General features: G+C 74.3%; 37 protein-coding genes, 2 pseudogenes and 2 riboswitches. Of the genes and pseudogenes, 22 read left to right on the top strand and 17 right to left on the bottom strand.

All coding sequences use genetic code 11. The features are described 5' to 3' along the window. Nucleotides 1-760 (bottom strand): annotated as a pseudogene (locus JWP64_RS24810) (glycogen debranching enzyme); the annotation flags it as partial. A 140-nt stretch (nucleotides 761-900) separates the two neighbouring features. Next, the gene (locus tag JWP64_RS24805; RefSeq protein ID WP_297501766.1) at nucleotides 901-1,389 is read right to left on the bottom strand and encodes a carbonic anhydrase; all 489 of its coding nucleotides are present in this window, start codon (nucleotides 1,387-1,389) and stop codon (nucleotides 901-903) included. Nucleotides 1,390-1,892: 503 nt separating this feature from the next. Between JWP64_RS24805 and JWP64_RS24800 the strand changes: the two genes are divergently transcribed. After that, nucleotides 1,893-2,300, top strand: a complete 408-nt coding sequence (locus tag JWP64_RS24800; protein ID WP_297501764.1) for an ABC transporter ATP-binding protein — start codon at nucleotides 1,893-1,895, stop codon at nucleotides 2,298-2,300. Here the strand turns inward: JWP64_RS24800 and JWP64_RS24795 are convergent. Together JWP64_RS24795 and JWP64_RS24790 are read right to left on the bottom strand one after the other, a co-directional pair. Then, nucleotides 2,195-2,788 (bottom strand): TetR/AcrR family transcriptional regulator, encoded by a 594-nt coding sequence (locus tag JWP64_RS24795; RefSeq protein ID WP_297501762.1) that lies wholly within the window; start codon nucleotides 2,786-2,788, stop codon nucleotides 2,195-2,197. The genes JWP64_RS24800 and JWP64_RS24795 overlap by 106 nt on opposite strands. 34 nt (nucleotides 2,789-2,822) lie before the next feature. After that, entirely contained in the window at nucleotides 2,823-3,557 is a 735-nt protein-coding gene (locus tag JWP64_RS24790) for an SDR family oxidoreductase (RefSeq protein WP_297501759.1), read from the bottom strand. 139 nt (nucleotides 3,558-3,696) lie between these two features. On the opposite strand from JWP64_RS24790, the gene JWP64_RS24785 reads away from it, so the two are divergent. Then, nucleotides 3,697-4,491 carry an SDR family oxidoreductase gene (locus JWP64_RS24785; RefSeq protein ID WP_297501756.1) on the top strand — a complete coding sequence of 265 codons (795 nt, stop codon included), beginning with the start codon at nucleotides 3,697-3,699 and terminating at the stop codon, nucleotides 4,489-4,491. Here JWP64_RS24785 and JWP64_RS24780 read toward each other — a convergent pair whose 3' ends face one another. Next, nucleotides 4,492-5,241 carry an IclR family transcriptional regulator gene (locus tag JWP64_RS24780; protein WP_297501753.1) on the bottom strand — a complete coding sequence of 250 codons (750 nt, stop codon included), beginning with the start codon at nucleotides 5,239-5,241 and terminating at the stop codon, nucleotides 4,492-4,494. It lies immediately after the preceding gene. 89 nt (nucleotides 5,242-5,330) lie between these two features. On the opposite strand from JWP64_RS24780, the gene hutH reads away from it, so the two are divergent. The 5 genes from hutH (at nucleotide 5,331) to hutI (ending at nucleotide 12,375) form a co-directional block, all read left to right on the top strand. Then, nucleotides 5,331-6,884 (top strand): histidine ammonia-lyase, encoded by a 1,554-nt coding sequence (hutH, locus tag JWP64_RS24775; protein WP_297501750.1) that lies wholly within the window; start codon nucleotides 5,331-5,333, stop codon nucleotides 6,882-6,884. 70 nt (nucleotides 6,885-6,954) lie between these two features. Beyond that, nucleotides 6,955-8,610 (top strand): urocanate hydratase, encoded by a 1,656-nt coding sequence (gene hutU / locus JWP64_RS24770; protein ID WP_297501747.1) that lies wholly within the window; start codon nucleotides 6,955-6,957, stop codon nucleotides 8,608-8,610. 56 nt (nucleotides 8,611-8,666) lie between these two features. Continuing rightward, entirely contained in the window at nucleotides 8,667-9,857 is a 1,191-nt protein-coding gene (locus JWP64_RS24765) for an allantoate amidohydrolase (RefSeq protein WP_297501744.1), read from the top strand. Next, complete coding sequence (locus tag JWP64_RS24760) at nucleotides 9,854-11,215, top strand: formimidoylglutamate deiminase (protein ID WP_297501741.1); 1,362 nt, start codon at nucleotides 9,854-9,856, stop codon at nucleotides 11,213-11,215. Before JWP64_RS24765 ends, JWP64_RS24760 begins: the two co-directional genes overlap by 4 nt. Further along, complete coding sequence (hutI, locus tag JWP64_RS24755) at nucleotides 11,212-12,375, top strand: imidazolonepropionase (RefSeq protein ID WP_297501739.1); 1,164 nt, start codon at nucleotides 11,212-11,214, stop codon at nucleotides 12,373-12,375. Before JWP64_RS24760 ends, hutI begins: the two co-directional genes overlap by 4 nt. Here hutI and JWP64_RS24750 read toward each other — a convergent pair. Then, the gene (locus tag JWP64_RS24750) at nucleotides 12,343-13,758 is read right to left on the bottom strand and encodes an aminotransferase class V-fold PLP-dependent enzyme (RefSeq protein WP_297501735.1); all 1,416 of its coding nucleotides are present in this window, start codon (nucleotides 13,756-13,758) and stop codon (nucleotides 12,343-12,345) included. The two genes, hutI and JWP64_RS24750, sit on opposite strands and share 33 nt — an antisense overlap. A gap of 46 nt (nucleotides 13,759-13,804) precedes the next feature. Further along, nucleotides 13,805-13,920, bottom strand: a riboswitch (SAM riboswitch). A gap of 89 nt (nucleotides 13,921-14,009) precedes the next feature. Here JWP64_RS24750 and JWP64_RS24745 point away from each other — a divergent pair. From JWP64_RS24745 to JWP64_RS24735, 3 genes are all read left to right on the top strand, one after another. Continuing rightward, nucleotides 14,010-14,390 carry a VOC family protein gene (locus JWP64_RS24745; protein WP_297501732.1) on the top strand — a complete coding sequence of 127 codons (381 nt, stop codon included), beginning with the start codon at nucleotides 14,010-14,012 and terminating at the stop codon, nucleotides 14,388-14,390. Between the two features lie 140 nt (nucleotides 14,391-14,530). Next, nucleotides 14,531-15,928: an alkaline phosphatase PhoX gene (locus JWP64_RS24740; protein WP_297501729.1), complete on the top strand. Its 1,398-nt coding sequence runs from the start codon at nucleotides 14,531-14,533 to the stop codon at nucleotides 15,926-15,928. A 215-nt stretch (nucleotides 15,929-16,143) separates the two neighbouring features. Next, nucleotides 16,144-18,213: a hypothetical protein gene (locus tag JWP64_RS24735; protein WP_297501726.1), complete on the top strand. Its 2,070-nt coding sequence runs from the start codon at nucleotides 16,144-16,146 to the stop codon at nucleotides 18,211-18,213. Nucleotides 18,214-18,350: 137 nt separating this feature from the next. Here the strand turns inward: JWP64_RS24735 and JWP64_RS24730 are convergent, their stop codons facing one another. After that, a complete protein-coding gene (locus tag JWP64_RS24730) occupies nucleotides 18,351-19,388 on the bottom strand; it encodes a CDP-alcohol phosphatidyltransferase family protein (RefSeq protein WP_297501723.1) in 1,038 nt (345 codons plus the stop codon). A 159-nt stretch (nucleotides 19,389-19,547) separates the two neighbouring features. On the opposite strand from JWP64_RS24730, the gene JWP64_RS24725 reads away from it, so the two are divergent. Beyond that, the gene (locus JWP64_RS24725; protein WP_297501720.1) at nucleotides 19,548-20,426 is read left to right on the top strand and encodes a class I SAM-dependent methyltransferase; all 879 of its coding nucleotides are present in this window, start codon (nucleotides 19,548-19,550) and stop codon (nucleotides 20,424-20,426) included. Nucleotides 20,427-20,443: 17 nt separating this feature from the next. Here JWP64_RS24725 and JWP64_RS24720 read toward each other — a convergent pair whose 3' ends face one another. After that, the gene (locus JWP64_RS24720; protein WP_297501718.1) at nucleotides 20,444-21,136 is read right to left on the bottom strand and encodes a creatininase family protein; all 693 of its coding nucleotides are present in this window, start codon (nucleotides 21,134-21,136) and stop codon (nucleotides 20,444-20,446) included. 50 nt (nucleotides 21,137-21,186) lie between these two features. Here JWP64_RS24720 and JWP64_RS24715 point away from each other — a divergent pair, with 50 nt between their 5' ends. The 3 genes from JWP64_RS24715 to JWP64_RS24705 all read left to right on the top strand — a co-directional run bounded on the left by JWP64_RS24715 (nucleotide 21,187) and on the right by JWP64_RS24705 (nucleotide 24,276). Continuing rightward, nucleotides 21,187-21,813, top strand: coding sequence for a GTP cyclohydrolase II (locus tag JWP64_RS24715; RefSeq protein ID WP_297501715.1), 627 nt, complete (start codon nucleotides 21,187-21,189; stop codon nucleotides 21,811-21,813). A gap of 26 nt (nucleotides 21,814-21,839) precedes the next feature. Then, entirely contained in the window at nucleotides 21,840-23,567 is a 1,728-nt protein-coding gene (locus JWP64_RS24710) for a sulfatase (RefSeq protein WP_297501713.1), read from the top strand. A 73-nt stretch (nucleotides 23,568-23,640) separates the two neighbouring features. Next, a complete protein-coding gene (locus tag JWP64_RS24705; protein ID WP_297501710.1) occupies nucleotides 23,641-24,276 on the top strand; it encodes a hypothetical protein in 636 nt (211 codons plus the stop codon). A 9-nt stretch (nucleotides 24,277-24,285) separates the two neighbouring features. Here JWP64_RS24705 and JWP64_RS24700 read toward each other — a convergent pair whose 3' ends face one another. Then, entirely contained in the window at nucleotides 24,286-24,561 is a 276-nt protein-coding gene (locus tag JWP64_RS24700) for a hypothetical protein (RefSeq protein ID WP_297501707.1), read from the bottom strand. A 337-nt stretch (nucleotides 24,562-24,898) separates the two neighbouring features. On the opposite strand from JWP64_RS24700, the pseudogene JWP64_RS24695 reads away from it, so the two are divergent. Continuing rightward, nucleotides 24,899-25,794 (top strand): annotated as a pseudogene (locus JWP64_RS24695) (acyl-CoA desaturase). A 480-nt stretch (nucleotides 25,795-26,274) separates the two neighbouring features. On the opposite strand, the gene JWP64_RS24690 reads toward JWP64_RS24695, so the two are convergent. From JWP64_RS24690 to thiC, 5 genes are all read right to left on the bottom strand, one after another. After that, nucleotides 26,275-26,706, bottom strand: coding sequence for a PPOX class F420-dependent oxidoreductase (locus JWP64_RS24690; protein WP_297501704.1), 432 nt, complete (start codon nucleotides 26,704-26,706; stop codon nucleotides 26,275-26,277). Between the two features lie 90 nt (nucleotides 26,707-26,796). Beyond that, nucleotides 26,797-27,987 carry a polysaccharide pyruvyl transferase family protein gene (locus JWP64_RS24685; RefSeq protein WP_297501701.1) on the bottom strand — a complete coding sequence of 397 codons (1,191 nt, stop codon included), beginning with the start codon at nucleotides 27,985-27,987 and terminating at the stop codon, nucleotides 26,797-26,799. A gap of 77 nt (nucleotides 27,988-28,064) precedes the next feature. After that, nucleotides 28,065-28,862: an SDR family oxidoreductase gene (locus JWP64_RS24680; protein ID WP_297501698.1), complete on the bottom strand. Its 798-nt coding sequence runs from the start codon at nucleotides 28,860-28,862 to the stop codon at nucleotides 28,065-28,067. A gap of 56 nt (nucleotides 28,863-28,918) precedes the next feature. Beyond that, nucleotides 28,919-29,422, bottom strand: a complete 504-nt coding sequence (locus JWP64_RS24675) for a DUF664 domain-containing protein (protein WP_297501695.1) — start codon at nucleotides 29,420-29,422, stop codon at nucleotides 28,919-28,921. A 58-nt stretch (nucleotides 29,423-29,480) separates the two neighbouring features. Then, nucleotides 29,481-31,172, bottom strand: a complete 1,692-nt coding sequence (gene thiC, locus JWP64_RS24670) for a phosphomethylpyrimidine synthase ThiC (protein WP_297501692.1) — start codon at nucleotides 31,170-31,172, stop codon at nucleotides 29,481-29,483. Continuing rightward, a riboswitch (TPP riboswitch) is annotated at nucleotides 31,164-31,296 on the bottom strand. Its footprint overlaps the gene before it by 9 nt. A gap of 125 nt (nucleotides 31,297-31,421) precedes the next feature. Between thiC and JWP64_RS24665 the strand changes: the two genes are divergently transcribed. From JWP64_RS24665 to JWP64_RS24635, 7 genes are all read left to right on the top strand, one after another. Beyond that, entirely contained in the window at nucleotides 31,422-32,042 is a 621-nt protein-coding gene (locus JWP64_RS24665; protein ID WP_297501689.1) for an L-threonylcarbamoyladenylate synthase, read from the top strand. A gap of 442 nt (nucleotides 32,043-32,484) precedes the next feature. Next, a complete protein-coding gene (locus tag JWP64_RS24660; protein ID WP_297501686.1) occupies nucleotides 32,485-34,125 on the top strand; it encodes a hypothetical protein in 1,641 nt (546 codons plus the stop codon). A gap of 176 nt (nucleotides 34,126-34,301) precedes the next feature. Then, nucleotides 34,302-35,060 (top strand): 5-oxoprolinase subunit PxpA, encoded by a 759-nt coding sequence (locus tag JWP64_RS24655; RefSeq protein WP_297501683.1) that lies wholly within the window; start codon nucleotides 34,302-34,304, stop codon nucleotides 35,058-35,060. Further along, nucleotides 35,057-35,683, top strand: a complete 627-nt coding sequence (locus JWP64_RS24650; protein WP_297501680.1) for an allophanate hydrolase subunit 1 — start codon at nucleotides 35,057-35,059, stop codon at nucleotides 35,681-35,683. The genes JWP64_RS24655 and JWP64_RS24650 overlap by 4 nt, the downstream gene beginning before the upstream one ends. Then, complete coding sequence (locus JWP64_RS24645; RefSeq protein ID WP_297501677.1) at nucleotides 35,680-36,534, top strand: biotin-dependent carboxyltransferase family protein; 855 nt, start codon at nucleotides 35,680-35,682, stop codon at nucleotides 36,532-36,534. Before JWP64_RS24650 ends, JWP64_RS24645 begins: the two co-directional genes overlap by 4 nt. Nucleotides 36,535-36,542: 8 nt before the next feature. After that, nucleotides 36,543-37,340, top strand: coding sequence for a putative hydro-lyase (locus JWP64_RS24640; RefSeq protein ID WP_297501675.1), 798 nt, complete (start codon nucleotides 36,543-36,545; stop codon nucleotides 37,338-37,340). An 80-nt stretch (nucleotides 37,341-37,420) separates the two neighbouring features. Next, nucleotides 37,421-38,662, top strand: coding sequence for a cytochrome P450 (locus JWP64_RS24635; protein WP_297501672.1), 1,242 nt, complete (start codon nucleotides 37,421-37,423; stop codon nucleotides 38,660-38,662). Here the strand turns inward: JWP64_RS24635 and JWP64_RS24630 are convergent. The 3 genes from JWP64_RS24630 to JWP64_RS24620 all read right to left on the bottom strand — a co-directional run bounded on the left by JWP64_RS24630 (nucleotide 38,619) and on the right by JWP64_RS24620 (nucleotide 41,540). Next, on the bottom strand, nucleotides 38,619-39,095 hold the full coding sequence (locus JWP64_RS24630) for a CoA transferase (protein ID WP_297501669.1): 477 nt from the start codon (nucleotides 39,093-39,095) through the stop codon (nucleotides 38,619-38,621). The genes JWP64_RS24635 and JWP64_RS24630 overlap by 44 nt on opposite strands. Further along, nucleotides 39,092-40,843, bottom strand: coding sequence for an acyclic terpene utilization AtuA family protein (locus JWP64_RS24625; RefSeq protein WP_297501666.1), 1,752 nt, complete (start codon nucleotides 40,841-40,843; stop codon nucleotides 39,092-39,094). Before JWP64_RS24625 ends, JWP64_RS24630 begins: the two co-directional genes overlap by 4 nt. 97 nt (nucleotides 40,844-40,940) lie before the next feature. Then, entirely contained in the window at nucleotides 40,941-41,540 is a 600-nt protein-coding gene (locus JWP64_RS24620; RefSeq protein WP_297501664.1) for a hypothetical protein, read from the bottom strand. Nucleotides 41,541-41,621 lie beyond the last annotated feature (81 nt).

Below are 41,621 nucleotides of genomic sequence, written 5' to 3'. Positions count from 1 at the left end.
GGACCATCGTCTTGAACTCCTGAACCTGCTCACCCCGGGTGCCGAAGCAGGTGTAGCCGTTGTGCGGGGCGAAGAAGCCGATGGTGTTGTAGCCCCAGTAGTTCGACAGGCCCTTGTCCTGCAGGGTGGAGTCGTCGACGAACTGGTGCACCGGCATCAGCTCGACGGCCGTGACGCCCAGGTCCCGGAAGTGCTTGATCATCGCCGGATGGGCGAGGCCGGCGTAGGTGCCGCGCACGTCCTTGGGGATGTCCGGGTGGCGCATCGTCATGCCCTTGACGTGCGCCTCGTAGATGACGGTCTCGTTGTAGGGGATGCGCAGCGGCCGGTCGTCGGCCCAGTCGAAGTACGGATCGATCACCACGGACTTCATGGTGTGCGGCGCGGAGTCCTCGTCGTTGAAGGAGTCCGGGTCCCCGAAGTTGTAGGAGAACAGGGCCTGGCCCCACTCGATCCGGCCGTCGACGGCCTTCGCGTACGGGTCCAGCAACAGCTTGGACGGGTTGCAGCGCAGCCCGGCGGCCGGGTCGTACGGCCCGTGCACGCGGTAGCCGTAGCGCTGACCGGGACGGACCCGGGGCATGTAGCCGTGCCAGACCAGGCCGTTGCGCTCCGGCAGCGGCACCTGGGTCTCGGTGCCGTCGGAGTCGAACAGGCAGAGCTCGATGCGCTCGGCGACCTCGGAGAAGATCGCGAAGTTGGTGCCACCGCCGTCGAACCTGGATCCCAGCGGGTAGGGCGAGCCGGGCCAGATGTGCACACGACCTCCTGGTCACACGAACGGGGGGCCTGTAGTTCTATCCCGTCCGCGTGCCCGGCGCGACCGCTACGCGTGGAAAGGGTGATCGGCACGCGGGAGAGGATCCCGTGGCGCCGGCCCCGCGTGCCGATCACGGCAGGTCAGACGACCTCGTTGAGCTTCCCGGTGGCGACGTCGAAGACGAACCCGCGGATGCTGTCGGTCTTCGGGACGAACGGGTTCGCCTTGATCCGGGCGATGGACTGGCGGACGTCTGCGTCGAGGTCCGGGAAGGACTCCGCGGCCCACTCCGGCTTGATGCCGGTCTCGTCCTGAATCGACTTCTTGAACTCGTCGTCGGTGAAGGTCAGCATCCCGCAGTCCGTGTGGTGGATCAGGATGATCTCCTCGGTCCCGAGGAGGCGCTGGCTGATGGCGAGGGAGCGGATCTCGTCGTCCGTGACGACGCCACCGGCATTGCGGATGACGTGCGCCTCGCCCTCGTTGAGGCCGAGGATGCCGTAGACGTTGAGGCGCGCGTCCATGCAGGCGACGACGGCGACGTGCTTCGAGGGTGGCAGCGGGAGCGGCCCGGTGAAGGTCTTGGTGTAGCGGGCGTTGTTGGCGAGCAGTTCGTCCGTGACGGACATGGATGTCTCCTGGATCGCACGAAAGGGGGTCGCGGGCCTCGTGCCCGCGAGGGGACACGACTGCGGCCGCGCGGCGACCCGGTGGAAGGGGGTCGCGCTACGCGGCCCGGAGACAGAACTCGTCGAACTCGAACACACGGCGGCTCGGCCAGAAGAACTCGAGCCGCGTGCGGATCACGCCATGAGTCAAGCGCATGGGCCGAACGGCGGGCAAGCCGGACCGAGCAGCGGCCTCGGTCACATCCCGCGAAATCGGCATTGACGGATCCGGTCGGCGTGTCCGTAGAGTCGGCGCACGGCCTGCGAGGGCCGGGACCATCCGTCCCACCGTCGGCACGACGCTCGCGCCGCCGCCGCTCTGCTCCTCGCCGCCTGCGGCTCGGGCTCCTCCGGTTCCGCCCCCGGCGCGGACGCCGGACCGCCGGTCTCCGGCGGCACCCTGTCGTGACCGCTCTCGCGGCATCCGTTCGGGCGCCGGGTCTGCCGCCTCTCGCGCGGTACGGGTGTGCGACGAGCCGGTGTCCGCGCTGGACGTGTCCGTGCAGGCCCAGGTGCTGGACCTGCTGCAGGAGCTGCAGCGCGACAGCGGCCTGACCTACCTGTTCATCTCTCACGACCTGTCCGCCGTCCGCCGGATCGCGCACCGCGTCGCGGTCATGCGCGACGGGCGGGTGCTCGAGCTCCGCCCGACCGAGGAGCTGTTCGACGCGCCCGGGCACCAGTACACCCGGGACCTGCCGGCGGCCATCGCCGGTGGGCGGCAGAGCACGCGGGTGGCCACCGGGGAGGGTGACCGGGTCCGGCCTCAGGGTGCCGTGGCCGCCCGCACCAGCGTGGCGGCCACGGCTTTCGCCGCGTCCTCCGCGCTCGGGTCCCGGTCCATCCACGCCCCGATACCGGCGCCGTCGTAGAGCAGGACGAGTTGCTGGGCGAGCGCCTTCGGGTCCTTCGCGCCCGCCTCCACGGCGAGGTCGTGGAACAGCTCGTGCACCCAGGTCCGGTACGTGCCGGACTCCTCCTCGACGGCCCCGCCGGGCCGCGCCTCCGCGCTGGCGCTCACGAAGGCGCAGCCCCGGAAGGCAGGGTCGGTGAAGCTCAGGCCCTGGACCTCGAAGACGCCGACCAGCCGCTCCGCCGGGGTGGCGTAGCGTGCCGCGAGCTCGCGGGTCATGCGCTCACGGGTCGCGGCGTGCCGGGCCTGGAGATAGGCCCTGATCAGCTCGTCCTTGCTGCCGAAGGCGTTGTAGAGGGTCGCCTTGGCCACGCCCGCCTTCTCGATGACCCGGTCGATCCCGACGGAGGTGACGCCCTCGGCGTAGAACAGCTCGCTCGCGGCGGCGAGCAGCCGCTCGCGGGCCGAAGCCCTGCTCGGGCTCCCGGCGCTCGCCTTCTTAGGCATGTCCCGATTCTGCCAGACCGGTCTGTCCGACGGATCAGATCGCCGTCCGGCCGCCGTCGACCGCGATCGTGGCGGCGGTGACGTAGGCGGCACCCGGCGAAGCCAGGAACGCGATCACCTCGGCGATCTCCTCCGGCTCGGCGCCGCGGTCGAGCAGCGTGGTCGCGCCGAGGGCGGTGATCAGCTCCGGGTTCGCGCCGTTCGTGTGGACGGGACCCGGCGCCACCGCGTTGACCCGGACCCCGTTCGGGCTGAACTCGGCGGCCCAGGACCGGGTCAGCGACGAGAGCGCCGCCTTCGTCGCCCCGTACGCGGCGCCGCCGGCCAGCCCGATCTCGCCCGCCACGCTCGCAACGCTGATGATGCTGCCGGACCCGCGCGCGGCCATCGCGGGCGCGATCGCGGCGACCAGCAGGTAGGCCGAGCGCACGTTGCTCGCGAACAGCGAGTCGAACGTGTCGGCGCCGAGGTCGGCGGTGGGGCCGAACCAGGCGAAGCCCCCGTTGTTCACCAGGACGTCCACGTCGCCGGCCTCCTCGGCGAGGCGCCGGACGTCCGCCGCGTCCCCCAGCTCGGCGGAGACGAACCGGGCCCGCCCGCCGGCCACGATGATCTCCTTGACGACCGCCTCACCGCGACCGGCGTCACGACCGTGCACGACCACCGCGAAGCCCTTCTCGGCGAGGGCGATCGCCGTGGCCCGGCCGATTCCGGAGGTCGCGCCCGTGACGAGGGCGTTGGGAACGGTGTCGCGGTGCGGTGCGGTCATGTCTCACTCCAATTGAGTAGACCGGTCTGCCCAATTCGTGGAATATAGACAGGTCTGTCTGCTGGTGTCAACCGCTCGGCCGGGCGACCCGCGTCACCCCCGAGGAAGAACCGGCGGTCACGGCGGACTTGCACCGGGTGTGAACATCGGTCTGAGTGGACGTACGGCCCTGGTGACGGGCTCGACGCAGGGCATCGGGCGCGCGATCGCGACCCGGCTCGCGCAGGCGGGCGCCGAGGTGGTGGTCAACGGCAGGACGGCGGCGCGGGTCGACGAGGCGGTCACGCGGATCGCGGCCGACGTGCCGGACGCGCGGCTGCGGGGCATTGCCGCGGACGTCGCGGACGACGAGGGCGCGGCAGGGCTGATCGCCGAGCTCCCGGACGTCGACGTGCTGGTGAACAACCTCGGGATCTTCGGCGCGGTCCCCGTCCTGGAGATCGACGACGCCGAGTGGCGCCGCTACTTCGACGTCAACGTGCTCGCCGGGATCCGGCTGACCAGGGCGTACCTGCCCGGGATGATGGACCGCGGGTTCGGCCGGGTGCTGTCGATCTCCAGCGACTCGGCCGTGGTGACGCCGGTGGAGATGGTGCACTACGGGGTCACGAAGACCGCCCAGCTCGCGGTGACGCGCGGGTTCGCGAAGGCCGCGGCGGGCACCGGGGTGACCGTGAACTCGGTGCTGGCGGGGCCGACCCACACCGAGGGCGTCGAGGACTTCGTGGCGGAGCTCGTCGGGGACGACCTGCCCTGGGACGAGGCGCAGCGGCGGTTCATGCGCGAGCACCGGCCGCAGTCGCTGCTGCAGCGGCTGATCGAGCCGGTGGAGATCGCGAACATGGTCGTGTACCTCAGCTCGGACCTCGCCTCGGCGACGACCGGCGGGGCGGTGCGAGTCGACGGCGGGTACATCGACTCGATCCTGCCGTAGCTATCCGCCCATCCGGTTCCGGACGGCGCGGGCGGTGCGCTGCACCTCCGCGATGATCACGTCGCGGTCCTCGTCCGCGCCGCGGGGGTAGGTCACCGCGACGCTCGCCACCGGCAGATCCAGGTGGTCCGGCACCGCGACCGCGACGGACGCGAAACCGGGCGTGACCTCTCCGTTCTCGGTCGCGTACCCGTCGCGGCGAACCTCGACGAGCAGCCGGCGCAGCGCCGTCGGCGAGCGTGGCCCGGCGTCGTGCCGGACCACGAACGCGTCGGGTGTCGGGTAGAGCGCGCGGACCTGGGCCGGGGGCAGCCCGGCGAGCATGGCCCGGCCGCTCGCGGTGAGGCTGGCCGGCAACCGGACGTCGACGTCCGTCACCAGCGGCGGCCGGCCCGGCGCGCGCTCCTCGATGAGGTACACGACGTCCCGCCCGTGCAGCACCCCGAGGTGCGCGGTGTGGCCCACCCGGTCCACGAGCCGGGCCAGCGGGATCCGGGCGAGGCGCTGCAGCGGGGCCTGCCGCAGGTACCCGCTGCCGAGCTCGTAGGCCGAGAGGCCCAGCGCGTAGCGTCGCTCGTCCTCCAGATGCACGACGAACGCCTCCTCGGCCAGCGTCGTGAGCAGCTGGTACGTCGTCGAGCGGGGGATCCCGAGGTCCCGCGCGATCGCCGCGGCGGGCACCGGTCCGGCCTGGCGCGCGAGATGGCGCAGGATCGCCAGGGTCTGGGCGGCGGCCGGAACGCGGGACACTCCCTGATCTAAGCGAACTGTCCGGGATATCGGACGGCGATCGCCGGATCGCCTGGTGTGGCGGTTCCGACGGGTGTTGGGTTCTCGACGTGCTGTCGACCCTCACCGCAACCGTCACCATCGGATCCGGCCCGCTGACCCGGGAGGAGGTCGTCGCCGTCGCCCGGGGCGGGGCGGCGCTCGCCGTCGACCCGGAGTGCGAGGCCGCGGTCCGGCAGACGCGACGCGTGATCGAGGCGCTCGCGGACGACGTCGTGCCGCACTACGGCGTCTCGACCGGCTTCGGCGCGCTGGCGACCCGGCACATCCCCGTTGACCGGCGCGGCGACCTGCAACGCAACCTCGTCCGCTCCCACGCCGCCGGCTCCGGGCCGGAGGTGGAGGGCGAGGTCGTCCGGGCGCTCATGCTGCTGCGGCTGTCCACGATGCTGACCGCGCGCACCGGGGTCCGGATGGAGACCGCGCAGGCCTACGCCGCCCTGATCGACACCGGGATCACCCCGGTCGTCCGCGAGTACGGCTCGCTCGGCTGCTCCGGGGACCTCGCGCCGCTCGCCCACTGCGCGCTCGCGGTGATGGGGGAGGGCGAGGCCCGCGACGCCGACGGCCGGCTGCTCCCCGCCGCCGAGGCCCTCGCGGCCGCCGGGCTCGCGCCCGTCGCGCTGCGGGAGAAGGAGGGCCTCGCGCTGATCAACGGCACCGACGGCATGCTCGGGATGCTGGTGCTCGCCTGCCACGACCTCCGACGCCTGGTGGCCACGGCCGACGTCGCCGCGGCGATGAGCGTCGAGGCCCTGCTCGGGACGGACGCCGCGTTCGCCGAGGACCTGGTCGCACTGCGCCCGCATCCGGGGCAGCAGGCCAGCGCGGCCAACCTGCGCGCACTGCTCGTCGGGTCGTCGATCATGGCGAGCCACCGCGGGCCGGACTGCACCCGCGTGCAGGACGCGTACTCGTTGCGCTGCGCGCCCCAGGTGCACGGGGCCGCGCGGGACACCCTCGCGCACGCCGAGGCCGTCGCGGACCGCGAGCTCGCCGCGGCGATCGACAACCCGGTCGTCACGGTCGACGGACGGGTGGAGAGCAACGGGAACTTCCACGGCGCGCCCCTCGGGTACGTGCTGGACTTCCTGGCGATCGCGGTCGCGGACCTGGCGTCGGTCAGCGAGCGGCGGACGGACCGGTTCCTCGACGTCGCCCGCAACCACGGCCTGCCCGCCTTCCTCGCGCACGACGCCGGCGTCGACTCCGGGCACATGATCGCCCAGTACACGCAGGCCGGGATCGTGTCCGAGCTCAAGCGGCTCGCCGTCCCCGCCTCCGTGGACTCGATCCCGTCGAGCGCCATGCAGGAGGACCACATCTCGATGGGCTGGGCGGCCGCGCGCAAGCTGCGGACCGCCGTCGACGGGTTGCGGCGCGTCGTCGCGATCGAGGTGCTCACCGCCGCGCGGGCGCTGGACCTGCGCGCCCCACTCGCTCCCGCTCCGGCCACCGCCGCGGTGCGGGACCTGCTGCGCGAGACCGTCCCGGGCCCCGGCCCGGACCGGTACCTCGCGCCCGAGATCGAGGCCGCTGTCGCCGCCGTGGCGAACGGCTCCGTCCTGTCCGCCGCCGAGACGATCACCGGAGTTCTGCGCTGACGCGCTCGTGCGCGGATCTCGTTGCCAGGGCGACGCCATCCACGCACGAGCCTCCGAAGGAGGCAATCACATGAACGGCGCCCGTCCGGTCCGCGCCCCGCGCGGCACCACGCTGACCGCCCGCAGCTGGCAGACCGAGGCCCCGCTGCGGATGCTGATGAACAACCTCGACGCCGAGGTCGCCGAGCGGCCGGACGACCTCGTCGTCTACGGCGGGACCGGCCGCGCGGCCCGGGACTGGCAGTCCTACGACGCGCTGGTCCGGACGCTGACCACGCTGGCGGACGACGAGACGATGCTCGTCCAGTCCGGCCGTCCGGTCGGGGTGATGCGGACCCACGAGTGGGCGCCGCGGGTGCTGATCGCGAACTCGAACCTGGTGGGGGACTGGGCGAACTGGCCCGAGTTCCGTCGGCTCGAACAGCTCGGCCTGACCATGTACGGCCAGATGACGGCCGGCTCGTGGATCTACATCGGCACCCAGGGAATTCTGCAGGGCACCTACGAGACGTTCGCCGCCGTCGCCGAGAAGCGGTTCGGCGGCACTCTCTCGGGGACGCTGACCGTCACCGGCGGCTGCGGCGGCATGGGCGGCGCGCAACCCCTGGCGGTGACGCTCAACGGCGGGGTCTGCCTGGTCGTCGACGTCGACGAGGCGCGGTTGCGTCGCCGGATCGAGCACCGCTACCTGGACCGGCTCGCGGGGTCGCTCGACGAGGCGGTGCGTCTGTGTGCGCAGAGCAGAGCGGCGGGGGAGGCGCTGTCCGTCGGGCTCGTCGGGAACTGCGCGTCCGTGCTGCCCGAACTGCTGCGCCGCGGGGTGGAGGCCGACGTCGTCACGGACCAGACCTCCGCGCACGATCCGCTCTCGTACCTGCCCGCCGGCGTCACCGTGGACGACTGGGCGGACTACGCCCGGACCAAGCCCGAGGAGTTCACGGACCGGGCGCGGGAGTCGATGGCCCGGCACGTCGAGGCGATGGTCGGGTTCGCGGACGCGGGCGCCGAGGTCTTCGACTACGGCAACTCGATCCGGGACGAGGCCCGGCGCGGCGGGTTCGAGAACGCGTTCTCGTTCCCCGGCTTCGTACCCGCCTACATCCGGCCGCTGTTCTGCGAGGGCAAGGGCCCGTTCCGCTGGGCAGCCCTCTCCGGGGACCCGAAGGACATCCGGGCGACCGACGACGCCGTCCTGGCGCTGTTCCCGGACCACGACCGGCTGCACCGCTGGATCCGGGCCGCCCAGGAGCGCGTCGCGTTCCAGGGGCTGCCCGCCCGGATCTGCTGGCTCGGCCAGGGCGAGCGGGACCTCGCGGGCGTGCGGTTCAACGAGATGGTCGCCTCGGGCGAGATCAGCGCCCCGATCGTGATCGGCCGGGACCACCTGGACACCGGCTCCGTCGCCTCGCCGTACCGGGAGACCGAGTCGATGCTCGACGGCTCGGACGCGATCGCGGACTGGCCGTTGCTGAACGCGCTGGTCAACACCGCGTCCGGGGCGACCTGGGTGTCGATCCACCACGGCGGCGGGGTCGGCATCGGCCGGTCGATCCACGCCGGGCAGGTGACCGTCGCGGACGGGACGGAGCTCGCTGCGGCCAAGATCGAGCGGGTGCTCTCCAACGACCCGGCCATGGGCGTGATCCGGCACGTCGACGCCGGCTACGACACCGCCCGAGCAACAGCGAGGACCGCCGGCATCCGCATCCCCCTGGACGAGGCATGACCGCGTTGTGGAGCCGTGACGCGGATTCTGCGGGCTCTGAATCGCGTTGCGGCTCCTTGACGCGGGGGTTCGACTCGCTCTGGGAGGCGTTGGTGCCAGTGGGGCTGGCGCGGTCCGGCGGGTACCGGCGGTTCGCCTGGACGGCGGAGGACTCCCTGCTGCGGGAGTGGTTCGCGGGCGAGGCGGCGGCGCGGGGGCTCGACCTCGTCACCGACCGATGCGGCAACCAGTGGGCCTGGTGGGGGGACCCGGACGTCGACGGGCCGGGCGTCGTCCTCGGCTCGCACCTGGACTCGGTGCCGGACGGGGGCGCGTTCGACGGCCCGCTCGGCGTCGTGTCCGCGTTCGCGGCCCTCGACGAGCTGCGGGCCCGCGGGGTCGTGCCGGCCCGGCCGATCGCCGTCGCGCACTTCGCGGACGAGGAGGGTGCCCGGTTCGGCGTGGCCTGCGCGGGATCGCGGCTGCTCACCGGCCTGCTCGACCCGGAGCGCGCCCGCGCGCTGACCGGCCCCGACGGCGTCTCGATGGCCGAGGCGATGACCCGCGCCGGACACGATCCGGCCTGGATCGGCCGGGACACGGAGACCCTGCGCCGGATCGGGACCTACGTCGAGCTGCACGTGGAGCAGGGCCGCGGGCTCGTCGACCTGGACCGGCCGGTCGCCGTCGGCTCCGCGATCTGGCCGCACGGCCGCTGGCGGATCACCCTGCCCGGCCGCGCGGACCACGCGGGGACGACGCGGCTCGCCGACCGGGACGATCCGATGCTCGCCCTCGCGGACGTCGTCCAGCGGATCCGGGCGGCGGCCGAGCGGCACGACGCGGTGGCGACCTGCGGGAAGGTCACGGTGGAACCGAACGCGGTCAACGCGATTCCGTCGCAGGTCACGGCCTGGCTCGACGCCCGGGGCGCGGACGAGGCCCGGGTGACGGCGGTGGTGTCGGAGGTGATCGCCGCCGCGCGGGAGCACGGCGGGACGGTGGCGAAGGAGTCCTGGACGCGGGCGACGACGTTCGATGCGGCCCTCGGGGCCCGCCTCGCGTCCCTGGTGGGAGACGCCCCTGTCCTCCCCACCGGCGCGGGCCACGATGCCGGGATCCTCGCGTCCGTCGGGATCCCGGCGGCGATGCTCTACGTCAGGAACCCGACCGGGATCTCCCACGCCCCGGAGGAGCACGCGCAACCGGAGGACTGCCACCAGGGCGTCGAAGCCCTGACCGCGGTGGCGGAGCACCTCGCCCGATGACCGCACCCCGGAGCCACGACGCCGATCCCGGGCCCCCGGATCCGCGACATGGCTCCCTGACGCGGTTCTGGGTTCGGTACGCGCAGCTGCCCGGCGGGACGACGCCGGACGTGCTCGTGTCGGTGGCGGACGGCGTGATCGCCTCGGTGGAGACCGGGGTTCCGGCCGGCGACGCCTTCGTGCTGCCCGGGGTGCTACTGCCCGGCTTCGTGAACGCCCACAGCCACGCCTTCCACCGGGCGCTGCGCGGGCGGACGCACGACCGCGGCGGGACGTTCTGGACCTGGCGGGAGCGGATGTACGCCGTCGCGCAGCGGCTCGACCCGGACTCCTACCTGGCGCTGGCCCGCGCCGTCTACGCCGAGATGGCGCTCGCGGGTGTCACGTCGGTGGGAGAGTTCCACTACCTGCACCACGGCCGCGGCGGGGTGCCCTACGCGGACCCGAACGCGATGACCGAGGCGCTGCGGCAGGCCGCCGCCGACGCCGGGATCCGGCTCGTGCTGCTCGACGCCTGCTACCTCGCGGGCGGGTTCGGCGTCGGCCTCGACCCGGTCCAGCGCCGGTTCTGCGACGGCACGGCGGAGGCGTGGGCGGCCCGGGTCGCCGCGCTGCGGAGGAGCGACGGCATGCGGGTCGGCGCCGCCGTGCACTCCGTCCGGGCCGTCCCGCGGGACCAGCTGCCGGTCGTCGCGAGGGCCGCCGCGGGCCTGCCGCTGCACGTCCACCTCTCCGAACAGCCCTCCGAGAACGAGGCCTGCCTGGCGGCGCACGGCCTGACCCCGACGGCGCTGCTGGCGGAGTCCGGCGTCCTCGGCGAGCGGACCACCGCCGTCCACGCCACCCATCTGACCGGCGCCGACGTCGCGCTGCTCGGCCGCACCCGCACCGCCGCCTGCCTCTGCCCGACGACCGAACGCGACCTCGCAGACGGCCTCGGGCCGGCCCGGCAGCTCGCCGACGCCGGGGTCCGGCTGTCCCTCGGCAGCGACCAGCACGCCGTGATCGACCTCCTCGAGGAGGCGCGGACCCTGGAGATGCACGAGCGGCTCCGGACCGGGGAACGCGGCCGGTTCACGCCCACCGACCTGCTCGACGCGTTGACGGCGAACGACGTGCTCGGCGAGCGGAGCGCGCGGATCGAGGCCGGCGCGCCCGCCGATCTCGTCGCGGTCCGCACGGACACGGTCCGGACGGCGGGCGCGGACCCCGCCCAGATCGTCCTCGCCGCCACCGCCGCGGACGTGGACACCGTGATCGTGGGCGGCGTCCTGGTCGTCCGGGGCCGCCGGCACCGGCTCGGCGACGTCGCGGCGCTGCTCCGGACCACGATCGAGCCGCTGTGGAGGGACGAATGACCACCCTCGTCACGGGCATCGGCGAGCTCACCACGCAGGACCCGGAGCGCGGGACCCTGCAGGACGCCGCCCTGGTGATCGACGACGAGCTGATCGCCTGGGTCGGCCCCGCCGCGTCCGCCCCGGCGGCCGACGAGCGGATCGACGTGGAGGGGCGCGCGGTCGTGCCCGGCTTCGTCGACTCCCACTCCCACCTGGCCTTCGCCGGGGACCGCGCGGACGAGTTCGCGGCCCGGATGGCGGGGGAGCGCTACGACGGCGGGGGGATCGCCCGGACCGTCGAGGCCACCCGCGCCGCCCCCGACGAGGTGCTGCGCGCCCTGCTCGCCCGCCGGGTGGCGGAGCTGCGCGCGCAGGGCACGACCACCGTCGAGATCAAGAGCGGCTACGGCCTGACGGTCGACGACGAGCTCCGCACGCTCCGGCTCGCCGCCGAGGTCACCCCCGAGACGACCTTCCTCGGCGCCCACGTCGTCCCCGCGGGGACCGACGTGGACTCCTACGTCGCGCTGGTCACCGGCGAGATGCTCCACGCCTGCGCCCCGCACGCCCGCTGGATCGACGTGTTCTGCGAACCGGCCAGTCCGCACGCCTTCGACGGCGATGCGGCCCGGACCGTTCTGGAGGCCGGCCGGGCCGCGGGGCTCGGGCTGCGGGTGCACGGCAACCAGCTCGGGCCCGGGCCCGGGGTGCGGCTCGCGGTCGAGCTGGGGGCGGCCAGCGTCGACCACTGCACCTACCTGACCGGCGACGACGTCGACGCGCTGGCCGGCGGGGACACCGTCGCGACGCTGCTGCCGGGCGTCGAGTTCTCCACGCGGTCGCCCTACCCGGACGCGCGCAGGCTGCTCGACGCCGGCGTCACCGTCGCGCTCGCCACGGACTGCAACCCGGGGACGTGCTCCTCGTCGTCGATGCCGTTCATGATCGCCCTCGCCGTCCGGGAGATTGGCATGACGCCCGCCGAGGCGCTGTGGGCCGCGACGGCGGGCGGGGCGAGGGCGCTGCGGCGCACGGACATCGGGGTCGTCGCGCCGGGGAACCGCGCGGATCTCGCGGTCCTCGACGCGCCGACGCACCTGCACCTGGCCTACCGGCCCGGGGTTCCCCTCGCCCGGAGCCTGCGCTCACCCACTCGCCGCCGACTCACTCGCCGCTGAGCCACTCGCCGCAGGCCGCACCCGGCGCGGCCGGGCGTCGCCGAGGCGGAGCGGGTCGTGGTTCCGCGGGTCCGACGTGGGCTGCCACCGGCCGTCGACGATCGAGTAGCCGACGCCCGGGCCGTCGGTGACGAGCGCCCGCAGGGCCGTGAGCAGGCGCTCGACGTGCTCGGCGGTGGTGCCGAGGCCGAGGCTGGTCCGCACGGCGTCGCTCCCGCCGGCGATCCGGGCGAGCAGCGGGTGGGCGCAGAACTTGCCGTCGCGCACCCCGATCCCGTGCTCGGCGGACAGGTACGCGGCGACGAGGCCGGCCGGGACGCCGTCGACGGTGAAGCTCGCGACCGCGACCCGGTCCGGGGCGTCGGACCAGATCGTCAGCGGGGTGACGCCGGGGATCGCGGCGAGGCCGTCGGTCAGCGTGGCGAGCAGCGCGCGCTCGTGGGCGACCGCGTCGTCCAGGATCGGGTCCAGCGCCCGGCAGGCGGCGGCGAGCGCGGCGGCACCCAGGACGTTCGGGGTGCCCGCCTCGTGCCGGTGCGGGGCGGGGGACCAGGAGACCTCCGCGGTGGCGCCGTCGGTCGTGACCGCGCGAACCGCACCGCCGCCCGCGAGGTACGGGGCCGCGACGTCCAGCCAGTCCCGGCGGCCGATCAGCGCGCCGGCGCCGTAGGGGGCGTAGAGCTTGTGCCCGGACAGGACGAGGTAGTCCACGCCGGTGGTGGCGATGTCGACCCGGCGGTGCGGAGCGAGCTGCGCAGCGTCCAGGACCACGCGGGCGCCGCCCGAGTGGGCGATCTCGACGATGCGCTCGACCGGCAGGATCTCCCCGGTCACGTTGGACGCGCCGGTGATCGCGAGGAGGGCGGTGGGCCGGGCCGCCATCGCCTCGCGCAGCGTCTCGAGGGTGGCCTCCACGGTCGGCCCGGCGGTCAGCACGCGGTGTCCGCCGCTACCGCGCCAGGCCAGCAGGGTCGCGTGGTGCTCGACGTCCAGGATGAGCACCGGGCCGGGGACGGCGCCGGCCAGCAGGTTCAGCGCGTCCGTGGTGTTGCGGGTGAAGACGACGACGTCGTCCTCGCGGGCGCCGACGAACTCGCCGATCGTGGTGCGGGCCCGCTCCAGGACCGCGGTGCAGACCTGCGAGGCGTACCCGGCGCCGCGGTGCACGCTGGCGTAGTAGGGGAGCAGCTCGGCGACGTGGTCCGCGACGGCCTGCAGCGCGGGGGCGCTGGCGGCGACGTCGAGGTTGGCGTAGGCGACGCTGCGCCCGTCGACGAGAGGGATCCGCAGGTCGCACCCCACGACGGACGGGAGCGTCGCGCAGGTGCCGGCGGGGGCCTGCACGGCAGTCTGCACGGGACGCGTGGACGTGACGACGGACATGATGATCCTCCCGGGACCTTCACAGGACCCGGATCGCGAGGGATCGGGTCCGCGCTTGCCGGGCGCGGGTGTTCGCGCCGGCCTGGTCGTCACCCGGAGCACCCCACCGCGGAGGAGGGTTGCCGGCCAGCAAGCCGGGGCTTGACGCTGGCACTCGTGACCTGCCTCAGACCGTAGGACGGTCCGGGTGCGGCGGTCAAGGCCGTTGTGACCCGCTCGAAACTGTCGGCGCGCGGTCCTACGGTCCTTGCATGACCGCGATCGGAAAGCTCAGCCTGTTCGCACTCGACTGCCCGGACGCCCTGGCGCTCGCGCGGTTCTACTCGGCGATCACCGGCTGGCCGGTCGCCTCCGAGGACACCGCCGCCGACGACCACTGGGTCGAGCTCGATCCCGGTACCGGCTCCGTGACCATCGCGTTCCAGCAGGTCGCGAGCTACCGGCCGCCCGTGTGGCCCGGCTCCGACCACCCGCAGCAGGCGCACCTGGACTTCGACGTGCCGGACCTGGACAAGGCCGAGAAGCAGGTACTCACGATCGGGGCGCGGAAGGGCGAGGTGCAGCCCGGGGAGACGTTCCGGGTGTTCCTGGACCCGGTGGGTCACCCGTTCTGCCTCGTGCTGATCCGCTGACGGAGGGCTCGCGCGCTTGATCCGTTCCGTTCCGCCGCCGTTCACCGTCGTGTCTCCTCCGTCCGTCACTGTGGCGGCCGGCCACCACCCGGTCGGGTGACGAGCCCGGCCGGGACGTGCACGGAACGGAGACACACGAGATGACCCAGGAACTGTCGCGCCGGGGATTCCTGCAGCGCACCGCTGTCGCAGGGGCCGGCGTGATGCTGATCGGCGGGACCGAGATGCTGATGACCGCGCCGTCGGCGTCGGCCGCGCCGCGTGAGCCCGGCTACGGGCCGCTCGTCGCGGACCCCGCCGGCCGGCTCGCGCTCCCCGCGGGCTTCGCCTACTCGATCGTCACCCACGCGGGCGTCACGACCCTGGAGTCCGGCGAGCCGACGCCCCGCAACCACGACGGCACGGGCGCCTTCCGCCGCCGCGGCGGCGGCACGGTGCTGGTGAACAACCACGAGATCCGGGAGCCGTTCGGCACCCACCTCCCCGTCCCGCACCTCGACGGCATGGTCTACGACCCGGGCGCGGCCGGCGGCTGCACGGTCGTCGAGACGAACCCGGACGGCACCCGCCGGACCGAGTACGTCGGCATCGCCGGCACCGCCACGAACTGCGCCGGCGGGCAGACGCCGTGGGACACCTGGCTGACCTGCGAGGAGATCGACGCGCTCGCCGGGACCGGCGGCTTCCAGAAGGATCACGGCTACGTCTTCGAGGTCGACCCGCACGACCGTCGGGCCAACCGGGACCCGCAGCCGATCAAGGCGCTCGGCCGGTTCGAGCACGAGGCCGCCGCCGTCGACCCCCGGCGCGGAGACATCTACCTCACCGAGGACGCCGCCAAGCCGAACGGCCTGCTCTACCGCTGGGCCCCGCCGCGCGGCTACCGCGGCCGGCACGGCGCGCTGCGAGGCCTCGGCCCGACGGACGGCGTGCTCAGCGCGATGAAGGCGTTCGACGACGCGGGCAAGCACGTCCCGGACCTGTCGCTGGCCGCGAAGGTCGGCACGACCTACCGGATCGAGTGGGTGCCGGTCCCGGACCGGGACGGCCGCAGCACCGCCACCCGCAAGCAGTTCGGCGACGGCGACATCACCCGCGCGCGCAAGCTGGAGGGCGCGTGGTGGGACGCCGACGGCGCCTGGATCGTCTCGAGCTTCGCCCGCGCGGAGAGCCCGGCCCAGCACGACGGGCAGGTCTGGTTCTACGACCCGAAGCGCGCCACGCTGACCCTGCGGCTGCTGTTCGGTCGCAACGCGAGCCCGCAGACCGACGGTGCCTTCGACGGCCCGGACAACGTCAGCATCTCGCCCTACGGCGGTGTCATCCTGGCCGAGGACGGTGAGGGCGTGCAGCACCTGATCGGCGCGACCGAGAGCGGCGTGACGTTCCCGGTGGCGCGCAACGACTTCACCGACGGCAGCAAGAACGTCGAGTTCACCGGGCCGATCTACTCGCCGGACCGGAAGGTGCTCTTCGCCAACGTCCAGGAGCCCGGTTACATGTTCGCCATCACCGGCCCGTGGCGGCACCAGAGGTGAGAAGTCGATCCCGTTCCCCGGGCCGGCGCGCGTCGCCCCGGGGGCGGGTGCGACCGGTCTTGCAGCACATCCACCCTGGACCACCACTCACTCGGGCGTAGATCCGCGGGACGCCCGCCCCGAGGCCGGGGGCGGCCGTGGGAGGTGTGTTCCGATCCCGACGGACCGGGTATCCGCGGGGCACAAGGCCGAAGCTGCTGTTCGAGGGGCTGTCGATGGCGCTGCTCCGCCCGTCCGCGCTGGTCCGCCGAGCAGCGGACGGTGCGGTCCACGTCGCCGCGGCCGGTGCCGGGCTCGCCGCGGGATCGGCGGTGCTCACGGCCGGGCTCGTGGTGGAGTCGACGCGGGCGGGCGCCCGCGCGGCGCGTGCCGCCGCCGCCACCACGGTCGCGGCGGCCGCGAAGTCCGCGGAGCTCGCCAAGGACGTCGGTGTCGGGAGCGTCCGGATCGCCGGCACCCTGGTCCCGGGATCGGACCGGGTCGCCGACGGAAGCATGGGGCGGCTCGCCGGCGTCGCCCGCGGAATGTTCGAGCCCCCGCAGGCGCGGCACAGCCGCCGCGTGTGGGCCGCCGGCGGCCGGACGCACGTCGAGCTCGCCGCCCCGACGCTGGAAGGCGGTCCGGAGGTCGAGCAGGCCCTGCGGCGGCACCTCGAGCGGCTCGAGGGCGTCGAGTGGGCGGCGGTCAACAACGTCGTCGGGCGGGTCCCCGTGGCCTTCGACGACAAGCGGATCAGCGTCGAGGACCTGGTCGGCGTGGTGACCAGGATCGAGCGGGCACGGGGCGGGCGCCAGGTCTTCCCGCAGCGCGACGAGCACCCCGCCGACCTGGAACCGCTGCTGGCCGCGGTCGTCACGGCGGCCGTCGACACCGCGGCGACCGGGATGGCCTACGGCGGGAAGGCGCTGGCGGTGCCGGCCCTGACCCGGCACGCCACGCTCGTGCTCGCGCTGCTCGACTCCCAGCAGTGGATCAGGCAGGGGCTGACCGACCGGATCGGCCCGATCGGCACCGACCTCGTGTTCACCGGGATGAGCGCGCTGCTGCACGCGCTGACGCAGAGTCCGGTGATCCCCGCGCTCAACGCCGCCGCGGCTGTGCAGCGGGCGGCGGAGATGGACGCCCGGCGGGAGGTGTGGCGGCGGCGGGAGCCGGAGCTGTGCAGGCCTGCGCCGCAGGACGCCTCCCCCGAGCCGATGCCGGCCCCGGGCGAGCGGCCGGTCCCCCTGCGACCCGGACCGATCGAGCGCTACCGGTCCCGGCTGGGCCCGACGTCGCTCGCGGGTGCGGGGGCGCTGCTCGCGCTGACCCGACAGCCGGCCCGGTCGGCGGACCTGCTCAAGTGCCTCACCCCCAAGGCCGCCGTCCAGGGTCGCGAGGCGTTCGCGACCGTGCTGGACCTGCTGATGTGCCGGAGGGGGGTGCTGCCGATGGACGGCTCGGCCTACCGCCGGCTGGACCGCGTCGACGTCGTCGTGCTGGACAGCGACGCGCTGTGCACCGGCCCCCCGGTCGTACTCCGGGTGGCGACCGAGGCCGAGGGCCGGGACGAGGCCGCGCTCTGGCCGGCGGCGACGAGGCTGGTCGGTGAGTGCGGCGCGGAGGACGAGGGCTGCTGTGGTGGGACCGACGGCCTGCGCCTCGGGCCCGCGGAGGAGTCGCCGGACGCCCCGGGCGGGCGGACGCACGGGCTGTTCGACGGCGCCGAACGGGTCGGTTCGGTCGTGGTCGCCGCCGAGCTCGATCCGCACGCCGAGGCCCTGCTCGTCGCCGTCGGTGAGGCCGGGCACCACCTGGTCCTCACCGACCACGTGGGGACGCGGGAGATCGCCGGTGTTGCCGACGAGGTCGCCGCCGCCGGTGAGCCGCTCCTGGACACGGTGCGCCGGCTGCAGGCCGGCGGCGCGGGCGTGCTGGCGGTGTCCGCCGCGGACGGTCGCGCGCTCATGGCCGCCGACGTCGCCGTGGCCCCGGTGCGGGTCGGATCCGCTCCGGCGTGGGGCGCGGACCTCGTGACGGGCCGCGGCCTCGTCGACGCCTTCCGCATCGTCGCGGCGACGGCCCCGGCGCGCGCGGTGAGCCGGCAGTCGGTGAGCACAGCGCTGACCGGCAACGTGCTGGGGAGCCTGCTCGCCGCGGTCGGCGACCCGCGCCGCGGGCAGCGGAAGGCGACCACCCCGGGCAAGACGGCGACGGCACTGACGATGGCGGTCGGGACCTGGACCGCCCTGCGGACCGGCGCCCGACCGCCGCCCGCACCGGCTGTGCACACGCAGTGGCGGTAGGGCACGGCCCGGATCCTCCGCGGTGCAGAGGAGCGCCGAGCCGTTCTCCGCGCATCTCGCGACACTTCCTCACCGACCCGGTGCAGCGCCCTACGCCAGGAGCTTCCTGGTCGGCGCTCACCTGCGTGCCGTCCGGGTCAGTCGACGCGCTCGACCGGAACAGGATCCTCGGGGAGGCGCTCGGCGCGAGGCCGGGCGAGGAGGAGGTGATCCGCCCGGACGCCCGCATCGCTGCGGTCGTGCGGGCGGCAACTGCAGACGTACAGGTACCGGTGGGCGCGCGGCGACGGGTGGCCGGCCCGGTTGCGCCGCCCGAGCCGTCCGGGGCGGTACGGACGGGCTGAGTCGCAGGGCGGGGTCCGGTTCCCGCGGCGGCCGTCGCGGACCGGGTCGAGGCGCAGCATGACGGGCGTGCGGTCCGGGAGGGCGGCCTGCCGCGGCCGCGGCACCCGGACCTCTCGCAGCCGGTCCTTTCGCGCCCGGCCCCTGTGCAACCGCAGTACGTCGCGGCCGAACGACCAGCACAGGAGAGCCAGCGCCCCCGCGACCAGCACGACGGCGGCCGACCTCCCGAGCACCGAGGCGCCGACGACGACGAGCACGACGCCCTGCAGCGCGGCGACGGTCTTCCCGGCGTAGCTCGGGGGCAGGGGCCCGCGCAGCCACGGCAGCGCCCACCCGGCGGCGACGAAGGCGTAGCGCATCGCGCCGATGGCGAGGGCCCACGCCCCCACCGCGGCGGCGACGTGGGCGCTCAGCACGACGATGAGGAACGCGTCGACCTCCATGTCGAACCGGGCGCCCATCGCCGACGCCGTGCGGGTCCGGCGGGCGACCTGCCCGTCGACCGCGTCGAGGGCCAGCGCCACCGCGGCGAGCACGGCGAGATCCGGGGTCGCGGTCGTCCCGGTGACCAGCCCGTCGGCGACCAGCGCCGTCACCCCGCCGACGAGCAGTGCCCTGACCAGCGTGACCGCGTCCGCCGGGCCGAGCGACGGTCTGCCCGCGCGGCGCTTGGCGGCACCGAGCAGCCCGAGCAGGGCGGCGGTGTAGGCCACCCCGGCCAGCACACCGACCGGGCCGAGGCCGGACACGGCCGCGAGCCCGGCCAGGAGGAGGAGCTGCAGGCCTGTGGCGGCGCCCTGCTCGAAGGCGGCCGGGAGGGTCGTGCGCATCGTGACTGGATGTCCCACATCTCCCAGCACGCAGCGACGGGCCCGGTGGTTCACGGGAATCGCCGGTGAACCGTCGGGGCTCGCGGTACGTGTGGGTCTTTCGAGGAACGTCGTCGCAGACCAGGGGGTCCGTTGTCCCGCACCACGACGCAAGATCGCGTGCCGTCGAGCTGGAACGCCCGGCTGAGCACGGCCGGGTCGCCGGTGTGCGCGCCGGACTGGCTCGCGCTGCGCGAGCCCGCCGACGCCGCGGCGAGGGCGTCCGCGCTCGTCGAGCAGCTCGTCGCCACTTTCCTGGGCACCCGGCCGCCGGAGGAGCCGTTGGTCGTGCGCGACCTCGGCTGCGGCACGGGCTCGGTGGCGCGCTGGCTGGCCGGACGGCTGCCCGCTCCCGCGAGCTCCCAGCACTGGGTCCTGCACGACCGGGACCCGGTGCTGCTCCGCCGGGCCGCCGCGAGCCTGCCGGCCGGCGTCACCGCGGAGACCTGCCCGGGCGACCTCACCGACGTCGACGCCGGGCAGCTCGCCGGGACCGCGCTGGTGACCTGCTCGGCGCTGCTGGACCTGCTGACCGCCCAGGAGGTGGAGGACGTCGCCGAGGCCGTCACCACGGCCGGGTGCCCCGCGCTGCTGACGCTCTCCGTCGCCGGGAGCGTGGCGATCACCCCTGCCGACCCCCTCGACGGCGCGTTCGCCGCCGCCTTCGACGCCCACCAGCGGCGCACCGAGGACGGCCGCCAGCTGCTCGGGCCCGACGCCGTCGGCGTGGCCGCCGAGGCGTTCCGCCGTCGCGGCGCGACGGTGACCATCGCGCCGAGCGCGTGGCGGCTCGGCCCGGCCGAGGCCGAGCTGGCGGAGGAGTGGCTGCGCGGGTGGATCGAGGCGGCGTGCGTTCGGCGTCCCGCGCTCCGGGCGGCGGGCGATGACTATCTGCGGCGCAGGCTCGCCGCCGCGGCCGCCGGTGAGCTGCGCGTCGTCGTCGGGCACGAGGACCTGCTCGCCCTGCCGGCCGGGTGCCCGCGCGGTGGCCGGTCGTGAGCGGCCCTCCGACCCGGTCAGAGGTAGTCGGCGAACGAGGACACCAGGCTCGCGAGGAGGTCACGACCCTTCCGGGCCGACGCCAGGGACGGCCGGCCCACCACGCCCGTGTCCGTGTACGCCTGCAGGCCCCGGCTCAGCAGGTGGCGGCGGTCGTCGGCCAACACGTCGAGGTCGTCCAGGGGCGCCGTGACGAGGTGCGGGTGCGCGTGCAGCAGGATCGAGGTCTCCAGCTCGCCCGCGTGCATGTCGCTGAGACCCGAGGTGACCAGGCCGGCCGCGGCGCGTGCCGCGTCCCAGTCCGGCTCGCCCGGGAACAGCACCATGCGCAGCGGCCCGAGGCTCGCCTCCTGCACGACGTTGCCGAGCACGTAGTTGCCGCCGTGGCCGTTGACGAGGACCAGCGAGGTGATCCCCGCGCGGTGCACCGAGGCGGCGACGTCGCGCACGATGGCAGCGAGCGTCGTGGCCGAGATGCTCACCGTGCCGGGCCACGCCGCGTGCTCGTGGGAGCACGAGATCGTGACCGGTGGGAGCCGGCGGACCGGGTACGCGGCGGCGATCTCGGCCGCCAGGGTGGCCGCGACGACCGTGTCCGTCGTCAGCGGCAGATGCGGTCCGTGCTGTTCGAGGCTGCCGATCGGGAGCAGCGCGACCGACGCGGAACGCATCCGCTCGTCGAGCGTGGTGTCGGCCGGCAGCAGATCCATCACGGCGGACCTTCTCACGGCTCCCGCACGAGAACCAGAGGGGACAGCACATGCCGAACGATGCCTTGACCGACGTCGCCGAGTCGACGCTGGAGACCCGGCGCGGAACGTTCCGCGCTGTCGCGTTCCGGGAGCGGAGCGGTGGGCCCGAGCACCTCGCGCTCGTCCACGGCGATCCGCGGCCCGGCCAGGACGTGCTCGTGCGGGTGCACTCCGAGTGCCTGACGGGCGACGTCTTCGACGCGCTGCGGTGCGACTGCGGGGCGCAGCTGTCCTCGGCGCTCGAGGCCATCGTCGCGGAGGGCACCGGGGTGCTCGTGTACCTGCGCGGGCACGAGGGCCGGGGGATCGGCCTGGTGGCGAAGGTCCGCACGCACGTGCTGCAGGACGAGCAGGGGCTCGACACGGTCGACTCCGCGACGGCGCTCGGCCTCCCGGTGGACGTCCGCGACTTCGGTGCGGCCGCGCGGGTGCTCCGCCACCTCGGCGTCACCTCGGTCCGGCTGCTGTCCAACAACGGCGACAAGGTGGACGCCCTCACGGGGCACGGCGTCGCCGTCGCCGCACGCGTCCCGTTGCTGGAGCCGGTCACCGAGCAGAACGTCCGGTACCTGACCGCGAAGCGCGACCGCCTCGGCCACGACCTGCCGCACCTCGATCCGGTCCACCGGCCGTGACCGGCCCGCACGAAAGGAAACCCTCGGTGTCGATCTCCGACCGCTCCGCGGGCCCGCGCGCCCGGGAACCGGAGGAACTCCCCCGGCCCGCCGCCGGCCCGGACGAGGCCGCCGGCGAGGAGCCGGGCCCGGCCCGCCGCAGGCGGGCGCACCCGGTCCTCTGGTGGGTGATCACGGTCCTGGCCGCGCTGCTGGTGTTCGTCACCCTCGTCGCTCCGCAGCTGGTCTCGCAGCTCACTCCCGGCGCCCTGCTGCGCATCCCGGTGGAGGGGCTCGTCGGCGCCGCGCTCCTGCTCGTCCTGCCGCCCCGGCCGCGCCGGGTGGTGGCGGCGGTCGGCGGCACCGCACTGGGCCTGCTGACCATCCTGAAGATCATCAACATGGGCTTCCTCGAGGTGCTGTCCCGCCCGTTCGACCCGGTGCTGGACTGGGTCCTCCTCGACGACGCCGTGTCGTTCCTGACGGACTCGGTCGGCCGGGCCGGCGCGATCGGCGCTGTCGTCGGCGTCGTGCTGCTCGTCCTCGCCGTGGTCGTCCTGACGGCGCTGGCGGTCGTGCGCCTCGGCACGCTCCTGGGCCGGCGGAGGGCCGTCTCGGCCCGGGCCGTCGCGGTTCTGACGGTCGTGTGGCTCGGCTGCGCGCTGTCCGGCGCACAGCTCGTCCCGCCCGTGCCGGTCGCCGCCCGGAGCGCGGCCTCGCTCGCCTACCAGCAGGCCCGCGCGGTCCCCGCCGGCGTGCGGGACAAGGAGACGTTCGCCCGGGAGGCCTCCGGCGACGCCTTCCGCGACGTCCCGGACGGCGAGCGGCTGTCCGCGCTGCGCGGCAAGGACGTGATCTTCTCCTTCGTCGAGAGCTACGGGCGGAGTGCCGTGGAGGATCCGCGCTACGCACCTCAGGTCGGAGCGGTGCTCGATGCGGGGACGCGTGAGCTGGAGGCGGCCGGGTTCGCCTCCCGGAGCGCCTTCCTCACCTCGCCGATCGCCGGTGGCGGCAGCTGGCTGGCCCACGCCACGTTCTCGTCCGGCCTGTGGATCGACAACGAGCAGCGCGACCGCAGCCTCGTCTCGAGCGACCGGCTGACCCTCACGAAGGCCTTCGAGCGGGCACACTGGAACACGGTGGCCGTCATGCCCGGCACCAAGGGCGCCTGGCCGGAGGCGCGGTTCTACGGCCTCGACACGCTCTACAGCGCCGACGACATGGGGTACCGCGGCCTGAACTTCTCGTGGTCCCCGATGCCCGACCAGTTCGCCCTGTCGACCTTCCAGCGCACCGAGTACGGCAGGCCGGGCCGCGACCCGCTGATGGCGGAGGTGGTCCTCACGTCGAGCCACTCGCCGTGGACGCCCGTGCCCCAGCTCCGGAACTGGGACGACCTGGGGGACGGCACCGGTTACGACGCGGCGGTCAGGGCGACCGATGCACCGCCCGTCGTGTGGCAGGACCCGGACCGGGTCCGGGTCGGCTACCGGGACTCCATCGGGTACTCCCTGGACAGCCTCGTCTCGTGGGTCCAGAAGTACGGCAGGGACAACCTCGTGCTCGTCTTCCTCGGCGACCACCAGCCCGCCCCGATCATCACCGGGGACGGGGCGAGCCGGGACGTGCCGGTCACGATCGTGGCCAAGGACCCGGCCGTCCTGGATCGGATCGCCGGGTGGGGCTGGCAGGACGGGCTGAAACCCGGTCCGCAGGCGCCGGTCTGGCGGATGGACGCCTTCCGGGACCGGTTCCTGAGCGCCTTCGGGTCGTAGGCCTCCGGGCCCGGGCCCGGGTGCGCACCGCGGCCGCCGCGCCGAGCGGGTGGCGCTGCGGTAGACCTGCGCGATGCGGATCTACGCGGAACGACCCGCCCGCGCGGCCCGGCAGCTGCTGGCGGACGTCGTGGCGCTCGGCTGGGTGGTGGCCTGGATCGTCGCCGGGGTGACGATCCACGGTCTGCTGCTCGCCCTGCAGAGCCCGGCGCGGAGGCTCGTCACCGCCGGCGAGACCGTGGCCAGGACCTTCGACGACGCCGCGCGCACCGCGGGCGGCATCCCGTTCGTCGGGGACGACCTCGCGCGTTCCCTCGGCTCCGGCACGGAGGCGGGGGCGTCGCTGGCCGCGGCCGGACAGGAGCACATCGACACGATCGCGGCGCTCGCCGTCACGGCGGGGACCGGGATCGCGGTGCTGGGCGCACTGCCGGTGGTGCTGGTCTGGCTGCCGGCGCGGATCCGCTTCGCGCGGGCGGCGGCCGCGGCGGTGGCGGCGCGCGAGATCGGCCCGGAGCTGCTGGCGCTGCGCGCGCTCACGAACCGGCCGGTACGCGAGCTGCTGGCCGTGGTCCCGGACCCGGTCGCCGCGTGGCGTTCCGCCGACCCGCACGCCCTCGACGGGTTCGCGGAGCTGGAGCTGCGGGCGCTCGGCCTGCGGGGCCGGTCCCGTGCGCCGCTGCCCGCGGGGGCCGAGACGGCGGACTGAGCGGGGTCGTCAGCCGGTCCTGCGGCGCCGGCAGGGGAGCCGCGGGACGTCGTCGACGGCGCGCGGGTCCCAGGCGAGCCTGCGCCAGAAGGCGAGGAACGCGGCCATCGGGTCCGGGTCCGACGGCGAGACCAGTCCCGCCCGCACGTCCTCGATCAACCGCTCGTCCGCCAGGACCGCCTGCTCCTCGCCCGTCCGCCCCTGCTCCCGCGCCCGCGCGCCCTGCCGGATCGGCACCACGTTCGCCGATCCGCTCGGGTCCGGCTCCGGCCGGGGCTCCACCATGCGCACACCTGATCATCGTGGCGGCGACGCGTTCCGTTCCGAAGTGGCCAGGTGACGTGTCGCACGACCGGGTGACCCGAGTTCACGGACAGTGGTCCGGGCCGGGCTCGGAAGGACGTCGCGAGCATGCTGTGTTCACCACGTCGTTCCGGGGTATGCAGCGGCGGGACTGTGGCGCGCGGTGAGGACCGCCTACGCTCGGTACCGACCGGTTCCGGACCCCGCCGGACCGCAGACACGATCATCGAGGTGACCATTGTCCGTCGAGGCCGCCGGCCCCGCCCCCGCCAGTCCCGCCGACGACCGCCCGGTCGACCAGCCCACAGGCCCGAAACCGATCCTGGGTACGACCCGTAGCCGCTGGCAGCAGGGGCTGGTGTGGTTGTTCGTGGTCGGACCCGGGATCGCCCTGCTCGCCACCGTCCCCTTCGTGTGGGGCTGGGGGATCGGCTGGTGGGACATCGCCATTGCGGCGGTGTTCTACGTGGTCGGCATCCTCGGCGTGACCGTCGGGTACCACCGGCACTTCACCCACGGGTCGTTCAAGGCCAAGCCCTGGCTGCGGGTCGCGCTGGCGATCAGCGGATCGCTGGCGATCCAGGGTTCGGTGATGGCCTGGGTCGCGGACCACCGCCGGCACCACGCCTTCTCGGACAAGGAGGGCGACCGCACTCGCCGTGGCGCTACGGCACGTCGGCCTGGGCGGTCGGCAAGGGCTTCGTCTGGGCGCACATCGGCTGGCTGTTCGAGCGCCGGAAGACGAACTGGGAGCGTTTCATCCCGGACCTGATCGCGGACCGCGCCGTCAGCCGGGTCAGCAGGCTCTTCGGCGTGTGGGTCCTGGTCAGCCTCGCGCTCCCCGCGATCCTGGGTGGACTGCTCAGCTGGTCCTGGTGGGGTGTGCTGACCGGGTTCTTCTGGGGCGGCTTGGTCCGGATGGGGCTGTGCCACCACGTGACGTGGTCCATCAACTCCATCTGCCACATGGTCGGCCGCCGGCAGTTCCGCTCCCGGGACCGCTCCCGCAACTTCTGGCCGCTCGCGGTGCTGTCCATGGGGGAGTCCTGGCACAACCTGCACCACGCGGACCCCACCTGCGCCCGGCACGGCGTCCTACCCGGCCAGATCGACATCTCGGCCAGGGTGATCTGGTTCTTCGAGAGGTTCGGCTGGGCGAGCGAGGTGCGCTGGCCCACCACCCGCCGCCTGGCGCGCCTGCGCACGGAGTCCTGAGCGCCACCTCGCCCGAGGGTGAGGTCGCGGCGTGCGCGCCACCGCCCCGCTCGCCATGTTCGTGGGGTGACCGATCCGGACCCCGAGATCGACGGCGGCGGCCTGCTGCAGGTGAGCGCCGTCGCGTCGGGGCTGCGCACCGGCGCGAGCCGCTGCGCCTGGTGGTCGACGGCACCCGGGCGGTCACGCGGCCGACGGAGGTCAGCGGGCTGGACCAGGTGCTCGCGACGTTCGAGGACCTGGAGTCGGCGCTCGCGCGCACCGCCGAGCACCCCTGATCCACATCCCCACGTTCGGCTGTGGGCTGTGACACAATGGGGTCCACGGACGGGTTCACTCTCGCCGTGCCGGGTAGACCAGGCACCTGGGCGAGGGCAACCTGAACTTGCCGCCGGTCGCTGGGGAGCGGACGGGCGGTTGCGGGCCGGGGCCGTGGTCTCGGGGGCCATGGCCCCGGCCACCCTCTCGCCGGGAAGGGCGTCAGGAGATGCCTTTGCCCTGGTCGATGTAGGTCTGCCGCACCGGCGTGATCCAGAGCATGATCCGCTCGGACTTGATGTTCTCCGGCGGGTACGGCCGGCCCGTGTACTTCTGCGACAGCTCGTCGACGTGCGCCCGGGCCTCCGGCCCCGTGGTCGTGTCCGTCACCCGGCCCCGGACCTCGGCGTAGCGGTACGGGTCGTTCTCGTCCCGGATCAGCACGGTGATGCGCGGGTCTCGCTGCACGTTGCGGGCCTTCGCGCGGTGCGTCTCGGTGTTCAGCACGATCTTCCCGTTCGCGGCGTGCACCCAGATCATCTGCGTCTGGATCAGGCCGCTCGGGAACACGGTCGAGACGGCGGCGAAGTTCTTACCGGTCGCGAGCTCCTCGGTCTCGGGGAGCAGCTCGGGTCCGTCGGCGGTCCTGGCCATCGGCGGTCACCTTCCGGGTCGGGGCGCGGGTACCCCGGACGGCTCCCCCCACCGCCCCGGGCACAAACTCCCCGCAGGTGGGGACCGGGCTCAGCCGGGATAGACCCGGGCGGCCACCGCGGCCTTGCGCCGCGTGTGGCCGGCCAGCGCCACCGGGTCGAACCCGCCGGCGTCCGGCGGTTTCGGCACGTCCGTGAGGTCGTCGACGAGCTGCCAGTGCGACCCGAGCTCGACCAGCGACCCGTGCTTGGTCGTGTAGTAGTCCGGTTTGAGGCTCACCGCCACGCCGCTCGCCCCGGCCGCCGCCGCGACCAGGTGCACGTGGAAGCGGGTGGAGAGCCAGGTCTGGTGCGGCGCCACCGGCATGCCGGAGCGCCACACCTCGCTGAACGGGAAGAACCGGGCACCCGGCAGCTCGTGCTCGATCAGCCCGAACACCGCGCGGTCCTGCCCGGGGATGCCCTCGACGACGCCGACGTCCGCGGGATCGGCGTTCCACTCCCGCAGCGTCGCGAGGGTGAACGCGGCGAGGTCACCGCCGTCGTGCTCGGTCATGTCGGACTGCAGACAGAGCATGTACCGGGGCAGGTCCGCGGTGTGCTCGACGTGCGGAAACGCGTCCGCGCCGAGGAACGCGTCGTCGACGCCCTGCGCCTGCGGCCTCCGCAGCGCCTCGGCGGACGCCGCGTCCCGGACGTCCACGACATCGAACCGGTCGACGAGCGCGCGCAGCAGGGAGGCCTCCGCCTCCTCGACGGGGGTGAAGCCCTGGCCGGTGAGCACCGCCCGTCCGGCCGAGCGCCGCGTCGCGGCCGCGGCGGCCCCGAGCAGGCCGATGTGATGCGGCCAGATACCGTTGACGTACCCGCCGCCGATCACGTGCACGACGTCCGCCGAGGCCAGCAGCTCGATCCCGTTCACCCAGCGGTAGGCGAGGCCGGGGTTCTCCAGCGCGCTCTGCACCCACGCGGCCTTCTCCCACGGCCCTCCGGGCGGCGCCTCCGCACACAGCCGCCACGCGGTGTCCGTGAAGTGCGCCCGCGGGTGCAGCCCGTCCAGCAGCACGGCGGCCGAGCCCGGGACCGGGCAGTCCAGCCAGACGTCCGCGTCCGGGGCGACCCGCGCGAGGTGCCGCAGCCAGACCGACGCGATCAGCTCGTCGCCGTAGTTGGGGTGACCGGCCGTGCCCATGAGGTAGTACAGCGGGCGGCGTGCCGGGGGCCGTCGGGTCAGGGCGTATCCAGCCGGGGTGCTGCGTCGGGCCGGGGGAGCGGGGGACATCCCGGCCGAGTATGCCCGCCGCCGTTCGCCCGTCGACCGCGGTACCCGGACGGACGTGTCCCCGTCATGCGGCCGGGTCAGTAGTGGATGACGTCCGGCGTCCCGCCGCCGGCCCCGACCGACTCGCCGTTGATCCCGACGCTGCGCGGCGATGCCAGGAACACGACGACGTCCGCGACCTCCTGAGCGGTGATCAACCGGCCCACGGTGGTGGTCGCCGCGAACTGTGCCTCGGCCTCGGCCTCGGAGACACCCTGGGCCTCCGCTCGGCCCGCGATCATCCCGGGCGTGCGCTCGGTGACGGTGAAGCCCGGGTGCACGACGGTGACGTTGACGCCCTGCGGCCCGAGCTCCTGCGCGAGCGCGGCGCCCATCGCGGCCACCGCGACGTTGCGCATCGCCCCGACGAGCTGCGAGGACTTCCGCGCGTTGAGCCCGCTGACGTGCACGATCCGGCCCCAGCCCTGCCCCGTCATGTGCGGGGCGACGGCGCGGGCGCAGCGGAGGTAGCCGAGCACCTTGGTCTCGATCTGCTCGCGGACCGCGTCGTCCGTGGTCCCGGCGAGGTCGGCGCTCGCGGCCGCGCTCGCCGGTGAAGCGGCGGCGTTGACCAGGATGTCCACGCCGCCGAGCTCGGCCACCGCGGCGTCGACCATCGCGCGGACGGATGTGTCGTCCGTGGTGTCCGCGGTCAGTGGGAGCACCCGTCCGCCGCGGGCCCGGAGCTTCTCCGCCGCCGCCTCCAGGGAGTCCTTGTTCCGGGACACGACCACGACGTCGGCGCCCTCGGCGGCGAGGGTGTCCGCGACGGCGAAGCCGATGCCGCGGCTCCCGCCGGTGACGATCGCCCGCTTGCCGCTCAGCTGTAGATCCATGTGTGCACTCTCGCAGCTGACGCCGCCCGTGCGCACGGGCGCCGGAGGCGGACGGACTAGCCGGGGAGGAGGCCGCGGACGAGCTCGGCCTGGCCGAGGTGCCTGGTGTCGTCGTCGATCACGCTGACCAGGCGGACGCCGAGGGTGACCGGCGGGTCCCAGCGCTCGTCGACGACGCGATCCAGGTCGTCATCGACGAGGTCCCCGACCAGGGAGAGGGTCCGCTCGGCGACGGCGGCGTGGTAGCCCGCGAGGAGCCGCGCGCTCGCCCGGACCGCGGCGACCTGGTCCGGGCCGTGCCCGTAGCCGGTGTCCTCGACGGGCAGGCCGAGGTCGAAGCGCTCGGCCCAGCCCTCCGACATCCAGATCTGGTCCCCGCCGAACGCGTCCGCGACGTGGTGGTCCTGGACCCGGGTCAGGTGCCAGACGAGCCACGCGATGGAGTTGGCCTCGCCGTCGACGCGCAGGCCGAGCTGAGTCTCGTCGAGACCCTCGAGCACGGCGGGCACTCCCGCGGCGACACGTCCGAAGGACTCGGTCAGCAGGTCGGCCACGTTCACGTCGAATCCTCCGGAAGTCGCGTCCGCCGACCGTCGTCGACCGGCTCGGGACCCGACGCTACGGAAGCCTCCCGCCCTCCGCATCGCCCGCGCCGGCCCGCTCTCCCACCGGGGTGAGCGGCAGCTGGACCCGGCCGCCGGCGTCCGCGAACTCCCGGGACTTCGCGTCCATGCCGGCCTCGATGGCCTCGACGCTGGTGAGGCCGTGCTCCTCGGCGTAGTCGCGGACGTCCTGGGTGATCCGCATCGAGCAGAACTTCGGCCCGCACATGGAACAGAAGTGCGCGGTCTTCGCGGCCTCGGCGGGGAGCGTCTCGTCGTGGAACGCCAGCGCGGTGTCCGGGTCGAGGGACAGGTGGAACTGGTCGAGCCAGCGGAACTCGAAGCGCGCCTGGCTCAGCGCGTCGTCCCTGGCCTGGGCGCGGGGGTGCTCCTTGGCCAGGTCCGCGGCGTGTGCGGCGATCTTGTAGGTGATGACGCCGGTCTTGACGTCGTCCCTGTCTGGCAGGCCCAGGTGCTCCTTCGGGGTGACGTAGCAGAGCATGGCGGTGCCGGCCTGCGCGATCGTCGCCGCGCCGATGGCGCTGGTGATGTGGTCGTAGCCGGGCGCGATGTCGGTGGTCAGCGGGCCGAGGGTGTAGAACGGCGCGCCGTCGCACCACTCCTGTTCGAGCCGGACGTTCTCGGGGATCTTGTGCAGCGGGATGTGCCCGGGGCCCTCGACCATCACCTGGACGTCGTGCGAGCGGGCGATCCGGGTCAGCTCCCCCAGCGTCCGGAGCTCGGCGAGCTGGGCGTCGTCGTTGGCGTCGGCGATCGATCCCGGACGCAGCCCGTCGCCGAGGGAGAACGTCACGTCGTAGGTGCGCAGGATGTCGCAGAGGTCCTCGAAGTGGGTGTAGAGGAACGACTCCCGGTGATGGGCGAGGCACCACGCGGCCATGATCGAGCCGCCGCGCGACACGATGCCGGTGAGGCGCTTGGCGGTGAGCGGGACGTAGCGCAGCAGCACGCCCGCATGCACGGTCATGTAGTCGACGCCCTGTTCGCACTGCTCCACGACGGTGTCGCGGTAGGCCTCCCAGGACAGCTTCGCCGGATCGCCCCCGACCTTCTCCAGGGCCTGGTAGATCGGCACCGTCCCGATCGGGACGGGCGAGTTGCGCAGGAGCCACTCGCGGGTGGCGTGGATGTCCTTGCCTGTCGAGAGGTCCATGACGGTGTCCGCGCCCCACCGGGCGGCCCACACCATCTTGTCCACCTCCTCCTCGATGGAGGAGGTCACGGCCGAGTTCCCGATGTTGGCGTTGATCTTCACCAGGAACCGGCGGCCGATGATCATCGGTTCGAGCTCGGGGTGGCACCGGTTGGCCGGGATCACCGCCCGCCCGGCGGCCACCTCGGAACGCACCAGCTCCGCGTCGAGCCCTTCCCGGACGGCGACGTACCGCATCTCCCGGGTGACGCGGCCGGCGCGGGCGTGGGCGAGCTGCGTGCACGCCCCGGCGATCGGCTCGGGTCCGGCCGGCCACGTCTCGCGCAGCCGCGGCAGTCCGGAGTGGACGTCGACGGCCACCGCGTCGTCGGTGTAGGGGCCGGACGTGTCGTAGGCGTCGTGGTGCTCGCCGTTGCTCAGCTCGATCCGGCGCACCGGGACGCGCAGCCCGTCGGGGCCCTCGACGTACTCCTTGTGCGAGCCCCTGATGGGACCCGTGGTGACCTGCGGACGCGCACCGGTGAGTGCTGTCATGGCTTTCCTTCCTACGCCGGAATTACCCGGACAGGTTCCGTCGGTCGGCGACGCCCGACCCCCGTCGACCGGGGGTGAAGCCGCCCTCTCAGCCCGCTTGCCGCGAGCTCCCGAGTGATGAAGTTGTCGAGGGGACCGTAACCGGTGCCGTGCCGGATCCGCCAGGGTGAACCGGCGCCCGGGCGCGGAAGCGGGGGCTTCGTGGACGAGACTCCACGCGGGACGCCCGATTGCTCGTAGGCTCCCGGTATGGCGCGGTACTACGACGTCCACCCCGACGATCCCCAGCGACGCACGATCGGGCAGGTCGTCGACCTCGTGCGGGACGGCGGGCTGATCGCCTACCCGACGGACTCCTGCTTCGCCCTGGGCTGCGCGCTGGGCAACAAGGAGGGCCTCGACCGGATCCGCGCGATCCGCCGGCTCGACGACAAGCACCACTTCACCCTCGTCTGCCGGGACTTCGCGCAGCTCGGCCAGTTCGTCCACGTGGGCAACGCGGTGTTCCGGGCGGTCAAGGCATCGACGCCCGGCAGCTACACCTTCATCCTGCCCGCGACCAAGGAGGTTCCGCGGCGGCTGCTGCACCCGAAGAAGAAGACGGTCGGCGTGCGGATCCCGGACCACCGGGCCACCCAGGCGCTGCTCGACGAGCTGGGCGAGCCGCTGCTGTCCTCCACCCTGCTGCTCCCGGACGAGGAGGAGCCGTTGACGCAGGGCTGGGACATCAAGGAGCGCCTGGACCACGCGGTCGACGCGGTCCTGGACTCGGGGGACTGCGGGGTCGAGCCCACCACCGTCGTCGACCTGTCGGGACCGGAGCCGGAGATCGTCCGCAAGGGCGCCGGGGACCCGTCGCGCTTCGAGTAGCAGGGGCCCGCGTCACCCGATCGGGTGGGAAAGTCGGGTGTGGACCCTGGACGTCCGGGCAGGGGTCGCCTAGATTCCCTCCGGGCGGACCCGCCGCAGCGTCGCGGTCGGGTCGCCTGTCCCCTCTCCTCCCCGCCCTGTTCCGGGGGTTCCCGCACGTCCCACCGGTGCTCCGGCCGCGATGGGCGGACGAATCGCTGATCTCCCGGCGTGTCGACTTGCCAGCTCGCCGCCCGACCCCACCGGGGCGACCGGCCACCGCAGACGGGGGCGCGCCGCGCACCTTCCGCCGGTAATCTCGGGCCCCGACAGACTCCGGGCCGCACGCTCCCCACGACGGACCCCGGGCTCGCCGCCGATCGCGCCGGGTCCGATGTGGTGGGCGTCGACGTTCACGCGTCAGCCGCGGCCACGGACGAGCACAGGTCGTTGCGGAGGAAGAGTGGAGCGAGACACCCCGTCCGGCTCCTGGCTGGGCGAGCCGGCAGGCGCGTGGACCGGACGTTCCGCCGACGGCGCCGCTGCCGGGGTGTCCGCCGGGCCGGCCGGCACCACGGACGGCGTGCTGCAGGCCCTGGCCCGGCGCATGTGCGCCCAGGGCGAGCGGGCCCTGATACTCGCGGAGCGGCTCCGGGCGGGCGAGAACCGCAGCGGGGCGATCGCGGACCTGGCGGAGGTCGCCTTCGCCGCGCGCCGCACCCTGCGGGACGGCGAGAACCTGCTGGCGCTCAGCGGCGGCCGCCCGGAGCGCCCCGGCCCGGTCGCGGGCGACGTCGGAGGCGTGCTCCGCGAGGCCGCGGCGGGTGCCGCGGAGCCGTCGCAGGTCTCCGTGGCGCCCGCTCCGGCCGCCGCGTTCGTGCCGGGGATCGCCGTCACGGCCACGCAGATCGTCACCGAGCTCCTCACCTACGCGGGCAAGAACATGCCGCCCGGCACGCGCGTCGAGGTCGTCGGCCGCTGGGCCGGGGACGGCGGCATCATGGTCGAGCTGCAGGCCGAGGGCGCCGGACTGCCCTGGTACGAGGCCGAGCAGCTGGAACGCGAGCTCGGCGGCACGCCGGCGGAGGCCGTCCCGGCGGAGCGGGTCGGGCTGTTCCTCGCCGCCCGGCTCGCGCAGCACTGCGGCGGGCGGGTCGAGCTGCAGGCCCCTCCCGGCTCGTCGTTGCCGTCCGGGGTCGGGCTCGTCGCGCTGGTGCGCTTCCCCCGCGAGGCGGTCGAGGCGGCGGCAGCGGGCCCCGCCCCCGTCTTCCCGTCGGCGTGGGAGTCCGCGCCGCTGCCCGCGCACGGCCCGTCCACCCGGTCCGAGCCGGTCCCGGCCGGAGCCGGTGGCCGGCGGCAGGGCTCGTCGGCCGTCGTCCTGGGCACCGCGAGCTCGGCCGAGGAGCTCTTCGGTTCCTTCGACGTCGGCGGCGGTCACGGCGGGGACTTCGGCGGCACGCCGATCTTCGCCGAGGTCGCCTCGGCCTGGTTCCGCACCGGGGACGAGCCGGAGCCCGCGTTGGACGGCCACACCAACGGGCACGCGAACGGCACGGGCCTCGCGGACTCCTGGCTGACCGGCGAGAACACCGGCCGCACGGGCACCGAGAGCAAGGGGGCGCCGCGGAACTGGGTCAGCGCCGGCGACGAGGGCTGGCGGATGGCCACCGAGCGGGCCGCCCGCGCGGAGGAGGAGCTGCCGCTCACCGCCAGTGGGCTGCCCCAGCGCCGTCCCGGGCGGCAGATGGTGCCGCCGCCCCTGCGAGACCTGCCGAACGCGCCCGCCGTCTCCACCGAACGCGAGCCCGAGCAGATCCGGCGCCGGCTGGCGACCTACCAGCGCGGGCTCGAGGCCGGCCGGCACCGCGCGGAGGAGGGTGTCGACCTGCCTGCTTCGGGGGCCGCGACGAACCGCGAGCTGCCCACCCGCGGTGCGTCCGACGGCGCCACCGTTCGCGGCGCCGGTGAGGCGGTCACCGGGACGGTGGACGAGGACCGGGAGACGGCCGGGGGCTGGGGATCCGCCCGCGGCGCGGACCAGGACCCGTGGCGTCCCGAACCGTGGCTCGAGCGCGAGGACGACCCGTGGAGCCGTCGGGACTGAGGTCCCGTCGGACACCCCGTCGTCGGCGCGCGCCGCGTGCCCGCGTCCGCACCCCTGCCCTTCGCCGGTCCGATCGCGCCTTCCCACGGCGTGACGTCGTGGCGAAACGGGCACTCTGCGCAGAGATGATGGCGGAAGTCTTGCTGGATTGTTGAACAATCCCTAGTCTCGGGCGGGTGGGCACCCTGGACCTCAACAGCGATCTCGGCGAGTCGTTCGGCCGCTGGGAGCTCGGCGACGACCAGGCGATGCTCGGTCTGGTGAGCAGCGCGAACGTGGCGTGCGGATTCCACGCGGGCGACCCCTCGACGCTGCGCCGGACCTGTGCGGGAGCCGCGGCGAACGGCGTGGTCGTGGGTGCCCAGGTGGCCTACGCGGACCTCGCCGGCTTCGGCCGCCGCTTCATCGACGTCCCGCCGTCCGACCTCGCGAACGACGTCGTCTACCAGCTCGGCGCGCTCGAGGCGATGTGCCGGGTGACCGGGACGGCCGTGCGGTACGTCAAGCCGCACGGCGCGCTCTACAACGCGACCGTCCACCACGAGGAGCAGGCGGCGGCGGTCGTCGCGGCGGTGCGGGACTACGACCCCTCGCTACCGGTGCTGGGCCTGCCGGGCTCGGCGCTGCTCCGCGCCGCGGAGGCGGCCGGGCTGCGGGCGGTGCCGGAGTTCTTCGTCGACCGCGGGTACACACCGGAGGGCACCCTGGTGTCCCGCCGCGAGCCCGGCGCCCTGCTCCACGACGCGGACGAGGCCACCGAACGGCTGCTGCGCCTGCTCGACGAGGGCGTGGTCCGGGCCGTCGACGGCTCCGACGTGCCGGTCCGCGCCGAGTCCGCCTGCGTGCACGGGGACTCGCCGGGCGCGGTCGCGATGGCGGCCGCGGTGCGGGCCGGGCTCGAGGGCGCAGGCGTCACGCTCCGGCCCTTCGCATGATCACTCCGGCCGTCCTCCCGTACGGCGACGCCGGCCTGCTGCTCGAGGTCGCGGACACCGCCGAGGTCGTGGTGCTCGCCGACGCCTGCCGCGCCGCGGACCTGCCCGGGGTGCTCGACGTCGTCCCGGCCGCACGGACCGTCCTGCTCGTCCTGGAACCGGGCACCGAGCTCGCGTCGGTGCGCCGAGTCGTCGAGGAGCTGGAGGTGCGGGCCGGGGAGGGCGCCGCGGCGCCGGCGGGCAGCATCGAGATCCCGGTCGTCTACGACGGGCCGGACCTGGCCGAGGTCGCCCGGCTCACCGGCCTGAGCGAGGCGGACGTCGTCGCCGCGCACACCGGGCGCCCGTGGCGGGTGGCCTTCGGCGGGTTCGCTCCCGGCTTCGCGTACCTGAGCGGTGGCGACCCGCGTCTTGCCGTCGCCCGCCGGGACGAGGCCCGGACCGCCGTCCCGGCCGGCTCGGTCGGGCTGGCGGGGGAGTTCAGCGGGATCTACCCCCGCCCGTCGCCCGGCGGGTGGCAGCTCATCGGCCGGACGGACTCCGTGCTCTGGGACTCCGACCGGGACCCGCCTGCGCTGCTGGCGCCGGGCGCGGAGGTGCGGTTCACGGTGGCCGGCACGTGAAGGCCCTCGAGGTGCTCGAGACCGGTCCGCAGGCCCTGGTCCAGGACCTGGGCCGGCCCGGCCTGGCGGCCTCCGGCGTCGGGCGCTCCGGCGCGGCGGACCGGGCGGCGCTGCGGCTGGGGAACCGGCTCGTCGCGAACCCGGAGGACGCCGCGGGGATCGAGATCCTGCTCGGCGGGTTCGCCGCCCGCGCCACGGGCCTGCTGACCGTCGCCCTCACCGGCGCCGCCGCGCCCGCGACCGTCGACGGCACCCCGGTCGGCCACCACTCGGTGATCCTGCTGCGCCTGGGCCAGGAGCTGCGGCTCGGCCCGCCCCCGGCCGGGCTACGCACCTACCTCGCCGTCCGCGGCGGCGTCGACATCGCGCCCGTGCTGGGCTCGCGCAGCACGGACGTCCTGTCCGGACTCGGCCCGCCACGGCCGGCGAAGGGCGACGAGCTGCCGATCGGGCCCGAGCCGCCGACGTTCCCGCTCATCGACGTCGCCCCGGTCGCGCCGCCGCCCGCAGGCCTCGTCACCCTGCGGGTGGTGGCCGGCCCGCGGGACGACCACGCGGCGGACCCGCGCGGGCTCGCCGGGACGATCTGGTCCGCGTCCGCGCGCACGGACCGGGTCGGGATGCGGCTGGAGGGCGCCACCCTCGCCGTCCCGGACAATGCCGGGTCCCTGCCGAGCGAGGGCATCACCCGGGGCGCGATCCAGCTGCCGCCGGGCGGTGAACCCGTCGTCTTCCTCGCCGACCACCCGGTGACCGGCGGCTACCCCGTGATCGCCGTCGTCGTCGACGCGGACGTCGACCGCGCGTCCCAGATCCGTCCCGGCCAGCCCGTCCGTTTCCGCTACCTCTGAGGAGCACGATGCACCCGAGCACGCTCATCCCCGCCGAGGCCCGCGCGCGGTTCCGCGACGGCCTCGTGACGCCCACCGCGGGCTGGTGCGACGGCTGGACCCAGGCCAACCTGATCGCCGTCCCCGCCGCCGCGGCCTGGGACTTCCTGCTCTTCGCCCAGCGCAACCCACAGCCCTGCCCGGTCCTCGACGTGCTCGACGCCGGCGCCGTCTCCGGTCCGCTGCTCGACGGTGACGTCCGCACGGACATCCCGCTCTACCGCGTCTACGTCGACGGCGAGCTCGTCGAGGAGACGCCGGACGTGACCGGCTGGTGGCGCGAGGACATGGTCGCGTTCCTGCTCGGCTGCAGCTTCACCTTCGAGCGGGCCCTGCTGGCCGAGGGCGTGCCCGTGCGGCACATCGCCGAGGGCGTGAACGTGCCGATGTACCGGACGAGCCGGCGCTGCCGCGACGCCGGATCGGTCGGCGGGCCGCTGGTGGTCTCCATGCGGCCGATCCCGGCCCGGCTCGTCGACACCGCCGTCGCCGTGACGGCCCGGTACCCGGCGGTGCACGGCGCGCCCGTCCACATCGGGGACCCGGCGGAGCTGGGGATCGCCGACGTCGAGAAGCCGGACTACGGCGACCCGGTGACGATCGGGGAGGACGAGGTCCCGGTGTTCTGGGCGTGCGGGGTGACCCCGCAGGCCGCGGTCGTCGAGTCCCGGCCGGCGCTGGCCATCGCGCACGCGCCCGGGTACATGCTGATCACGGACGCCGAGGACGCCCGGTACCGCCTGGACCTCCCGGTTCGTCCGGGCTGAGAGGGACTCAGCGCCGACGGGCCTACGGTGAGCAGCGAGCCCGCCACGGGGAGCGGGCCGGATGCACGCGAGGAGCCTGGATGACGAGCACGCTGCCGACCACCAGCGAACCGATCGAACTCGGCGAGGACTTCCTGGCCGACCCGCACGCCCTCTACCGGGTGCTGCGGGACGAGCGGCCGGTCGCCCGGGCGGTGACGCCGCTCGGCCTCCGCGTCTGGCTGGTCGCCCGGCATGCGGACGCCCGGGAGGCGCTGAACGACCCGCGGCTCTCCAAGGACGGCGGCCGGTTCATGGAGCTCCTCGACCGGCACTCCGTCGCTCCGGACAAGCGCATGGCGTTCGCGGACTCGCTGGCCGGGCACATGCTCAACAGCGACCCGCCGGACCACACCCGGCTGCGCAAGCTCGTCAACCGGGCCTTCACCGTGCGGTCGATCAGCAGGATGCGGCCGCGGATCGAGGCGATCGCCCACGCCCTCGCCGACGACATGGAGGCGCGCGCCACCGCCGGGGACGGGAGCGTCGACCTGCTCGACACCTTCGCGTTCCCGCTGCCGATGACGGTCATCTGCGAGCTGCTCGGGGTGCCGGACGGCGAACGGGACGCGTTCCGGCGGTGGTCCAACACCCTGCTCTCCGCCGGAACCGCGCAGGAGCGCGGCGCGGCCGGCGCGGCGATGGCGGAGTTCCTGGCGCGGCTGGTCGCGGACAAGGCGACGAACCCGGGCGACGACATGCTCTCGGCGATCGTGCAGGCGACCGACGACGCCGACCGCCTCTCTCCGCGGGAGGCGACGTCGATGGCGTTCCTGCTGCTCGTCGCGGGGCACGAGACGACGGTGAACCTGATCGGCAACGGCGTCCTGGCCCTGCTCACGCACCCGGAGCAGCTCGCCGAGCTGCGGGCGGACCCCGGGCTCACGCCTGCTGCCGTCGAGGAGTTCCTGCGGTTCGACGGCCCGGTGAACCTCGCGACCCTGCGGTACACCACCGAGCCGGTGGCGATCTCCGGCACCGAGATCCCGGCGGGCGAGGTCGTCATGGTGGCACTGACCGCCGCCGACCGGGACGCCGAGCGCTACCCGGATCCGGACGTGTTGGACCTGCACCGCGACACCGGCCAACACGTCGCCTTCGGCTACGGGATCCACCACTGCCTCGGGGCACCGCTGGCGAGGCTGGAGGGCGAGATCGCCTTCCGCACGCTCCTGGACCGCTTCCCCGACCTCGCCCTGGCCGCGGAGCCGGAGACCCTGGCCTGGCGGAGCAGCACGCTCATCCGGGGCCTGACGAGCCTCCCCGTGCGGGTCCGGGGGTAGACGGCGCTACAGCCAGGCGGGGCGGCTCGCGCCCCGCGGGACCAGGATGTGCCGGTACGGGCCCGGCGTCTCGGACATCCGGACCTGGTCCGTCACGCCCTGGTGGGGTGTCCGCGGTGAAGGTCTCCGGGTCCGGGTAGGGGTGCTCCTCGCCCGTCCCGGCGACCGACCTCGCGTAGTCCAGGTCGGAGACGGCGGCCGCCTCCTCCGCGGAGAACCCGATCGACGACAGGTACCCGGGCCGGCGGTTGGCGTAGAAGACGTCCGCCCCGGTCAGCAGCTCGCGCAGTAGCCGCGCGCCCTCGGGCCTGCGCGGGTGCACCGTGGACGATCGGACGCCGACGTTCGCGGTGATGTAGTCGCCAGCGCCGCCGCGCCGCCCAGCCTCAGCGGGCTTCTCGACGGTGGCCACGATCCGCTCCGTGAGAGTCATGCGAGCAGCTCCTCCGGCACGGTCACGTGCTTCGCCCGCACGTACTCGCACACGGACTTGCCGATCTGGTCCACCCGCAGGTTCGACGAGCCGCCCGTCCCGAGCAGGCCCTTCAACACGACGTGGACGGCCCGTAGGTGCGGGAACTCGTGCCGGACGATCTCGCAGCCCTTCGCCTCCGGGATCAGCGCGCGGATCCCCTCGGTGGACAGCGTCGTGCGCAGCCACTCCCAGGCCGCCGGGTCCGGCACCCAGATCCCGACGTTCGAGTTCCCGCCCTTGTCCCCGCTGCGGGCGTAGGCGAGTGTGCCCAGCGGGACCCGCTTCCCCGTGCTCGACGCGGGGGCGGACGGCTCGGGCTGCACGGGCTGCGGCTCGACGGAGGACGACGAGGGCACGGGCGCCTGGAGGACGGTCCCGTCGTCGAGCACGGCCCGATGCGGCACGAGCTCGGCCGGCAGCAGCGCCGGCCAGTAGTCGATCCGCGGCCAGGGCTCGCTCACGCGCTGCGCGTGGCCGTCGTGGAAGAAGCCGGGGAAGCCCTGCAGGTAGAGGCTGCCGACCGCGGCGGGGAAGCGGCGCAGCGGCTCGGGGTCGCGGGCGGTGGCCATGACCCGGATCGGGACGGTCGCCTCCGCCTGCGACGCGGGGTCCTCCGCCGCGACGCCGAGCGCCGTCACGTCCAGCTCGTCGACGTGGCCCTCGAGCTGCGCCCGGAGCTGGTCCCGCAGCAGCGCCACCTTCTCGACGACGTTCGGTGCGGTGCAGAACAGCATCTGCGAGATCTCGTAGCCGATGGGCGCGAACACCGCGACCTTGGCCGTCGGCGGGGGAGCGGAGCCCCTCACCGGAGCGATCGCGACCCGGTCCTTCCCGACCTGGCTGAGCTGCACCGTGTCCAGGTGCACCGTCGCGTCGGGGTTCAGGTAGCGCGGGCCCTGGATCTCGTAGACGAGCTGGGCGGTCACGGTGTCGACGGTGACCATGCCGCCGTCGCGGGCGTGCTTGGTGATCACGCTGCTGCCGTCCGCGGCGACCTCCGCGATCGGGAAACCGCACCTCAGCATGCCCGGGACGGTGAGGAAGCCGGAGAAGTTGCCGCCGGTGGCGTGGGCGCCGCACTCGATGATGTGGCCCGCGGTGACGGCGCCGGCGAGCGCATCGAAGTCGTCGGGGGTCCAGCCGTGCCACCACGCGGCGGGACCGGCGGTGAGCGAGGCGTCCGTGACCCGGCCCGTGACGACGATGTCCGCACCGGCCTCGAGGGCCTCGGCGATCCCGAACCCGCCGAGGTAGGCGTTGGCGGCGATCGGGTCGACGCCCCAGTCCTTGAGCGGGGCACCGGTGTCGAGGTGCTCCATGCCGTGGCCCTCGGCGTGGAAGGCCGCGAGCTCGTCGAGGACGTTGTCGCCCTCGACGTGCGCGACCTTCAGCGGCACCCCGGCCTCGGTGACCAGCGTGCGCAGCGCCTCGGCGAGCCCGGCGGGGTTGAACCCGCCGGCGTTGCTGACGACCTTGATCCCGCGCTCCGCGAGGGTCGCGAGGTGCGGCCGCAGCTGATCGAGGAAGTACGCGACGTACCCGCCGCCGGAGTTCCGCCGGTAGCCCGAGGCGAGGGCGGCGAGGGTGACCTCGGCCAGGTAGTCGCCCATCAGGACGTCGACCGGGTCGCCGGCCAGTGCCTCGTCGATGGCGGTGTACCTGTCGCCGAGGTACCCGGAGAAGTTGCCGATCCGCACCGCACGCATGCCTCGACCGTAAGCCCTTAACGGACGATCGAAAAGGGCGCCTCCGGCGCTCGTGCGCGGTTGTCGCCGCCCGGGCAACGAGAAACGCACACAGGGGTCAGCCGGCGGCGGGCTTGCCGTTCACGCCGATCGCCTGCCAGGTACCGCCGACGCCCTCGCCCTTGACCTCGCCCGGTGCCGCGTCCTTCGCGAACCGGTAGAGCGGCCACCCGTTCAGGGTGAGCTGCTGGCTTCCGTCCGGCCGCCCGATGGTGCCGACCAGGTTCGACGGGATGCCCTGCACCGCCGGGAGCCCGTCGCCGAGGACGGGTGGCCAGTTCGTCGCGCAGACGCCGGTGCACGTCGACGCCGACGGGTTCGTGGTGTCCTTCGCGAAGCGGTAGAGGGTGAAGCCGTCGCTGGTCGCGACCGTGCCGACGGACGTGATCGCGGTGCCGAGCCCGCCCGTGGGGACGACGGTGGTGCCGCCGGTGCCCGTCGCGGCGCTGCCGCCCGCCGGGAGCGCGTCCTTCGCGTCGACGTAGTCGCTGGTGCCGCAGGCACTCGCCAGGAACAGCGCGCCGGCCGCGAAGCCGGTGCAGAGCAACCGCGCGGAACGGGGGCCGCGACGGGTGCTCGGACGCTTGTCGCCGGGGGCGGGACGGAGCGCCCGGGCCCGGTCCGAATGATCGTCCGGACGGTCGTTCGTGCTGGTCATCGAATTGTCCTTCTCGCGGGGGAGCGATCCTCGACCGCGCTGGGGAACACGGTGAGAGGGGTGGAAATCGGGGCCCGCGAC

Origin of the sequence: Pseudonocardia sp. (assembly GCF_025465255.1) — a bacterium.
Classification (GTDB): domain Bacteria; phylum Actinomycetota; class Actinomycetes; order Mycobacteriales; family Pseudonocardiaceae; genus Pseudonocardia.
The sequence above is the reverse complement of the archived record's forward strand: the minus strand, read 5'-3'. Positions and strand labels throughout refer to the sequence as shown.

Excerpts from the sequence above, each read along its gene's own strand:
- JWP64_RS24730 (WP_297501723.1), bottom strand. The coding sequence starts at position 19,388 with ATGCGCACGACCCTCCCGGCCGCCTTCGAGCAGGGCGCCGCCACAGGC.
- JWP64_RS24700 (WP_297501707.1), bottom strand. The coding sequence starts at position 24,561 with ATGGTGGAGCCCCGGCCGGAGCCGGACCCGAGCGGATCGGCGAACGTG.
- JWP64_RS24690 (WP_297501704.1), bottom strand. The coding sequence starts at position 26,706 with ATGGCCAGGACCGCCGACGGACCCGAGCTGCTCCCCGAGACCGAGGAG.
- thiC (WP_297501692.1), bottom strand. The coding sequence starts at position 31,172 with ATGACAGCACTCACCGGTGCGCGTCCGCAGGTCACCACGGGTCCCATC.
- JWP64_RS24650 (WP_297501680.1), top strand. The coding sequence starts at position 35,057 with ATGATCACTCCGGCCGTCCTCCCGTACGGCGACGCCGGCCTGCTGCTC.
- JWP64_RS24680 (WP_297501698.1), bottom strand. The coding sequence starts at position 28,862 with ATGGATCTACAGCTGAGCGGCAAGCGGGCGATCGTCACCGGCGGGAGC.
- JWP64_RS24640 (WP_297501675.1), top strand. The coding sequence starts at position 36,543 with ATGCACCCGAGCACGCTCATCCCCGCCGAGGCCCGCGCGCGGTTCCGC.
- JWP64_RS24760 (WP_297501741.1), top strand. The coding sequence starts at position 9,854 with ATGACCGCACCCCGGAGCCACGACGCCGATCCCGGGCCCCCGGATCCG.
- JWP64_RS24620 (WP_297501664.1), bottom strand. The coding sequence starts at position 41,540 with ATGACCAGCACGAACGACCGTCCGGACGATCATTCGGACCGGGCCCGG.
- JWP64_RS24795 (WP_297501762.1), bottom strand. The coding sequence starts at position 2,788 with ATGCCTAAGAAGGCGAGCGCCGGGAGCCCGAGCAGGGCTTCGGCCCGC.
- hutU (WP_297501747.1), top strand. The coding sequence starts at position 6,955 with ATGAACGGCGCCCGTCCGGTCCGCGCCCCGCGCGGCACCACGCTGACC.
- JWP64_RS24735 (WP_297501726.1), top strand. The coding sequence starts at position 16,144 with ATGGCGCTGCTCCGCCCGTCCGCGCTGGTCCGCCGAGCAGCGGACGGT.
- JWP64_RS24665 (WP_297501689.1), top strand. The coding sequence starts at position 31,422 with ATGGCGCGGTACTACGACGTCCACCCCGACGATCCCCAGCGACGCACG.
- JWP64_RS24790 (WP_297501759.1), bottom strand. The coding sequence starts at position 3,557 with ATGACCGCACCGCACCGCGACACCGTTCCCAACGCCCTCGTCACGGGC.
- JWP64_RS24715 (WP_297501715.1), top strand. The coding sequence starts at position 21,187 with ATGCCGAACGATGCCTTGACCGACGTCGCCGAGTCGACGCTGGAGACC.
- JWP64_RS24745 (WP_297501732.1), top strand. The coding sequence starts at position 14,010 with ATGACCGCGATCGGAAAGCTCAGCCTGTTCGCACTCGACTGCCCGGAC.
- JWP64_RS24805 (WP_297501766.1), bottom strand. The coding sequence starts at position 1,389 with ATGTCCGTCACGGACGAACTGCTCGCCAACAACGCCCGCTACACCAAG.
- JWP64_RS24705 (WP_297501710.1), top strand. The coding sequence starts at position 23,641 with ATGCGGATCTACGCGGAACGACCCGCCCGCGCGGCCCGGCAGCTGCTG.
- JWP64_RS24740 (WP_297501729.1), top strand. The coding sequence starts at position 14,531 with ATGACCCAGGAACTGTCGCGCCGGGGATTCCTGCAGCGCACCGCTGTC.
- JWP64_RS24685 (WP_297501701.1), bottom strand. The coding sequence starts at position 27,987 with ATGTCCCCCGCTCCCCCGGCCCGACGCAGCACCCCGGCTGGATACGCC.
- hutI (WP_297501739.1), top strand. The coding sequence starts at position 11,212 with ATGACCACCCTCGTCACGGGCATCGGCGAGCTCACCACGCAGGACCCG.
- JWP64_RS24625 (WP_297501666.1), bottom strand. The coding sequence starts at position 40,843 with ATGCGTGCGGTGCGGATCGGCAACTTCTCCGGGTACCTCGGCGACAGG.
- JWP64_RS24635 (WP_297501672.1), top strand. The coding sequence starts at position 37,421 with ATGACGAGCACGCTGCCGACCACCAGCGAACCGATCGAACTCGGCGAG.
- JWP64_RS24720 (WP_297501718.1), bottom strand. The coding sequence starts at position 21,136 with ATGGATCTGCTGCCGGCCGACACCACGCTCGACGAGCGGATGCGTTCC.
- JWP64_RS24750 (WP_297501735.1), bottom strand. The coding sequence starts at position 13,758 with ATGTCCGTCGTCACGTCCACGCGTCCCGTGCAGACTGCCGTGCAGGCC.
- JWP64_RS24630 (WP_297501669.1), bottom strand. The coding sequence starts at position 39,095 with ATGACTCTCACGGAGCGGATCGTGGCCACCGTCGAGAAGCCCGCTGAG.